This window comes from Pseudaminobacter soli (ex Li et al. 2025) (assembly GCF_003012705.1).
Classification (GTDB): Bacteria; Pseudomonadota; Alphaproteobacteria; order Rhizobiales; family Rhizobiaceae; genus Pseudaminobacter; species Pseudaminobacter soli.
In genome coordinates this window covers 284,452-341,431 of the sequence record NZ_PXYL01000002.1, presented here as the reverse complement: position 1 = coordinate 341,431, position 56,980 = coordinate 284,452, and the positions used below count along the sequence as shown (strand labels likewise).

Genomic DNA, 56,980 nt, shown 5'->3' with positions numbered 1-56,980 from the left:
AAGGTGACGGCCCGGTAGCCGGGATTGTTGACGTCCGGCGAAATCGAGGCGGTGCGGTTGGTCGGCCCGAGCGCACCCGCGACGAAGCGGCGCTTGCCGTCTTCCTGTTCAGCCCGAATGACCGCCCGCCGCGCCAGCCGGGCGCCGTCGCGGTTCAGTTCGTAGACCATCTCCTCCATGCCGTAGTCAGCTTGCGCGATGCTTGTAGAGGAGAAGGTGTTCGTCTCGATGATGTCTGCGCCGGCAATCGCGTAGCGATAGTGGATTTCCTCGACCGCCGCCGGCTGGGTCAGGATCAGCAGGTCGTTGTTACCCTGCTGGTGGCAGGCGCAGCCGCCGAAGCGGTCGCCGCGGAAATGCTCCTCATCGAAGCTTAGCCCCTGGATCTGCGTGCCCATGGCGCCGTCCAAAATCAGGATGCGCTCGCTTGCCGCCTGCGCCAGCGCGGTACGCACTTCCGTTCCTCGGGATGTCTCTGCGATCGGCCCGAATAGGGCATCAAGCGAGGAACTCATTTGCGACATATCCAATTTTCACTGCGACTCTGCTCGCCAGATCACATAAAGATATCTTTATGTCAACATGTCTCTGATCACAATGCCGGCGAGCGCGGGGCGGTCGGCGGATTTGCGGAGCGAGATCAAGAAGAAGTGAGAACGTTGGCTGCGCGATTAAGTGCCATATAAAAGTCCTTAATCATCTCCTCCGAATATCGGCAGGACTGACGGGACTGGATGAAGCGATATCATGGATCAGCTTCGAGACACGACGACGAGGGAAGACCTCATCGAGCGGCCGCAGGTTGCCCGACGTCGCTCGGGCGGATGGCTCCCATGGCTGATCTTTCTGGCGCTTATTGCGGCTGCGGGTGCCTATTGGTGGCAGCGGCCTCAGTTCAGTGAACCACCGGCAACGCAAAAGCATGCGTCGCAACCCGTATCGGTCGGCGCGGCCACAGTCGGCACCGGCAACATCAATGTGACGCTCAATGCTCTCGGAACCGTGACGTCGCTGGCCACCGTCACGGTCAAGACGCAGATCGGCGGACAGCTCGTTCAGGTGAATTTCACCGAAGGCCAGGACGTCAAGAAGGGCGATGTTCTCGCGCAAATCGATCAGCGCCCATTCCAGGCAGCGTTGGCGCAAGCGCAGGGACAACTTGCCCGCGACCAGGCCCTGCTGCAGGGAGCTGAGGTCGACCTTGCGCGCTACCAGAAACTCGCAACGCAGAACGCGGTGCCTCGCCAAACGCTGGATACGCAAACGGCACTGGTTGCCCAATACAAGGGCACGATCGAAGCGGATAAGGCAACCGTCCAGGCGGCAAGCGTCAACCTCGATTTCACCACCATCAAGGCCCCCATCGACGGCCGGATTGGTCTGCGCCAAGTGGACGTGGGCAACTACGTGACTCCGGGCGACGCCGCCGGCATCGTGGTGATCACGCAAATCCAGCCAATCAGCGTGGTCTTCACCGTTCCAGAGGATCAGCTGCAGGCCATTGCCCAGCGCCTGCATGAAGGCGCCACATTGCCCGTGATGGCCTTCGATCGCAGCGGCAACAACAAACTCGCCGATGGGCAGTTGCAAACCTTCGACAGTCAGATCGATCCGACCACCGGCACCATCAAGCTCAAGGCGTCTTTCGCCAACGAGAACCGCATGCTCTACCCCAACCAGTTCGTCAACATCGAGCTGATCGTGAACGAGCACAAGGACGCAGTGATAGCGCCTACCGCCGCCATCCAGCGCGGTGTGCCCGGCACCTTCGTTTACTTCGTCAATCCCGATGACACGGTTTCGGTACGCAAGGTTACGCTTGGCGTGTTCGAGGGCGAGCGCGTCGAGATCCTCGCCGGGTTGAACCCAGGCGACCGGGTCGTCGTCGACGGTGCCGACAAGCTGCGTGAGGGCGCCAAGGTTGCCGTGCGGCAGGACGCCCAGCCAACGGCGCAGCCCACTCAACCGCAAGCGCAGCAGGCGCCAGGACAGCCGCTGGTGGATCCCGCGCCTTCGAGCAGCACCACGCCGACCCATGAAAAGGGCCAGGCCACCGGCAAGCACCGGCGTTAGGAGCTCGACCAAACGAAATGAGCCCGTCGCGCCCCTTCATCCTCCGGCCGGTAGCGACATCGCTCTTGATGGTCGCGATCATGCTGTCCGGCATGCTGGCCTACCTGTTCCTGCCGGTCTCTGCCCTTCCCCAGGTCGACTACCCGACCATCCAGGTCCAGACCTTTTATCCAGGCGCCAGCCCCGACGTGATGACTTCATCGGTCACCGCCCCGCTGGAAGTTCAGCTGGGACAGATCCCCAACCTGAACCAGATGAACTCGGTTAGCTCGGCCGGCGCGTCCGTCATCACGCTCCAGTTCAATCTCGCCATTTCGCTCGACGTCGCCGAACAGGAGGTGCAGGCCGCCATCAATGCGGCCGGCAACCTGCTGCCGGCCGACCTGCCCGCGCCGCCGATCTACGCCAAGGTCAATCCGGCCGACGCGCCGGTGCTGACGCTGGGACTGACCTCGAAGACCATGCCGCTGCGCGACGTGCAGGAGCTTGCCTACACGCGCCTGGCGCAAAAGATCTCACAGCTTCCTGGCGTCGGTCTGGTTACCCTGAGCGGCGGCCAGCGGCCGGCAGTCCGCATACAGGCCGATCCGCGCAAGCTTGCCGCTTATGGCCTCAACATCGACGACCTGCGCACGACGCTCGGCAACGCGAACATCAACGCCCCCAAGGGCAATTTCGACGGTCCTTCGCGCGCGTTTACGGTCAACGCCAATGACCAGCTGAAGAGTGCCGCTCAATACGAGCCCCTAATCATCGCTTACAAGAACGGGGCTCCCGTGCGGCTGAGCGATGTGGCAACCGTCATCGACGGCACCGAGAACGACAAGCTGGCCGCCTGGATGAACACCACGCCGGCAGTCATCCTCAACATCCAGCGCGAGCCAGGCGCAAACGTCATCCAGGTCGTGGACCGCATCAAGTCGCTGCTGCCGCAGTTGCAAGCCTCTTTGCCCAGCGCCGTCGAGGTGCATCTGCTGACCGACCGCACGACCACCATCCGCGCCTCGGTGCGGGACGTCGAATATGAGCTGACGCTCGCCGTCATCCTGGTCGTGCTGGTGATCTTCGTCTTTCTGCGCAGCGCCCGCGCCACGCTGATCCCGAGCCTTTCAGTGCCGCTCTCCCTGGTCGGCACCCTGGGCATCATGTATCTGTTCGGCTTCAGCCTCGACAATCTCTCGCTGATGGCACTGACCATCGCCACGGGCTTCGTGGTCGACGACGCCATCGTGGTGATCGAGAACATCTCGCGCTACATCGAGGAAGGCTATTCGCCACTAGATGCGGCGCTGATCGGTTCGGAGCAGATCGGCTTCACCATCATATCGCTGACAGTGTCGCTGATCGCGGTGCTGATCCCGCTGCTGTTCATGGGCGACGTGGTCGGCCGGCTGTTCCGCGAATTCGCCATCACGCTCTCGGCCACCATCCTCATCTCGGCCGTGGTTTCGCTGACGCTGGTGCCCATGGCCTGCGCCAAGCTGCTGAAGCCGATATCGGATGTCCGCGAGAACATCTTCCAGCGCGCCAGCCACGACTTCTTCGAGTGGGTGATCCGGGGCTATGGCCGAGCGCTGACCTGGGTGCTCGACCGGCAGACATTCATGCTGATGGTTGCGGTGAGCACCCTGATCCTAACCGGCATTCTTTATGTCGAAATCCCGAAGGGCTTCTTCCCGGTGCAAGACACCGGAGTCATCCAGGCGATCACCGAGGCGCCGCAGTCGGTCTCCTACGCCTCGATGGCAGAGCGCCAGCAGGAAGTCGCGGCAGCGATCCTCAAGGATCCCGACGTCGAAAGCCTTTCCTCCTTCATCGGCGTCGACGGCACCAATATGACGCCGAATGTCGGCCGCATCCTGATCAACCTCAAGCCGCATGAAGAGCGCAGCACAGACATCACCACCGTCATCAACCGGCTGAAGGAAAGCACGGCTTCGCTTACCGGCATCACGCTTTACATGCAGCCCGTGCAGGATCTGACGATCGATGGCACGGTCAGCCGGACGCAGTATCAATTCGTGCTGCAGGACGCGAACGCCGACGAGTTGGCGGAATGGACGCCGAAGCTGATCGACAAGCTGAGAAGCCTGCCGCAGCTCGCCGACGTGGCCAGCGATCTCTCGCAAAGCGGGCTTGCAGTCTTTGTCGATATCGATCGCGATCAGGCCGCGCGCTTTGGCGTCACCCCAGCTACCGTCGACAACGCCCTTTATGATGCCTTCGGGCAGCGCATCGTCTCGACGATCTTCAGCACCTCCAACCAGTACCGCGTCATCCTGGAGGCCGATCCCTCGCTGCAGCAGTCGCTGAGTTCGCTGTCATCGATCTACCTGCCGACCGCGACTGGCGGCGCGCCGATCCAGCTCTCGGTCGTGGCCAAGGCCCATGTCCAGACGGCGCCGCTGCAGATCACGCATATGGGGCAGTTCCCGGCCACAACTGTGTCGTTCAACCTGGCGCCGGGCGTATCGCTGGGTGAAGCGGTTGCGGCGATCAACAAGGCCCAAGCCGAGATCGACATGCCGCTCAGCATGATCACCACTTTCCAGGGCGCCGCCCGCGCCTTCCGAGCCTCGCTCAGCAACCAGCTGTTTCTGGTTCTGGCGGCAATCGTGACGGTCTATATCGTTCTGGGCGTGCTCTATGAGAGCTTCATCCACCCGATCACCATCCTGTCGACGTTGCCGTCTGCCGGCATCGGCGCCCTGCTGGCTCTGATGATCGCGGGCGAAGACCTGACCATCATCTCGATCATCGGCATCATCCTCCTGATCGGCATCGTCAAAAAGAACGCCATCATGATGATCGACTTCGCGCTTGACGCGCAGCGCAACGAGGGAAAATCACCGCGGGAGGCGATCTATCAGGCCTGTCTGCTGCGCTTCCGCCCGATCCTGATGACGACGCTGGCGGCAATTCTCGGCGCGCTGCCGCTGATGCTGGGCACCGGCGTCGGCTCCGAACTGCGCCACCCGCTGGGCGTCACCATCGTCGGCGGCCTCCTGGTAAGCCAGCTGTTGACGCTGTTCACCACGCCGGTGATCTATCTGTGGTTCGACCGCCTTTCGGCTCGCCTGCAGGGCGAAGAACCTGACTATCCCGAAGGGCGCAGCGCGGATGCCGCGCCATGAACCTTTCGGCCCCGTTCATCCGGCGCCCCGTCGCCACCACGCTTCTGACCTTCGGCCTGCTGATGACCGGACTGGTGGCATTTCCGCTGCTGCCCGTGGCGCCCCTGCCCCAGGTCGATTTCCCGGTCATCTCCGTACAGGCGACACTGCCGGGCGCCAGTCCGGAGATCGTTGCGACGACGGTGGCGAGCCCCCTGGAACGGCATCTGGGGGAAATCGCCGACGTCAACGAGATGACGTCGGCCAGCACCGTGGGCAACACCCGGATCACTCTTCAATTCGGGCTCGACCGCGACATCGATGGCGCCGCGCGCGATGTGCAGGCCGCAATCAATGCCGCGCGCGCAGACTTGCCGAGCAGCCTGCGGCAGAACCCAACCTATAAGAAGGTCAATCCCGCCGACGCGCCCATCCTCGTGCTTTCGCTCACCTCGGACACGCTGACCAGGGGCCAGATCTACGATGCCGCCAGCACCGTGCTGGCGCAGAAACTTTCGCAGGTCGATGGCATAGGCGAGGTCATCGTCAGCGGCAGTTCGCTGCCGGCCGTGCGCGTCGAGCTCAATCCGCAGGCGCTCTACAAATACGCCATCGGACTGGAGGATATCAGGGCAGCTCTCGGTTCAGCCAACGCCCACAGCCCTAAAGGCGACATCCATGCGGGGACCCAGCGCTACCAGATCTATGCAAACGACCAAGCGAATCAGGCAGATGCCTACCGCTCTCTGATCGTGGCCTATCGCAACGGTGCGCCGGTCAGGCTTTCGGACGTCGGCGAGGTCAGCGACTCGGTTGAGAACATCCGCAATGCCGGCCTTGCCAATGGCAAACCGGCGGTGCTGATCATCGTCTACCGTTCGCCCAACGCCAACATCATCGCCACCGTCGATAGGGTGAAGGCGTTGATGCCGACCTTGCGGGCATCGATTTCGCCGGCCATCGACCTGGCACTTGCAGTCGACCGCTCGACGACCATCCGTGCCTCGCTGCAGGAGGTCGAGCAGACCCTGATGATCGCCATCGGGCTCGTGATCCTCGTGGTCTTCGCCTTCCTGCGCGAGCCGCGCGCGACGCTCATTCCCATCGTGGCGGTGCCTGTGTCGCTGGTCGGGACGCTGGGCGTCATGTATCTGCTGGGCTACAGCCTCGACAATCTGTCGCTGATGGCGCTGACGGTCGCCACCGGCTTCGTTGTCGACGACGCCATCGTCGTTCTCGAGAACATCTCCCGGCACATACAGGCCGGAATGTCACCCAAAGCCGCCGCCATCAAAGGCTCGCAAGAGGTCGGCTTCACAGTTCTATCCATGAGCCTCTCGTTGATTGCGGTGTTCATTCCGATCCTGCTGATGGGAGGGCTGATCGGACGCCTCTTCCGCGAATTCGCTGTGACGCTTTCCACCGCGATCCTCGTTTCGCTCGTGATATCGCTCACCACCACCCCCATGATGTGCTCGATCCTCCTCAGGAGCGAGCGCGGCCGAAAGCATGGCAGGATCTATCGTTTCAGCGAGTGGATCTTCGACGGTATGCTGGCGGGCTATCGCAGGTCGCTGGGTTGGGCGCTGGACCGGCCCCGCCTGATCCTCACGGTGCTGCTGACCACGATAGGTCTCAGCTGCTATCTCTATGTGACCATCCCCAAGGGCTTCTTCCCGCAGCAGGATACCGGGCGGCTCGTCGGCTCCATCCAGGCCGACCAGGCGATCTCGTTCCAGCTGATGCAGCAGAAGCTCGGGCAGTTCGTCGATATCGTGAAAAAGGACCCCGCTGTCGATACTGCGGTGGGCTTCACCGGCGGTGGACAGACCAATTCCGGCTTCATGTTCGTCGCTCTGAAGCCGCTGGCCGAGCGCAAGATTTCGGCTGACCAGGTGATCGGCCGCTTGCGGCGCGAGCTCGCGGTCGTGCCGGGCGCCACACTCTACCTGCAGGCCGTCCAGGATATCCGCGTCGGCGGCCGCCAGTCCAACGCGCAATACCAATATACCTTGCAGGGCGACACCTTCGCAGACCTCCTCGAATGGGCGCCGAAGCTTACGGCGGCACTCCAAGCCGAACCGAAACTGACCGACGTCAACAGCGACCAGCAGAACAAGGGCCTCGAGGCCAATGTGGTGATCGACCGCGATACGGCCGCGCGGCTGGGCATCACGGTCAGCCAGATCGACAACACCCTCTATGACGCTTTCGGGCAGCGCCAGGTGTCGACCATCTATGTGGCGCGCAACCAGTACCATGTCGTCATGGAAGTGGCGCCGGAATACTGGCAGAACCCAGAGACGCTGAAGCAGGTCTTCGTCAGCACCGCGGGCGGCTCGGTCGGCGGCTCGCAGGCGACAAACGCGGTGGCCGGCACCTTCGTGTCGCCCGGCCTGTCCAACAACGCCGCCACAATCGCGGCCGACGCTGCACGCAATCAGGCGACCAACTCGATCGGCGCAACCGGCAAGACAGTCGCCTCGACCGGATCCGCTGTAAGCACCCGTGCCGAAACCATGGTGCCGCTGTCTTCAGTGGCAAAATACGGCCCAGGCAGCACGCCGCTCGCCGTCAACCATCAGGGCCTGTTCGTGGCCGCCACGATCTCGTTCAACCTGGCTCCCGGCGTTGCGTTGAGCGATGCGGTCGCGGCCATCGACGCGGCCAAGGCTCGCATCGGCATGCCGTCGTCGATCCACGGCAGTTTCCAGGGTACGGCTCGCGTTTTCCAGGAATCGCTCGCCAACCAGCCGCTGCTCATCCTCGCCGCGCTGATCGCCGTCTATGTCGTGCTGGGCATCCTCTACGAAAGCTATGCCCACCCGCTGACCATCCTGTCCACGCTGCCTTCGGCCGGCGTCGGTGCATTGCTGGCACTGTCGCTTTTCAACATCGAGTTCAGCGTCATGGCGTTGATCGGGGTGATCCTGCTGATCGGCATCGTGAAGAAGAACGCCATCATGATGATCGACTTTGCGCTCGACGCCGAGCGCAACGAGAACAAATCGGCGCACGACGCTATCTACCAGGCCTGCCTGCTGCGCTTCCGCCCGATCATGATGACGACGGTGGCGGCGCTGTTTGGCGCCATCCCGCTGGCGATAGGCTTCGGCGAAGGCAGCGAATTGCGCCAGCCGCTCGGCATTGCGATCGTGGGCGGCCTGATCTTCAGCCAGATGCTGACGCTCTACACCACGCCCGTGGTTTACATCTACATCGACCGCTTCCGCTTCTGGATCCGGGGGGTGCGCGTGTCCTCGACGCAACAGCCAAGACCCCAGCCGGGTGAATGACCGAAGATGTCGGAGGATAACTCCGGCTTTTACTCTTGCGTCGTTGGCAGAGCTTTTTTTTCCAAGTTATGTTTCCCCTCTTAGTGTGAGTTGACGCGTTCGAGTCGAAACTGAAGCTCCATGGACAATCGCAAATTCCGCGGTGTGCTGGGGTGTATGTGTTGTCGAACCCTGGTTGGGTACCGGATGCGTTGCGCTTTCAAGTCGATTGTTCCCCAATTTGCGAGACGCAATCGGCGATTCCGCCGCGTCCTGGCTGTGTGCGCGATGAGCCTCGCCATGTCCGGCTGCTTTCTGCATTCGGAACATCCCGAAGCAGCGCTTGAAATCCCCTCCGCCTATCGCGGTGGCAAGAACAAGCCGGAAGTAGCCGTTCCTGCACTGGATTGGTGGCGCGGCTTTCGCTCGGAAGAGCTGACACAGCTTATCCAGGAGGCGCAAAAGTCGAACCTGGACATCGCAGTCGCCACGGCCCAGATCGTCCAGGCGGACGCTCAGATCGGCATCACCGGCGCCGCGCTTTTTCCCAGCCTCACCGGAAGCGGGTTCGCTGAAAAGGAGCGAGTGTCGGCAACGCGAACGACGCCTGCCACGGTCTTTTCGCTTTACAATGTCGGGCTCTCGGCAAGCTACATTGTCGACTTCTGGGGCAAGAACCACGCCACGCTCTTTGCCGCAGAAAAGAGTGCCATCGTCAGTCGCTACAACCGCGAAGTCGTAACCGTCAGCAGCATCGTTGCGGTCGCCAACACCTATTTCCAGATTCTCGCCGCGCAGGATCAGCTGGCGGTCGCACGTCAGAATCTGGCAGCCGCCAGCCACATTCTCGACCTCGTCAACAAGCAGTTCAACGCGGGAACGGCCTCGCAGCTCGACGTCTCGCAGCAGGCAGCACTTGTGGCCACGGTGAGGGCCTCCATTCCACCGCTGGAAGTGACGCTGAAGCAGAACGTTTCAGCGCTCGCCGTGCTGGTGGCGCGGGCACCCGCCGACTTCAACGTCAAAGGCCGCAGCCTGTCGCAGGTTACGGTGCCGCGCGTGACGCCGGGCCTGCCTTCCGAGCTCCTGCTGCAGCGTCCGGATATCCGCCAGGCGGAAGCGCAGCTCGAATCCTCGAACTTCAACGTCGAGGCCGCACGGGCGGCCTTCCTGCCACAAATACAGCTTACCGGTACTACAGGCTTTCAGAGCCAGCAGCTTTCGCGCCTGTTCACTCCGGGCGCCTGGTACTACACGATGGTGGCCTCGCTCACGCAGCCGATATTCGACGGTGGCCTGCTGAAGAACCAGCTGTTGCAGGCTCGCGGCGTGCAGCTGCAGAATCTGCAGGCCTATCGAAAGGCCGTGCTTTCGGGCTTCTCGGACGTCGAACAGGCACTCGTCGCGCTCGAACAGACGACGATACAGCTAAGGTTGCAGAACGACGTCGTGACGAACTCCCGCAAGGCCTTCGAAATAGCAGAATTGCAGCTGGCCGGCGGCACCGTTAACCTGATCACCGTGCTGCAGACCGAACAGACGCTGTTCACCGCCGAAACCAATCTGGTGCAAGTCCGGCTGAGCCGCATGTTGGCCGCAACGAGCCTTTTCCAGGCTCTGGGCGGCGGTTGGCTCTGGCCCTTGCATGAAACTCCGGCGCCGACGCAGTAACGCCAGCGCGCTAAACCTGCTCGATCGAGCTGAAGTCGAAAGATTCACCCGGCGGATTCTCACCGATCCGCAGCATCGTGTCGCTGATGAAGTGGTACGGAGGCACGGGCAGGTTGTACGGAGCCGGGACGTTCTTGAACACGCGGCCAGCCAAATCGTACTTCGATCCGTGACATGGGCAGAAATATCCGCCGGGCCAATCGCGGTTGGGATCGGGAGCCGGCTGGAACTGCGGAATGCAGCCCAGATGAGTGCAGACACCGACCAGAACGGCGTAGCGTGGGTTGCTCGCGCGTGCCCAGTTCTTCGCATAAGGCGGCTGCTGCAGGACTTCTGAATCCGGATCCGAAAGATGATCTAGGAGTTGGGGGCTCTTCAAACCCTGCAGAGCCGCATCGGGACGATTGATGATGAAGACCGGCTTGCCGCGCCAGCGTACCGTGACCTGCTGACCGGGACCTAACCTTGAAACATCGATGTCGACCGGGCCGCCGCTGGCGAGCGTACTGGCATCCGGCCGCATATTGTCGATCAGCGGCCAGAGAACGGCTCCGGTCCCGACGGTCGCGAAGCATGCGGTTGCGATATAGAGAAAGTCTCGCCGGTCGGGAGTAGCCGGCAGCGGTCGGCCTGAAACAAAGTTCGCGGTGGACATGTTCTTCGACGCTCCGATCGAGGATCAACGCGCCAATCACCCCGCCCTTCTTCGGAAGGCCTCTGCTCTAACGTCGCGCCCCCGCGAGCAGTTCCGCCGCTATGCAGCTATTACGGCGCCGTTTACAGCCGTGATCACAGGGCATTGCACGCAATCGTGTCGGGCGCCTGCAACCGCCTCGCGATATTATTGTGTGGCCCTTCTGGAATTGGTGTGGAGGCCGCATAGAGCGAGCAGCGTCACGTGCCATTCGATCCGAAATCCTTCCTCGCCAAAGTGAGCGAGGGCCGTTGGGTCGGCCACTACCGCAAGGGCCAGATCATCTTCTCGCAAGGCGACGCCGCCGACGCGGTTTACTACATCGAAAGCGGCGGCGTGAAAGTCACCGTCGTTTCCGAGCAGGGCAAGGAAGCGGTGGTCGCCATTCTCGACAGCGGCGAATTCTTTGGCGAGGCGTGCCTTGCCGGACAGGTCCAGCGCATGGAAACGGTCATCGCAATGATGGAGACGGTGATCGTTAGGCTGGAAAAGGCGGCCATTCTTCGCCTGATCCGCTACGAGCCCGCCTTTTCGGAAATGTTCATCGCCCATCTCATCGAGCGGATGACCCGCGTCGAATCCGACCTCATCGACCAGCTGTTCAATTCGAGCGAAAAGAGGCTCGCGCGCCTGCTCCTGCTTTTGGCGCATTTCGGTAAGGACGACACGTCCGAGGCAGTCATTGCCCGGATCAGCCAGGAGACCTTGGCCGAGATGATCGGCACGACCCGCTCGCGCGTCAGCTACTTCATGAACAAGTTCCGCCGGTTGGGCTTCATCGACTACAATGGCAGCATCGAAGTGCACAGCTCGCTCCTGAACGTCATCATGCACGACCAGTCCAAGGGAAGGCGCTGAAATGCCGCGCCGTTAAGTGGACAGAAACCGGCAAATTTTCCTATCGCTGTATAGTTTTGCACAGTCCCCATTCGGCCCCGGGCGTAGCATCCATTTGCAGGAATGGGTCAGCTTCTACGTTGGGTTCAATTCCAGCGTCCGAAGCGCCCGGTTCCTCCAAATTTCGGAGGCATGAAGATGTCTATGTCGATCGAAAGTCTTGTGACCATATTGGTGGTCGGTCTCGTATTAGGGTGGCTGGCCGATCAGATAGTGCAAGGCGCCAGGTTCGGAATGGTCGGGGACCTGATCATCGGAATCGTTGGGGCCTTCCTCGGCTTCTGGCTGCTTCCGCTGATGGGCGTTCATATCGGCGCAGGTCTCACGACCGTCGCCATCAACGCCATCATCGGCTCGATCGTGCTGCTTGTGATCGGCAGGATCGTTCACGATGCGGGCACTTGGCAGCGCGAGCACTGGGGCAAACACTCCTGAGCAAGCCGCAGCTCGACGCAGTGCCGCGGGGAACCGCGGCAGGTCAGTTGCCAAGGGCATAGCGGGCAGCCGCTCGCAAAGAGCGGATTGGTCGCGCAGTCGCGACCGTCTAGATCAAGAACATCAGGGCGCGCCCGATCCGTCGGGCGCGCCAATTGACGTCAGGCCGCCGCGTCGCGGCTGATGAACTGCCGGAAGCGCTCCGACTTCGAATTGCTGAAGACTTCCTGCGGCGCGCCGTCTTCCTCGATCCGCCCCTGATGCAGGAAGATCACCCGGTTGGAGACATCGCGGGCAAAACCCATTTCATGCGTGACGACCAGCATCGTGCGCCCCTCGTCCGCCAGCGAGCGCATGACGCGCAGCACCTCGCCGACCAGCTCCGGATCGAGCGCCGAAGTCGGCTCGTCGAAGAGCATCACCTTTGGCCGCATCGCCAAGGCGCGCGCAATCGCCGCGCGCTGCTGCTGTCCGCCCGACAAGTGCGATGGATAGTGGTTGCGCTTGTCGGCAATGCCCACCTTCTCAAGCAGCGCTTCGGCTTCGGCGATACACTCCTTGCGCGGACGCTTCTGCACATGGACAGGCGCCTCGATGACATTTTCGAGGATCGTCATATGGGACCAGAGATTAAAACCCTGGAAGACCATGCCGAGCTCGGCGCGGATGCGCTCCACCTGGTGCCGGTCGGCCGGACGGTTCGCTCCTCTCGCCTGCTCCATGCGGATCGTCTCGCCGGCAACCGTCACGGCTCCTGAATCGGGGACCTCCAGCAGGTTGATGCAGCGCAGGAGCGTCGACTTGCCCGACCCGGAAGAGCCCAGGATGGAAATGACCTCGCCTTCACGGGCCGCGAGCGAGACACCCTTCAGCACCTCGAAGCTACCGAAGCTCTTGCGCAGATTGTCGACGCGGAGCGCCACGGATGCGTCCTGGGCGGCGTTCATTAGGCTTCTCCCTTCGCAGAAACGAGCAGTGGCGCAGGCGGCTGGCGCAGATACGGCGTCAGCCAATATTCGGCCAGCATGATCAGCCTGGTGAGCAGGAAATTGATCGCAAGATAGATGGCGCCTGCGACCACGAACACTTCGACAGTCCGGTAGGTCTCGGCGATGACGGTCGCGGCAACGCCGGTCACCTCCATCAGAGTGATGATCGAGGCAAGCGAGGTCGCCTTGACGATGGCGATGACCTCATTGCCATAGGCCGGCAGTGCCTGGCGGATGGCCAGCGGCATGACGATGCGGCGGAACATGAGCAAAGGCGACATGCCGCAAGCGCGTGCTGCCTCGATCTGCCCATTCGGCACCGCCATCAGGCCGCCGCGAATGATCTCGGCTACATAGGCGCCGGTGTTCAGCGTCAGCGCCAGAATCGCACACCAATAGGGCTCGCGCAGAAAGGACCAGAGGAAGCTGTGCCGGATGGCCGGGAACTGGCCAAGGCCGTAATAGATTAGGAAGATCTGAACCAGCAGCGGCGTGCCACGAAAGACGAAGATATAAAGTCGTGCAAGCCCGTCCAGCGGACGGATGCCTGACAGACGCATCAGTGCCAGGCAGGTGGCGAGCATGGTGCCCAGGACCATCGCGAGCGCGCCGAGCTCGAGCGTCAGCGGTATGGCGCCGATCAGCTTCAGGAAGGTCTCGGAAAGAAAATTCCAGTCCATCAGCCCCTCCTGACGCCACGCGAGAGCCGACGCTCGCCAATCCTCAGCACGAAGCCGGAGAAGGTCGAGATCGCGAGATAGAGCGCCCCCGCGATAAGAAAGAAGTCGAAGGGCAGACCGGTCGAACCGGACCCGATTTGCGCCTGGCGCAGAAGCTCGACGACGCCGGTGACCGACACCAGCGCGGACTCCTTCAGCACCACCTGCCAGACATTGCCCAAGCCCGGCAGCGCATGGCGCAGTGTGAGCGGCGCGATGATACGCCGGAACCTGAGCCACGGCGACATGCCGCAGGCAACCGCCGCTTCCAGCTCGCCCTTGCTTACCGCCCTGAACGCGCCTCGGAAAACCTCGGTGTGGAATGCGCCCGAAGTGACGCCGACCGCCAGCGAGCCGGCAAGAAAGCCCGGAAGCCCAATAAACCCTTCGGCTCCGAAATATTTGCCGATGGCCGTGACCAGCGCACTGCCGCCGAAATAGAAGAGGTAGATGACGAGCAGCTCGGGAATGCCGCGCAGGATGGTGGTGTAGCCATCGGCCAGTACCCGCAGCACACGGCCGCCGGAAATCTTGGCCCAGGCCACGAACACGCCGATGACGCCGCCGACAGCAAAGCCGGTCACAGCGACGGCAAGGGTCATCAGCGCCCCGGCCAGAAGCGCTTGGCCCCAACCTGTCGGGCCGAAACTGATGATGTCAAGAAATCCAGGTTCGTTCATGAGGCTGGCGGTCTGTGAATGATCTCGGCTTGGGAGGCGTCAACGTCGTCTGCCTCGCAGCGAAACGATCTCCTAGGGCAGCTTTGGCGCGGCTTTTGGGCATCAGGCTGCGGCATTTGAGTCTTGAGCCGGCAAATGCGGCTGCACGTCGTCCGGTATCGGATTGACGAAAGCCGTACCTGCGAGCCGCCCGCAATGACCCTGCTTGGCGTATTCGGCAAAGTTGGTCTCGGGCGCATCTCAGACGCGGTCGCTAAAGGCAAAGAATGCCTCGCGCTTTGCGTCGACGATCTCCCACACCGGGTGCCGGTTTGCCATGCCTTTCTCCTCCCTCAACGTCGCCCGGCTGCGGCCGGGCGACAGATGGGACCCAGTCTAGACGTTGAACTGGAAGCCATCGACCGTGAATGTCTGGCCGGTCATGAAGCAAGGCTCCGACGTTGCCAGGAAGGTCACGAGCTTTGCCACGTCGTCGGAGCAGCCCAGTCGATTGAGCGCGATGCCCTTGATGACTTCCGGCTCGCGCTCGGTGACGTTGGTGTCGATCTCGGTCTTGATGACGCCCGGGCAGATCGCATTGATGTGGATCTTCGAACCGAATTCCTTGGCGAGCGCGCGGGTCATTCCAAGGATGCCGGCCTTGGCGGCGGCATAGGCGAACTTGCTGACAGCTGCGGTAACGCCGCCCGAAAGCGCGTTGAGCGAGGACATCGACACGATGCGGCCGCCGCCCTGTTCGAGCATGATCGGCGCGAAATTCTGGATGTAGTTGAAGCAGCTCTTCAGGTTGATCGCGATCGCCCGGTCGAACTCTTCTTCCGAGATTTCCAGGATGCCCGTCGGCGCCGAGCGGCCGGCATTGTTGAGCAGGAAGTCGACGCGGCCGAAATGCGCCGCAACGTCCTTGGCGATCTCCTGCGTCCGCGCGTAGCTGGCCACATCGGCGATGTAGGACTTGACCTCGGACCCGAGCGCGCGAGCCTCGTCGCTCGTCCGGGCGAGCTCCGGCTCGAGAAGATCGACCAACGCCAAATCATATCCAGCGCGCGCAAGATCCAGCGCGCAAGCACGGCCTATGCCGCGCGCAGCGCCGGTGACGACCGCGACCTTACGAACGTTGGGCATGACGTTTTTAAACTCCTTTATTTCCTTGACAGCTTCATGTTAGGAATTCATCGTTATTCATCAATCAGAATATGGTTCATGTATATGAACGAACGGGACAGTTCTGAAGTCAAGTCGGCGGTCCGCGTGCTGGAGCTTCTGGAGCTTCTGTCACGCGCAGAAGAGCCGATGACGCTCCGCGCCATCGTCTCCGAGCTCGGCTACCCCAAAAGCAGCACTTTCAATCTTCTCGCCACGCTGATCTCGCGGGCTTACGTCGTGCGGATCGAGCCGGAGAGCTACAAGATCCACGATGCGTTCCGGAACGGGCCTGGCTGGGCCAGCGGCCGCGACGCGCAGCTGATAGCCACCGCCCAGCCGATCATGGATGCGCTGCGCGATCAGGAAGGCGAGACGGTGTTTCTCGGCACGCGTCGTCGCGACGGCAGGGTGCGCATCCTGTCCAAGAGCGTCAGTCGGCAGGCGGTTCGCTTCGATTCCGACCTCTGCGGCACCGACCCAGCCTATTGCACGGCCATGGGCCGCGTGCTGCTCGCCTCCTGGGCATCGCATCGCGTCGACGCCTATCTGGCTCGCGAAAGGCTGGTGAAAATCACCGACTACACGGTCATCGACCGGGTGCAGCTGCGCAAGATCTTCGACGAGACCCGCCGCAACGGCTTCGGGGTCAGCGACCGGGAGGCCGTGCCCGGGGGGTCCGGCGTTGCCGCACCCGTGCGCGACAGTTCGGGCGAGGTGATCGCCGCTCTCAACATCGCCACAGTCGCCCCGCGCTTCGACTCCTGCAAGGACAGGCTCGCCCAAGCTGCCATCCGCAACGCGGCCGAACTCAGCTACCGCCTTGGCTTCAAAGGCTCTATCACAAGCGGAAAATAAGCATGGAAATTCAATTCAACGGTAAGAATGTGCTCGTCACCGGCGCCGCACGCGGCATCGGCAGTGCCATCGCCATCGCCTTTGCGGATGCTGGCGCGAGCGTGCTGGCAACCGATGTCCTCGAGACGGAACTGCATGGGCTGCGAACGCAAAGCGGCGACCGGATCGAGACAGATCGCCTCGATGTCACCGACGAGAACGACATCCGCCGCTGCGTGGAAGCGCGGGCCCAAAAGGGCCGCCATTTCGACGTCTACGTCCACGTCGCCGGCGGCGTGCTAGGCCAGAAGCGCAAGCCGTTGGAAGAGGTAACCAGCGCCGAGTGGGACCGCATCTATGACGTGAACACCAAGGGCGCCTTCCTGGTGGCGCGCGCACTGGCGCCGTCGATGAAGCAGCGCAAGCAGGGCAAGATCGTCATGATTTCCAGCGGCGCTGGCCTCGGCGTCAGCCTGACCGGCATCCAGGCTTATGCCAGCGCCAAGGCCGCGCAGATCGGCCTGACGCGCCAGCTCGCGCATGAGCTCGGGCCCTTTGGCATCAATGTGAATGCGGTCGCCCCCGGCTTCCTGCGCACCAGCCCCGACTATGAACGGCAGTGGGCCTCCTACGGCGAAGCGGGCCAGCAAGCGATGATCGATGAGATCCCGCTGCGCCGGATCGGCGAACCGGAAGACATCGCCAATGCCGTGCTCTTCCTCACCTCGCCCTATGCCAGCTGGATCACGGGGCAGACCCTTTCGGTCAATGGCGGCCCAACCTCCTGAGAGAACTGCAATGGATAAAGTGCTCGACACCTGGAATTGGCCAGAGGAACGCTGGCGCAGTGTGCTCAACCATGTGCGCGCCGGCCGCAGCCTGAAGCCCGCCTCCTGGGCAGACGGCGCACGCTGTGCGGTGGCGCTGTCTTTCGACAGCGACCACGAATCCTTCGAGCTGCGCGACGGCGGCAAGTCGGTCAGCGCGCTTTCGCAGGGCCAGTTCGGCCCGCGCCAGGGCATCCCCCGCATCCGCGCCCTTCTCGAACGCTACGATATCAAGGCGAGCTTCTTCGTGCCGGCCGTCTCGGCGATGCTCTATCCCGACGAGCAGCGCGGGCTGGCAGAAGCTGGCAATGAGATCGCGCTGCATGGCTGGATCCACGAACGCAACACGCTGCTCGACGGCGCAACCGAACGCGAGCTGCAACTGCGCGCCGCCGACAAGCTCGAGGAGATTGTCGGCGTTCGGCCTGTTGGCATCCGCACTCCCTCCTGGGATTTCAGCGCTCACACGCTGCAGATCACCAGGGAGATGGGGCTGCTTTACGACTCCTCGCTGATGGCCGATGTCGACTGCTATGAGCTTCTGATGGACGGCGAGCCGACCGGCGTGGTCGAATTGCCGGTGGAATGGATCCGCGATGACGCGGCCTATCTGATCATGGATCGCTGGGGCGGCCTGCGCCCGCAGATCGCGCCGGCCGACATCCTCGGCATCTTCATGCGCGAGTTCGACGCGGCCTATGTCGAGGGCGGCATCTTCCAGCTCACCATGCATCCCGACATCATCGGGCACCGCTCGCGCATCTGGCTGCTGGAAGAACTCATCCGCCACATCCGCAGTCATCCCGGCGTGTGGTTCGCCACCCATGCCGACGTGGTAAGACACGCCAAGCAACACGCGGTCTAGCATCCTCCCAAGCACTGACCGCAAATGAAAACGGCCGCCGGATTGGCGGCCGTTTTCTGTTTCACGCTACGCTGGTAATCAGGTGCGCGGGCTGACGTCGGCGCCGAACCACTTTTCGGACATCTGCTTCAGCGTGCCGTCGTCGCGCATCGAGTCGATCGCCTTGTTCAGGATGGCCTGCAGCTCCGGCTCGTTCTTGCGGATGCCCATGCACACATTGGTGGCCATGATGCCGCCGGTGAGGAGCGGGCCGCTGACCTTCAGCGCGCCGCCGCTCTTCTTGGCGCGATCGACGACGAAGACGACATTGTCGAACTGGCCATCGAGGCGTCCGCCCTTGAGGTCGAGTTGGCTCTGCTCGGAGCCCTTGTAGCTACGCACAGTGGCTACGTCCTTGAAGTTCTCTTCGACGAACTGAAGCTGGCTGGTGGACAGCGAAGCGCCCAGGGTCGAGCCCTTCAGCACATCCTTGAGATCCTTGAGGGCCTGCTTGCCCTCCTCGGTGTCGATCGACAGATGCTCGCCGGTGTGCGGCAGCTCTGCCAGCGGGCCATCGGCGCTCATCAGGAAGGTGTTCGGGGTGATCGCATAGGGATCGGTGAAGTCGATCACTTCGCGGCGCTTGGGGTTCGGGCCCATGGTCAGCACGACATCGAACTTGCCGGCGACGAGCGAGGGGATCTGGCTGTCCCAGTCCTGCGCCACGATCTTGCAGTCGAGCTTGGCGCGCACGCAGACTTCCTTGGCAACATCCAGGTCGAAGCCTTCCAGCTCGCCGCTCGGCGTGGTCGCATTGAAGGGCGGGAAAGCGCCTTCGACACCGACGGTCACGGTCTTCCATTCCTTGGCATGGGCGATCCCGGCTGCCGGCACGCCCAAGGCCAACACAGACACAAGCGCCATGAGCGAACGTCTGCTGATCATTACATTTCCTCCAAATGCCTTCACGAGGCCCGATTGATTGACACAATGGCGAGACAAGACAGCGCCGAGAACCCGCCTGTTTCGCAGGTTACGACTCTTTTCTTGTTCTTTCAGGAGAATGTCGTTCATGTCCATGAACATTCACCCATGGACGGCTAACGGCTTTTGCACCCTGCTTGCAGACGCAAGCGCGCGCCCTTCAAGGGCCTTCCCTCGAAGGGCAACAACAGAACCTTCGGCGTGAAATGCTGATGCTAAAGCTTGGCCTTGGTGCTGCGCGGCGTTGCCAAGAGCAGACTGGTTTCGCTGTTGGTGACGCCGGGAATGAGGCGGATACGGCGCAGCACCGCGTCGAGATCGGTCAGGGTCGTGGTGCCAAATTCGACGATGAGGTCCCAACGGCCGTTGGTGGTGTGGATGGCCGAGATTTCCGAATAGCCTCCCAGGGCCTGCACCACGCGGTCGGTCACATGGCCCTCGATCTCGATCATCATGATGCCGCGGACAGGCTGGTCGACCGCGTCGGCGCGCAGGATCACCGTATAGCCGAGTATGTCGCCGGAACGCTCCAGCTTTTCGAGACGAGCCCGCGCGGTGGCGCGCGAGACGCCAAGATCCGAAGCCAGATCGGAAATGCTCCGGCGCCCGTCGTGACGCAGCAGCTTGATCAGCCTTTCGTCCAGCTCGTCCATTCCGGTTCTCATATTGGCAAGTCTAATATACCAATCTGATAATCCAGATCGATAGGATTGCCAATTCAATCTGTTCATTCCGCCACCGCAATCGGCTTAAATGTAGACGAAATTCACCCACAGGCGGACCAATATGCATTGCAGGATTTTGGGCGCGCCGGTCCAGGACGGAACCGGGCGCAAAGGTTGTGAAATGGGGCCGAGCGCGCTGCGCGTGGCGGGCCTCGTCGAAGCTCTCACCGAGCTCGGCAACACGGTCGAGGATCTCGGCGCGGTGACGCCCGAGTCGCCTCTGCCGGTGTCCCATCGCAACTCCGTGCTGAAGGCATTGCCCGAGATCGCGGCCTGGACGGCAGCTCTCGCCGATGCGGCCTACCAGGCCAGCTCCGACGCCATGCCGATCTTCCTTGGCGGCGACCACAGCATTTCGGCCGGCACCGTTTCGGGTGTCGCCCGCCGTGCGGCCGAGATCGGCCGGCCGCTCTTCGTTCTGTGGCTTGATGCGCACACGGACTTCCACACGCTCGACACCACGACCAGCGGAAACCTGCACGGCGTTCCGCTCGCCTATGTTGCCGGACTCCCGGGCTTCGACGGCTATTTTCCGGCGGTGACCTCGGCGGTCGATCCCAAGCGCATCTGCACGCTGGGTATCCGCAGCGTCGATCCCGCCGAGCGAATTGCGCTGAAGGAAGCAGGCGTGCTGATGTATGATATGCGCGCGATCGACGAGCATGGCATCGCGCCCCTGTTGCGCGATTTCCTTGCGCGCGTCATCGCAGAGAACGGCATGCTGCATGTCAGCCTCGACGTCGATTTCCTCGACCCTGCAATCGCACCCGCGGTCGGCACCACTGTGCCTGGCGGAGCCACCTTCCGCGAGGCGCATCTGGTGATGGAGATGCTACACGACAGCGGGCTGGTGACCAGCCTCGACCTGGTCGAGCTGAACCCCTTCCTCGACGAACGCGGACGCACGGCAACTCTCATGGTCGATCTGACGGCAAGCCTGATGGGGCGCCGCATCATGGACCGCCCCACACGGAGCTACTGACATGACCAATCCCGCCCTCAACATCGTTCCATTCGTCAGCGTCGACAACATGATGACGCTGGTGCTGCGTGTTGGCGTCGAACGCTTCCTCGTCGAGCTTGCCGGCTATATCGAGGAGGACTTCAAGCGGTGGCCGGTCTTCGACAAGACGCCGCGCGTCGCCTCGCACTCGAGGGAAGGCGTCATCGAACTGATGCCGACCAGCGACGGCCAGCTCTACGGCTTCAAATATGTCAACGGTCACCCGAGCAACACGCGCGACGGCCGCCAGACCGTCACCGCCTTCGGCGTGCTCGCAGACGTCGGCAACGGCTATCCGATGCTGCTGACGGAGATGACCATTCTGACGGCGCTGCGCACGGCGGCAACCTCTGCCGTCGCGGCCAAATACCTCGCACCCAAGAACGCCGACACGATGGCCATCATTGGCAATGGTGCGCAGTCCGAGTTCCAGGCGTTGGCCTTCAAGGCCGTGCTCGGCGTCGACAAGCTACGCCTGTTCGACATCGATGCCTCGGCGAGCCGCAAAGCCGCCAGCAACCTCGCCGGCAAGGGTTTTGATATCACCATCTGCCATTCGGCCCAGGAGGCGGTCGAGGGTGCGCAGATCATCACCACCGTCACCGCCGATAAGCAGTATGCCACGATCCTCACCGACAACATGGTCGGCAACGGCGTGCACATCAATGCCGTGGGCGGCGACTGCCCGGGCAAGACAGAGTTGCACCGCGACATCCTGTTGCGCTCCGACATTTTCGTGGAGTATCCGCCGCAGACCCGCATCGAGGGCGAGATCCAGCAACTCGACCCAGACCATCCGGTGATCGAGCTTTGGCAGGTGATGACCGGAGAAACGCAGGGTCGGCGCGATCCTCGCCAGATCACGCTGTTCGACTCGGTCGGCTTTGCCATCGAGGACTTTTCGGCGCTGCGCTATGTGCGCGATCGACTGCAGTCGACCGGCCTTTACGAGAAGCTCGACCTGCTGGCCGATCCCGACGAGCCGCGCGATCTGTTCGGTATGTTGCTGCGGCACGCCGCCAAGCAGGCCGAGGTCGCCTGATAATAAAAGGCGACGGCGCATCGCCAGATGCGCCGTCGCGGGGCCCTAGCTTTACCGCAGTGAAGGCCCAGTTACAGGGCAAAAACCTGGTCGTGGGTTCCCACGAAGAACTTGCCTTCGGGCGTCACCCAGCCGCGGAACATTCCATCGGTGTTGTAGGGCGCCGCGATGTTGCCCTTGGCGTCGACGGCCACCAACCCGGCGCCGATGCTGCGCGGCTGGAACTCATCGATGATGATCTTCGACGACGCCTGCTCAAGGCTCTCGCCGAGATAGGCAACGCGCGAAGCCACTTCATGGCCCACCGCGTGCAGGATGAAGAACTCGCCCTTGCCGGTGCCCGAGACGGCGCAAACACCGTCGCGTGCATAGGTGCCGGCGCCGATGATCGGTGAATCGCCGACGCGACCTTCGGGCTTGTTGTTGTAGCCGCCCGTCGAGGTAGCGGCCGCAAGGTGCCCGGCTGCATCGAGCGCGACTGCGCCCACCGTGCCGTGCTTTTCGGACTCGCTGGCCTTAGCCGCCGTGCCCTGCTTTTCGTGTTCCTTCATCGCGGCTAGCGCCTTCACCCGGCGCTCGGTGGTGAAATGGCTGTTCGGCACGACCTCGAGGCCGCCTGCCTTCGCATAGTCGTCCGCGGCATGGCCTGCCAGAAGCACCGCCTCGCCGCGCTCCATGACCAGACGCGCCGCACGGATCGGGTTGCGGATATGCCTGGACCCGGCAACCGCACCGCCGGTCTGCGTTTGACCGTCCATGATCGAGGCATCGAGCTCATGATAGCCGGCCGCGTTGAGGGCTGCGCCATAGCCGGCGTTGAAGTGCGGCGAATCCTCCATGACGATCACCGCCACCTGGACGGCATCGAGCGCGCTGCCGCCTGCGGAAAGGATCGCCCAGCCGGCCTCAAGCGAGCGGCGCAGATCGACGCGCGCGGCGGCCCACTCTTCTTCGCTCAGATCGAGCTTGGCCATGACGCCGCAGCCGCCATGAATCGCCAGTGCAACAGGTCCCATTTGGATATTCCTCAAAAGTGGAGCGGCCGCCCCGGAAGGCGGCCGCAAGGTCTCATTTCGCCGGGTTAGTTCGCCGGGCGGATGTTCATCGCCAGCGTGTCCTCGTCGGAACGCGGCGTGATGGTCAGTTCCTTCTTCATGCCCCAGGCCGAAACCGTGGACGCGATCGGCAGGATCGGACGCTCCTTGGCGACAAGGGCGTTGGCATCCTGCAGCAGCATCTCGCGCTTCGGCGTGTCCATCTCTGCGGCCGCGCCTTCGATCAGCTTGTCCATCTCCGGGTTGGAATAGTGATGGACGTTGAAGCCGCCGAGCTTGGTCTCGGGGTCGTTGGTGTGCAGCAGTGCAGCCAAGGCATAGTTCGCCTCGCCCGTCAGCGTGCCCCAGCCGGACATGCCGAAGCTGTAGTCGCCGCGCGTGTTGGCCGGGAAGTAGACCGCGCCCGGCTGGGCGTTGGCTTCGACGGTCACATTGATCGCAGCCAGCATCTGCGCGATCGTGGTGCCGACTTCCTTGTCGCTCGGCAGACGATCGTTGGTGAAGTTGAACACCACCTTGAAGCCGTCCGGGTAGCCGGCGTCGGCCAGCAACTGCTTGGCCTTCTCGACGTCGGGCTGGGCGAGCTGGATCGCCGGATTGTAGCCGAAAATGTTCGGCGTGATGATCTGCGACTGGGCCTTGCCCATGCCTTCCATCGCCACTTCGGTGATCGTATCGCGATCGATGGCGAGATCGAAGGCCTCACGCACGCGCGGGTCGAGGAACGGGTTCTTCGCCAGCGGCGAGCCGTCATTGGCCGTGATCTGCGGGGCCTGTTCGCGGAAGTCGAAATAGACCAGGAATTCGTAGACGCTGTCGGTCTTGATGATCCTCAGCGAGGAATCGTTCTCCAGGGTCGCGATGTCGGACGCGGGGATGCGGGCGACGATGTCCACCTGGCCGGCCTTGAGCTGCGCAACGCGAGCAGCATCGTTCGGCAGTTCCTTGCGGATCACCTTGTCCCACGGCTCCTTGCCGCCCCAGTAGTCGTCGAAGCGCTCGAGAACCAGCTCTTCCTTCGGCGTCCAGGAAACGAACTTGTAGGGGCCGGTGCCGATCGCGGCCTTGCCCGAGTTGAAGCCTTCGGTCGCGTGTTCGGGCGTGTCGGAGAAGTCCTTGGCCGCGACATGCGAGACGATGAAGAGACGGATGAAGTCGTTGGGCAGCGTCGGCGCCGGGCCGTCCGTCTTGACGCGAACGGTGTAGGGATCGACGATCTCGATATCCTTGACGCGGCGGACGTAGACGGTGGTCGGGTTGGCGCCCGTGACGTGCGGGATGCGCTCGATGGAGAACTTGACGTCCTCGGCGGTGAAGTCCGAGCCGTCGTGGAACTTCACGCCCTTGCGCAGCTTGAACTCCCAGGTCGTGTCGTCCAGTGCCTGCCAGCTTTCAGCCAGGCCCGGCTCCAGCTGCAGATCGTTGCCGGATTTGATGAGCGTGTCGAAGATGTGCTTCATCGCTTCGGCATGGGTGCCGGTGGCCGTGAAATCCGGATCGATCGAGGCCGGTCCCGAGCGCACGCCGATGGTCAGGTCGGCAGCAAGCGCGACGCTGGAAACGCCGGCATAAAGGCTCAGGGCAAGCGCGAGCCCGGTGGTTGCGCGCAACAGATTCATACTTCTTCCATCTCCTCTGGAGTGTCTGTTTGTTGGCTGGACTTTTTGTTTGACGGCCAGGTCTCTGGCCACTTGCTCGAATCGGCGACGACCTTTGCCAGCAGCTCGGAGAGCATCAGCTGCTCGGCCGGGCTGAGCGAGGACAGCATCAGCTGCTCGCGCTCGCGCATGGGCTGCATGGCCTCGTCGACGATCCGTCTTCCTTCATCCGTCAGGTAGAGGACAAAGCTCCTGAGATCGCCGGGATCAACCTCGCGACGGATGATGTTCTTGTCGATCAGCTTCTGAATGGCGCGGCTGATCGTGTTTCGCGGGAAGCCGGACGAATTGCAGATGGCGCTCGCGGTGACGCCGTTCTTGAGACTTAGCGAGTAAAGCACCACGAACTCGACGCGTTGCAGGCCGAATTCCACTTCGATCCAGCGGTAGATCGGCACATTGAACTGCAGCGCCAGGAAATTGATCCGGAACGAAAACCAGCACGGATTCTGCCAGAGCTTGACTGCGACGAGTTCGTCCACGGCCCCTTCGGGCACGTCTCGTCGTCCTGCTTCCATCAGCAGATCATCAAGAGTCGTCAACCCGGTGTCCTGCGACGCCATGGTCACTTCTCCCCACCCGTTGTTTGTTCCGGATGGAACTTGACTTAGCGCAAAACCGCTGTCAATTTCTTTTTTTTGTTCCTAATAGAACAATATTGGACTATTTCGACGTGGTGCCGATCGCGCTTCTGCCCCAGCGTAAGCGCCCGCGCGAAACTGATTTCGCATAGCCTGGAAGTGAGAGCCCAATGGACATAGCTGAGATGAACTGGATTCAGGTGGAAGAGCGCGCCGCTAAGGACGACCGCTGCATCCTGCCGATCGGCAGCGTCGAGCAGCACGCCTATCTCAGCCTCTGCACCGACATGATCCTGGCTCAGAAGATCTCCATCGATGCGGCAGCGCCTCTCGGCATTCCGGTGTTCCCGGTCATGCCCTACGGATTGGCTTCGTCTTTCGCCGCCTATCCGGGAACGATGACGCTAAAGCTCTCGACTTATATCGGCGTGATCGGCGACCTTCTGGACAGCATGTACAGGTCGGGCTTCCGCCGCATTCTCGTGGTCAACGGACATGGCGGCAACACGCCGGCGACGGCGGTCATCTCGGAATGGCTGAACGAGCATCCCGACGCCCGGGTGAAGATGCACGACTGGTGGCGCGCGCCCCTGACCTGGAAGAAGGTGATGGACACCGACCCGGCCGCCTCGCACGCGTCATGGATGGAGAATTTCCCGTGGACGCGTCTCGCCGACGTTGCACAGCCGGCCGAAAGCAAGCCGCGCATCGACTTTGCCCGGCTGGCGCGCGTCGACGCCGCCACTAAGCGTGAGATGCTGGGCGAAGGCAATTATCACGGCCTTTTCCAGCGCCCCGACGCAGACATGCAGGCCATCTGGGACGTGGCGGTCGCGGAAACCCGCGCGCTTCTGGAAGCCGATTGGGACTGACCCGGTAACAACCTAGGGCAAGAAGACGTCCAAAACGGACGCGACAGGGGAGCGATGGTTTCTTTCATCTTTCAACGCTTCTTCCAGGCCGGGCTGGTGGTCATCGCCATGTCCGCCTTGGTTTTCTGCGGGGTCTATGCCGTCGGCAACCCTATCGACGTTATGATATCGCCTGACGCGACGCAGGAGATCCGCGCGCAGGTGATCGCCCGCTACGGGCTCGACCTGCCGCTGTGGGAGCAATATCTCCAGTTCGCCAACCGTCTCATTCACGGCGATTTCGGCATGTCCTTCGTCTATGGCATGCCGGTCGGCACGTTGATCCTGTCGCGCCTCCCGGCCACGCTGGAGCTGACGCTGTTCGCCGTCATTCTGGCCTCGGCCGTCGGCATTCCGCTCGGCGTCTATGCCGGCTACCGGCCGCAGAGCCTTGCCTCGCGTGTCATCATGACTGCATCGATCCTTGGCTTTTCCGTGCCGACCTTCTGGTTCGGCCTGATGCTCATCATGCTTTTTGCCGTGCAGTGCGGCTGCATGCCGGCCGGCGGGCGCGGCCACACCGCCACGCTCTTCGGCATCGAATGGAGCTTCCTGACCGGCGACGGCTTGAAGCATCTTCTGCTGCCGGGCATCAACCTGGCGCTGTTCAAGCTGTCGATGATGATCCGCCTGGCACGAGCCGGAACTCGCGAAGTTATGGTGAGCGACACGGTCAAGTTCGCCCGCGCCGCCGGCATCAGCGAAGGCACCATCCTGCGCCGCCACGTGCTGAAGCTGATTTCGATTCCGCTGGTCACCGTCTTCGGCCTCGAGTTCGGCTCGACGCTGGCCTTTGCCGTGGTGACGGAAACGATCTTCTCCTGGCCGGGCCTCGGCAAGCTGATCATCGACAGCATCACCTCGCTCGACCGCCCCGTAATGGTCGCTTACCTTATGCTGGTCGCACTGCTGTTCATCGTCATCAACCTGGTCGTGGACCTCGTCTATGTGCTGCTCGATCCGCGTTTGAGAAAGGGACGGGCATGACGAACGCCTCCACCCCAATGCGCGACTTCTTCAGGGATTTCTCGCGCAACCGCGTCGCGCTTGCCGCCGGCGTCGTGACGCTGCTGATCGTCATCCTGGCGATTGCAGCCCCACTCTTCGCGCCGCAGGACCCGTATGACCTCGCCCATCTGGCGCTGCGCGATGCGCGGCGCGCTCCGGGCTATCTCGGCACGGGCGGCTATGTCCACCTGCTCGGCACCGATGCGCAGGGGCGCGACCTGCTCTCGGCGATCCTCTACGGCCTGCGTATCTCGCTTGAGGTCGGCGTGATCTCCGGCGCTGTCGCCTTCACCGTTGGCGCGCTGGTCGGCACCAGCGCCGCCTATATCGGCGGGCGCGTCGAAAGCCTCTTGATGCGCATCATCGACCTGCAGCTGTCGTTTCCGGCAATCCTGCTGGCCTTCGTGATTGCCGCGATCCTCGGCCAGGGCCGTTACCAGCTGATCCTTGCGCTCATCTTCGCCCAATACGCCTACTTCGCCCGCACCGCTCATGGCGCAGCTTCCGCTGAACGACAGAAGGACTATGTCGAGGCAGCTCTTTCGGTGCCGCTGAAGGCGCGTCGGGTGGTACTGCGTCACATCCTGCCCAACTCGCTACCGCCGCTGATCGTGGTTGCAACGGTGCAGGTGGCAAGCGCTATCTCGCTGGAAGCGACGCTCTCCTTCCTAGGCGTCGGCCTGCCGCCCACGGAACCGTCGCTTGGCATGCTGATCGCCAACGGCTTTCAGTATCTGCTGTCGGGCCGCTACTGGATCTCGATCTATTCGGGCATCGCCCTCATTCTCTTCATCGTGTCGCTCAATCTGGTCGGCGACCAGATCCGCGATCAGCTCAATCCGAGGCTGCAGAAATGACAGCTCCGCTTCTGCAGGTTACCGACCTCAAGACCCACTTCCACACCGCCAGGGGCGTGATGAAGGCGGTGGACGGCGTGTCCTTCTCGCTGGCCGCCGGCGAGGTCCTGGGCCTTGTCGGCGAGTCCGGCTCTGGCAAGAGCATCACCGGCTTCTCCATCATCGGTCTGATCGACCACCCCGGCCGCATCGAAAGCGGCTCGTCGATCAAGCTCGAGGGTCGCGAACTTGTCGGCCTGCGCGCCAACGAGCTGCGCGCCATCCGTGGCAAGGCCATCTCCATGGTCTTCCAGGACCCGATGATGACGCTGAACCCGGTGCTGAGCATCTTCACGCAGATCAAGCTTGCGCTGGAAGCGCATGGCAAGGTCTCGTCCGCCGAGGCACGGCAGCGGGCGATTGCGGCACTCAAGCAGGTGCGCATTCCGGACGCCGAAACCAAGGTGGATTTCTATCCGCACCAGTTCTCCGGCGGCATGCGCCAGCGCGTGGCGATCGCGATTGCGCTCCTGCACAAGCCCAAGCTGATCATCGCCGATGAGCCGACCACCGCGCTCGACGTTTCGATCCAGGCCGAGATCCTGGCCGAGATGAAGGAGTTGGTGGCAGAGACCGGCACGGCGCTGATCTGGATCAGTCACGACCTCGCAACTGTCGCCTCCATCGCCGACCATGTGGCGGTGATGAAGACCGGCCGTATCGTCGAGGCCGGCCAAACCCTGGACGTGCTGCTCAAGCCCCAGCACCCCTATACGCGCGCTTTGCTCGACTCGCTGCCCTCGCGCGCCGAGCCGGGTACGATGCTTGCCCGAGGCAGCAGCGATGGTGCTGCCGACCCTGTGCCGCCGCCGCGCCGCGCAGGAGCCGACCAGAACCGGATGCCGAAGCACGGCGTGCCTTATTTCGTCGTCGACGGGGTCAGCAAGCACTTCAGCAAAAGCACCGGCCTGCTGCATGGCCTGGCCGAGAAGGCTGGCCTCACCTCGCCCGTTCCGGTGGTGCAGGCGGTGGACAATATCAGCCTGACGCTGGCGCGCGGCGACGCACTGGGCCTCGTCGGCGAATCCGGCAGCGGCAAGTCGACGCTCGGCCGTATCGCGGCCGGCATTTACCCACCCACCTCCGGCATCGTCCGGCTGGAGGGCGAGCGTGTCATCTCCAGCGGCCGTTCACCGAAGAAGATCACCACGCGAATCCAGACCATCTTCCAGGACCCGTTCGCCTCGCTCGACCCGCGCATGCGCGTCGGCGACAGCATCTCCGAAGGCCCCTTGGCGCATGGCCTCGTCGGCCGCGCGCAGGCGGGCGAATATGTCCGCCAATGGCTCGCAGCGGTGGGTCTCGACCCGGCATTCGCCGGTCGCTATCCGCACCAGTTTTCGGGTGGCCAGCGCCAGCGCGTGGCGATTGCGCGTGCGCTTGCCATGCAGCCCGACGTGGTGGTGTGCGACGAGCCGGTGGCCTCGCTCGACGTTTCCATCCAGGCGCAGATCATCAACCTCTTGATCCGCCTGCGCAAGGAACTGGAGCTGACGCTCATCTTCATCTCGCACGACCTCTCGGTCGTCCGTCATCTTTGCGACCGCGTCGCGATCATGTATCGCGGCCGCATCGTTGAGGCTGGCCAGACCGCCGAGATCTACGAGAACCCGCGGGACGACTACACCCGCCGGCTGCTCGCGGCGGTACCCGTGCTGCCGCAGGCGATGCCAGCGGATGCGGCTGTCCTTTGAACCATCGAAATACGAGGTAAATGATGGAACCCTGGCAGTGGGACGAGACGGTTTGGCGCGGCAAGGTGAACAAGGTGCGCGCCGGCCGCTCGCTGAAGCCGAAGAGCTGGAAGAACGGAGCGCGCTGCGCGGTGGCGCTTTCCTTCGACAGCGACCATGAGACCAACGAACTGCGTGACGGCGGCGAATCCATCGGCCGCATGTCGCAGGGCCAGTACGGGAACCGCGTCGGCATTCCGCGCATCCTCAAGACGCTCAGCGACAACGACATCAAGGCGACCTTTTTCGTGCCGGCCGTGGTTGGCCTGCTCTATCCTGACGAGCAGAGCCGGGTAATCGCGGAAGGCCACGAGATCGGCCTGCATGGCTGGATCCACGAGCTGAACACCAAGGTTCCGCCGGAAAACGAGCGCGATCTGCACTTCCGCGCCGCCGACGCGCTGGAGAAGATCACCGGCGTTCGCCCTGTCGGCATGCGCACGCCCTCCTGGGATTTCTCGCAAGTCACGCTCAAGATCCAGCGCGAGCTTGGCCTGCTCTACGACTCCTCGCTGATGGCCGATGATGACCCCTATGAGATCGTCGAGGACGGCGAGCCGACCGGCATCGTCGAGCTGCCGGTGGAATGGATCCGCGACGACGCGGTCTATTTCAACATGAACCGCTTCACCGCCCACCGGCCCTACACGCCGCCGACGGCAGTGTTGGACATCTTCCGCCGCGAGTTCGACCGCGCCTATGAGGAGGGTGGCCTGTTCCTCCTGACCATGCACCCGCATGTCATCGGCTACCGCTCGCGCATCACCATCCTGGAAGAGCTGATCCGCCACATCCGCGGCCGTGACGATGTCTGGTTCGCCACGCATGCGGACATCGCTGCCTATGCCGCGGAAGGCCTGAAGGCCTAATCCGGCCTTTGCCCAGACCGGATCGGCACCGCCGACCCGGTGCATTGGATAATTCCGATCACGCGCGAGCCCCGCCGACCGGCGCGGCTCGCGCTACACTTTTAAGCCTCCGCCAAGGCGGCCTTGAAGCTGTCATCGAGAACGCTGACCAGATGGTCGGCATTGGCGCGGCTGAAGATCATCGGCGGGCGCATCTTCAGCACATTGTCGTGCGGGCCTTCCGTGCCAATCAGTACGCCGCGCTTACGCGCGCCGTCGTTGATGCGACGAGCAAGCGCAGTCGCCGGCTCCTTGGTCTTGCGGTCGGTCACCAGCTCGATGCCGAGGAACAGGCCCGCCCCGCGCACATCGCCGATGATCTCGTAGCGCGCCTGCAACTCGCGGAAGCGCTTCATCAGATAGGCGCCGATCTCGGCTGCGTTCTGCTTGAGCCCGTCGCGCTCGATCACGTCGAGCACCGCCAGTCCCGCCGCGCAGGAGACCGGGTTGCCGCCGAATGTGTTGAAGTACTCCATACCGTTGTTGAAGGACGCGGCGACCTCGTGCGTCGTCACCACCGCCGCCATCGGATGGCCGTTGCCGATCGGCTTCCCCATGGTGACGACGTCGGGCACCACGCCCTGCATCTCGAAGGCCCACCAGTGACTGCCGACACGGCCGAAGCCTACCTGCACCTCGTCGGCAATGCAGACGCCGCCGGCGGCGCGCAACATGGCGTAGACTTCCTTCAGGTAGCACTCGGGCAAGAATACCTGGCCCGCGACGCTCGGGATGGATTCGGCGATGAAGTAGGCTGGTGCGCGGCCTTGGCTTTGCATCGTCTCGATCTGCTCGGCGATGCTCTGCGCAAAACGCTTCGCATGTTCTTCCACCGGCCAGTCCGCCGGACCACGATAGCTGTCGGGAATGACCGCTTCGAACACATGAGCCGGCCGGCCCTTGCCGCCCTTGCGCTTGTATTTGTAGGGGCTGAGATCGATCAGTTCCTGCGTGGTGCCATGATAGGCCCAGTCGAGCACGATGGCGTCGCTGCGGCCGGTATGAGCGCGCGCCATACGCAGCGCGAGCGAGTTTGCTTCGCTACCCGAGCAAGCGAAGGACGCCACCGCCAACCCATCGGGCAGCGTCGCCGTCAGCCTCTCGGCGTAGGTGACGATGTTGTCGTGAAGATAGCGCGTGTTGGTGTTGAGCTTCGCAGCCTGCTTCGAAATCGCCTCCACCACATCGGGGTGAGCGTGGCCGAGGTGGCAGACATTGTTGAAGCAATCGAGATAGGCGCGGCCGCGATCGTCGATCAGCCACGCGCCCTCGCCGCGCACGAACTTTATCGGCTCCGAATAGGAAATCGAAAGATTGGGCAGAAGCTTTTCCTTGCGCGCCGCCACGATCTCAGGTCGCGTGCGCCCGCTCTGGTGGAAGGTTTCGGCCGGAATACCGGCGAGCACCGACGCATCCGGAAACAGCTCGGCCCAGACGTCGAGATAGCGCGCCTCGCCGACGCCGAGAATGTCGCGCGCGGCAAGGCTCGGATCGGTCGAAATCTGGAAGTGCAGATGCGGCGCCCAGCCGCCGTTCTGCTCCGGCGCGCCCATCATGGCAACGAGATCGCCGGCCTCCAGCCTGTCACCGGGTTTCAGCCGCGTCGTCACTTCATGCGCCAGATGCCCCCAGAGCGTGATGAAGGGCGGGCAGCCCTCGGGCCGATGCTCCAGCGCTACCAGCCCGCCATAGCCGAGCGGATCTTCCTCGATCTCGACGCTCACCACCGTCGCCGCGAGCGGCGTGTAGAGTTTCGTGCCGGCCGGCATGAACAGGTCGAGGCCGAGATGGTGGATGCGCCGCTCGCCCTCAACGAAGCGCGACTTGAACATCTCGCCGGCATAGACCGTGCGCGCCTCGCCCCACGGCCCCATCCCAAGTTCGATGCCGTGCTTGGCGCAATAGTCGTCCCACCAGGCGGTGGCTTCGTGCGGCCGCTGGCCAGCGGAATCGACCGTCATCGGATGGTGCGGGTCGCCATAAGGCACCAGCGCCTTGACCAGCGTCGCCGGGTGGCGATCGAGGACCGGCGCCAGCTCCTTGCGATGTGCTTCGATCCAGTTCGTCACGGCGCGCGCGCCCGGCGCGGCATCGAAGCCGCAGGCATGGCGCAGGATGGCGGTGGCAAAACGCCGGTTCATCGCGCCCAGCTTGCGCAGCAGCCGCCAGGCGGGCGCCTCGCTGATCGCGAGATAGGGGTTGTCCTCGGTCTGCTTGCGCCGCGCCGCCGACAGCGTGACGCTGATGACAAGCCGCATGGCGATGAGGTCGAACAGGACGTCCAACTCCTCCTCAAGTAGCGGATATTCGCGGTGGAAGCCGGCCGCCAGCCTTGCTGCCGCGCCGATCGGGTCTTCCGTGTCGAGGATCGAATAGGCGCAGGCCACCGCCACTTCGGCAATCAGCACCGAATGCAGCGCATCGCCGAAATCGATCAGCCCGGCGACGCGCGGCGCGCCGGCCTCGTCCACCAGCACGTTCCAGTCATTGGCGTCATTGTGGATCACCTGCGCGCGCAGCGAAGGCAGGCGCGGCGCGACCTCCGCGTCGAAGCGGTCGAGGAGGCGCTCCAGCAGCGCCCGGTCATCAGCGTCTGCAATGTGGTGCAGGCGCTGGCGTGTGTCGCCGACGCGGCGGATGTCCCAATCGAAACTGCGCAGCGCGCCGGGATGAATAAAGCCCTGCAGCGCGCGGTCCAGTCGGCCGAGCGTGGCGCCGAGGCTTTCGAGCAGCTCCAGCGAACGCTCGGCTTGCGCAAAGGGCTTGCCCGGCAGCCACGAAACCATGCGCAACGCGTGCTTCTCGGCACCGTTCACATAGGCGAGCGCTTCGCCATTGTGGGCCTTCTTCAACCGGGGAATGGCAAGATCGGGCGCCGTATGCGCCAGATGCTCGAGCAGGGCCGTCTGGAACTCGCTTTCGCTGCGCGGCTCGCTGGCATTGACGATCTTCAGGATCCACGTGCCCTGACCGGAAGTCAGCCTGACATTCTGGTCGCGTTCGCTGTCGAGCGGGCTTGCTTGGCCGCTCACGCCAAAATGGCTCAGCGCCAGTTCCGTCGCGGCATCCAGGGAAAGATCGGGGGCGGGGTGGGTCACGTCGGTCATGGCAGGTCCGTTTTTTCGTTTGCGCGGAACTTGGCACGGGCCGAAAAATCAGGCATCCGGCAAAGCGTCGGTTGGACCGGCAGTTTGCCTGCTTTGACCGACACTTTGACGGAAGCCAGCGGAGCCGCCACATGAAGGAACTCGACGCCAAGGACAGGGAGATTCTCGGCATCCTGACGAAGGAGGCGCGTATCCCGCTGAAGACGCTCGCGGGCCGCATCGGCCTGTCGCGCAGCGCCACAAGCGAGCGCGTCGCGCAGCTCGAAAAGTCGGGCGTGATCCGCGGCTATCGCGCGGATGTCGGGCAGATGGAACAAGGCCTGGTCTGCGCCTTCCTGCTGGTCACGCTGGTGCGCACGCCTTCGCTCGGCATTCTCGACCAACTTGCACGCCACCCGGAGGTGCGGCGGGTTTCGTCGGTCAGCGGCCAGCTGGACCTCATCGTGGAGGTCGAGGTGCCGTCCATCGATCGTCTCAATACACTGCGCGACCTGATTGCGAGCCACACTGGCGTCGACGACCTTACCACCGCGATCATTCTGCGCCGGGACATCGAAAGGACCGCGTGATTTTGAGGCTCAGGCCACCTTTGGCAGCGGATGGGCGGCAGAAAAGCCGATCGCCTCTTCCAGCTTCGCCGCACAATCAAGCAAGAAGCGGTCCTCGTGCCAGCGCCCGACCAGTTGGAGGCCGATCGGCAAGCCGGCGGGCGAAAGCCCGGACGGGATGGACAGCGCCGGGTGCCCCGTCAGGTTGAATGGGAAGGTGTAGGGATACCACGCGCCGCGAATGGTGCCGGCGTCCCGGCCGGCGATCTCGACGCGGCCCAGCGGGTCGAGCCCGACCGGCAGCGCGGGAGCCGACAGCGTCGGCGAGGCGATGACGTCGCAGCGCTCGAACACCTCCTGCACTTTGGCAAAGCAGGCGGTGCGGGCGAACTGCGCTTCGCAGAGATCGGCCGCCGAGTAGTTCATGCCGGCCCTGATGGTCTCGATCAGCGTCGGGTCGAGCTTTCCGGGGGTCTTTTCCATCGCCTTGCCGACGCGGGCCCAGAGCAGTGAGCGCAGCACGACCAGGAATGGCTCTTCCATCGAGACGAAATCGAGCTCGATGAGCTCGACCTTCATGCCCAGCGCTTCGGCCTTGCGCATGGCTTCTACCGTCGAGGCCTCGACCTCCGGATCGAGCACGTTGCCGCACTTCAGCAGGAAACCGACGCGCACCGGCTCGCCAATATCGCGCTCGACCGGCGCGGGTGTTGCCTGCCCGAACGGGTCGCGGCGGTCGGGTCCTGCCAACACGTTGAACATCATCGCCGTATCGGCGACGTTGCGCGCCATCGGCCCCACATAGGAATTCGCACCGAACAGATCGGGCGCCTGCAAATTGGGGATGACGCCAAGCGTCGCCTTGAGCCCCACAACGCCGCAGCAGGCGGCAGGAATACGGATCGAGCCGCCGCCATCGGTGCCGAGCGCCAGCGGCCCCATGCCGGCCGCGACTGCTACGGCCGCGCCACCGCTCGAACCACCGCAGGTAAAGTCCTTGTTCCAGGGGTTGAGCGTGCGGCCGAAGAACGGGCCTTCCGTAAAGGGCTTGTGCCCGAATTCCGGCGTCGTCGTCTTGCCGATGACTATGGCGCCTGCACCCCGCGCACGGGCCACGCCCACCGCATCCGCCACCGGCACCTGGTTCGCATAAAGCGCCGAGCCTTGCGTGGTGGCAACGCCCTCGGTGGTGGTCAGGTCTTTTATCGAAAACGGCAGGCCGTGCAGCGCGCCAAGCTCGCCGCCGCGCACAACTGCAGCTTCGGCCACCTTGGCCTCGGCGCGGGCGCGCTCATGCGCCAGCGCCATGAAGGCGTTGAGGTCGGCGCGTTCCTCGATGCGCGCGAAGGCCGCCTCCACTGCCTCGACCGGCGAAATCTCCTTCGCGCGGATCGCGGCGGCCAAGGCTACAGCGGACAGTTCGGCGATCTCGGTCATGGCGGCCTCCGGCGGGAAAATTCGGTCAGATCATCCAGCGGCCGCCGTCGATCAGCAGCGTCTGGCCGGTGATGAAGCGGGCGTCCTGGCTGGCGAGAAAGCAAACCACGCCAGCCACGTCTTCCGGCTCGCCGACGAAGCCGGCTGGTGTCGCCGCCTTGATGCGGTCCAGCACCTCCACCGGCATCTTGTCATGCGCGCGGGTGCGGATGGCGCCGGGCGCGACCGCATTCACGGTGACGCCATGCGGCGCAAGCTCGCGCGCCAGCGAGCGGGTGAAGCCGACAATGCCCATCTTGGCCGTGGCGTAGTCGACCAGCCCGGCATCGCCGACGAAGGCGGCATCGCTCGACATATTGACGATGCGCCCGCCGCGCTCGCGCATTGCGGGCGCAACGAGGCGCGACAGCCGCATGGTGCTGAACAGCGAAACTTCGAACACGAAGCGCCAGACCTCTTCGTGGGAGGCGTGGAAGGGTGCGGAGCGCTCACGGCCGCTCTGGCCGACATTGTTGAAGAGGATGTCGACCGGGCCGAATTCTTTCGTCGCCGCCGCATGGAAGACTTCCAGCACGGCGATGTCGGTGCAGTCACCGGCCATCGTCAGCACGCGGTCCTGCGGCAGGTCGCCGAGGCCTTCGGCCAAGCCGGCGGCATCAAGGTCGATCGCCGCTACGCGCGCGCCTTCCGCGACGAAGCGCCGGGCCGTCGCCGCGCCGATGCCGTTGCCGGCGCCGGTGACCATGGCAAGTTTTCCTTCGAAACGACCTGTCGCTACGCTCATGGCTCAGTTCTCCAAATCAATGGAAAGTACGGCCGCCGTCGACAGCCATGGCCGTGCCGGTGACGTAGGACGACTCCGATCCCGACAGCCAGAAGATTGCCGCTGCGATCTCGTCCGGCGAGGCGATGCGGCCGAGCACATAGCGGTTGCGGATGGCGACAAGGGCTGCCTCGGCGTCCTCGGTGATGCTGGAATGCAGCAGCGCCGTTTCCACAGCACCTGGGCACACCGTGTTGACGCGGATGCCGAACTCGGCCGCTTCCATGGAAAGCGATTTGGAAAACATCTGCAACGCGGCCTTGGAGGCCGAATAGGCGCTGCGATGGCGCAGCGGCTGTAGCCCCGCGCCGGACGAAACGTTGACGATGGTGCCGCCGCCGGCCGCGCGAAGGTGTGGGAACGCCGCGCGGCAGACATGCATCGGGCCGTTGAGATTGACGGCCATGATGCGCGCCCAGGCCTCGTCGTTCATCTTCTCGATCGGGCTCACGAGATCGACACCGGCCGAATTGACCACGCCATCCAGGCCGCCCAGCTCGGTTGCGCAGGCTTCAATGGCCTGCGCCACCTCGATCGAAACGGCTACGTCACAAACCGCAGTGTGGATGGTTTCGGTATCGAAACGCTCAGCCAAGACAGCCAGCGCCTGCCCATCTCGATCAAGGCAGCCGACTTTCGCACCCGCTGCCAAGAAGCGTTCCACGGTCGCAAGCCCGATGCCCTGGGCCGCTCCCGTAACAACGATGCGGCGGCCGGCAAAATCCTGGCTCACAGTCCGGCCGCCTTCAGCTTCGGGCGCATATCGTCGACGATCTCGTCGCAGCGGCCGATCCAGACATTGGGGTGGCTCAGCGCATGCTCGATCAGCGCTTCCAGCGCCTTCAGCCGCGAGGGCTGGCCGATGAGCTGGGGATGCATCCCCACCATCATCATGCGGCCTTCGGCATAGAGCGTGTCGAACTCCGACCTCCACACCTCGGCGACCGCCGAGGGCGCCTGCATGGTGCGGCCAGGCAATACAATGGAATACTGGAAGAACGGCGCGTCATCGAGCACCCAGCGGAAGGGCAGCTCGACGATGTCGGTCTTCTTGCCTTCCACTGTGTGCAGATAGGGCGAGTCGTCGTCGAAGAAGTTGGAGGAATAGTCGAAGCCGTATTCCACCAGCATCGGCATGGTAACGGCGCTGATCTCGGCCGCCGGCGAGCGCCAGCCGCGCGGCTTGCGGCCGGTCACTCGCTGGATCGCCTCGATGCCCTTCTCCATCTCCTCGCGCTCCTGCTCGGGCGTGAGGCTGAGAATCCAGGCGTGGCTGTAGCTGTGATGCGCGATCTCGTGTCCGGCCTTGAGGATCTGCTCCATCAGCTCGGGGCGCTGGTCGATGACCAAACCGGGCACGAAGAAGGTGGAGGTGACGCCGTAGCGCGCTAGCAGTTCCAGCACGCGGCCGGTGCCGACCTTCCAGCCATAGGCGCCCTGCGACATCAGGATCGGCCGGGAGGCATAGGACGGGTCGCGCGCCGTCCACATCGTCTCAGCGTCGAGATCAAAGGTGAGGAACAGCGGAAAGCCCTTGCTGGTCAAGCTCATGTCGGTACTCGCATTGTCAGATGAAGCGGTGGAAACCGGTCCAGCGCTCGGCCAGCCACAGCACGAAAACCGTGGCGACGATTAGCAGCGTCGAAACCGCGGCGATGCTGGGGTCGACGCCCATTTCCACCGAGGAGAAGATGAGGATCGGCAGCGTCGTCTGCTTGGCGCTGGCGACGAAGATGGTGACCGGAACGTTCTCCATCGACGTCACGAAGGCAAACAGCGCTCCGGCGACGAGGCCGGGCTTGATCAGCGGCAGCGTCACCAGCCGGAAGGCAGTGAAGCCATTGGCCCCCAGAACGCGCGCAGCCTCCTCCACCGACATGTCGACGCCAGCGAGGCTGGCGAGCGCAGAGCGCACGATATAGGGCACGGTGATGATGACATGCGCCAGAAGCAGCGCCGCGAAGCTGCCGCGCCAGCCGATCAGGCTGTAATACTGCAACAACGCCACGCCGATCACGACCGAAGGCAGGATCAGCGGCGCCATCAGGAACGAGGTCAGCGCTTCAGTGCCCGGCAGCATGCGCTTGAACAGCGCATAGGCCGCCGCCACGCCGAGCACCAGCGAGACGACCGTCGAGCCGACCGCCAACGTCAGGCTGATGCGGATCGCGTCGAGATAGACGGGATCGCTCAATACCTTGGCGAACCATTTCAGGGTCAGCCCCTGCGGCGGGATCGTCAGGTAGGAGGTGCTGCTGAAGGCCGCGAGCACCACGACGATGACCGGCAGCTGTAGGAACAATATGACCAGCAGCGCAATCGAGGTGATGGTGAGACCGGGTTTGCTCTCGTTCATGCCATGCCCGCCCAGCGTTTGGTGATGCGGCTGGAAGCCCAGATGATGGCAATGGCGATGACCGTCAGCGAGAACGACAGCGCCGAGCCGCTCGGCCAATCCAGAAGCTGCATGTATTCGTCGTAGATCAGCGTCGCCATGACCTTGTAGGTCGGCCCACCCAGCATGCGCGGCGTGACCAGCGCGCTGATGGTGAGCACGAAGACCAGGATCGAGCCGGAGATGATGCCCGGCGCCGTCAGCGGCAGCGTCACCGAGGTGAAGACATGGCTACGGCTGGAGCCGAGCGTGGCCGCGGCCGCCTCGACATCGCGCGGCACGTTCTGCAGCGCTGCCACCAGCATCAGCACCATGAAGGGTAGGTAGATGTGGGTCATGCCGATCATCAGGCCGGTGAGGTTAAACATCAGCTTCAGCGGCGCGCCGATCAGCCCGGTCTGGATCAGAAAATTGTTGACCAGCCCGCGATTGGACAGGAGCGCGATCCAGCCGAAGGAACGCACGACGAGATTGAGCATCAGCGGGAAGATGACCAGCAGCGTCAGCGGCAGGCGCAGCCGCGCCGGCCCGCGCACGATGAGATAGGCCACCGGATAGCCAAGCAGCAGGCACGAGACTGTGACGCCGAGCCCCAGATAGAGCGTGCGCCACACCACCTCGCGATAGTAGTCGTCGGTGACGATGCGGGCGTAGTTCTCGAGCGTCCAGGAATTGGCGACGATGCCTACACCGGGCGCATATTCGTGAAAGCTGGTCGGCGCCAGCAGCAGCACCGGCACCAGAAAAACGCCGATCAGCAAAAGCGCCAGCGGCCCAAAAAGCAGAACGCCCGCTTTCCAGTTGCTCACGAGCGCGCTCCCTCGGCGGCGGCAAGCGCGAAGACATTGGCCGGCGCGACGGCGAGGTAGACAGAAGCGTCCTTCTCGAGGTTGCTCGCAGCACCACTCGAAGGCGCCTCGACGACGATTTCGGTGTTGGCGCCGATGCGCACGACGTATTGGACATGCGCGCCCGAGAAGGAGCGCAGCTGCACCGTGCCGGGAATGGAGTTGACCGGCCCTTCGGTAGGCGTCGTGCGCAGCTCGATCGCCTCCTGCCGCAGGAACAGCTCGACCTCGCCACCAGTGGCGACATCCAGCCGGTCGGCGTTCAGCGTCACCCCGCCGCCGATCTCGACCGTGCCCCCTGCCCCGTTGCGGCTCGCGACTTTGCCGGCAAGCCGGTTGGGCTTGCCGATGAAGCTCGCCACGAAGGCAGTCGCGGGGCGATGATAAATGTCCTCAGGTGCGGCGAACTGCTCGATATTACCATGGGCCATGACGCACACACGATCCGAAAGCGACAGCGCCTCGGCCTGGTCGTGCGTGACGAAAAGCGTGGTGATGCCGAGTTCTCGCTGCAGGCGCTTCAGCTCGATCTGCATCTCGTCGCGCAGCTTGGCGTCGAGGTTCGACAGCGGCTCGTCGAACAGAAGCACATCGGGGCGCGGCGCGATCGCGCGCGCCATAGCGACGCGCTGCTGCTGGCCGCCGGACATCTGGCGCGGATAGCGATCGCCGAAGGCATCCAGCCGCACCAGAGCCAGTGCGTCCTTCACGCGCTTTTCAAGCTCGCTGCCCTTCACACCCTGCCTGCGCAGGCCGAAGGCGACGTTCTCGAACACGGTGAGATGCGGGAACAGCGCATAGGACTGGAACACAAGACCGATCCGCCGCTTATTCGGCGGCAGAACGGTGATTTCGCGCTCGCCGATGGTGATCTTGCCGCCCGTCGGCGCAATCAGCCCGGCGACCATGCGCAGCACCGTCGTCTTGCCGCAGCCGGAGGGGCCTAGCAGCGACACGAACTCGCCATTGGCGATCTCCAGCGAGAGGTCGCGCACGATGACGGCCTCGCCATAGTGCTTCGAGAGATGGTCGAGTTTCAGGCTGCTCACGATCTACCTCGGGAATCCGCGGCGAGCGCTTCTATTGCCCGCCGCCGGTCAAAGCTTGTCAGCGCGCGACTTCGCGCTGCCACTGGCGCGTCCACTCGGGCAGCTTCTGCGACATGGTGTTGGGGTCCAGGAACAGGAGCTTTTTGACGACCTCGTCGGTCGGGACGATCTTCGAAACTTCGTCCGAGAGCTTCACGTCCTTGTTGACCGAACCGATGAAGGCGGCCTCCGAGAAGCACTTCTGGCTCTCGGCCGACAGCACCTGATCGATGAACTTCAGCGCGAGATCGCTCCTCTGCGTGCCCTTGGGCATGACCACGCTGGGCTTGATGGCGACGGCGCCTTCCTGCGGATAGGCAACCGCCACCGGCAGGCCCTTCTGCGCGGCGACGCCGGCACGGTCCGGATACCAGACGGCGATGTCCACCTCGCCGCGTTCGAACAGCGACACAACCTGGTCGGCCTGCGTGTAGAGCACTACCGAATTCTCGGCCAGCGGCTTGATGGCCTTCAGGCCGGGCGTGATGTCGTCGAGCGAGCCGCCTTCCATCTTGTTGACCGCCATCAGGAACTGCCAACCGGTGGTGCCGGAAATGTCGCCGATGGTGACCCGGCCGGCATATTTCGGATCGAACAGGTCCTTCCACGAGGTCGGCGGCGTGGTCACCGTCTGCGGGTTGTAGACGATGGTGGTCGCGCTCAGCATTGCCACGACATAGGCATCGTCCGCGCCCCAGGCGTCGGGCACGATCTCGTCGGCATGGGTCAGCTTGGAGCGGTCGAGCTTCTCGGTCAGGCCCTCGTTCTTGAGCTGGGCGGCAAAGGCGTCGTCCATGAAGATGACGTCCATGTCGGACTCACCAGCCGTGGCGCGCACGGCGGCGGCGTGCTGCGAGGAGTTTGCCAGCTTCAGCGTGACCGTCGCGCCGGTCGCCTTCTCGAAGGGCTCGACATAGCAGGCCTTGGCATTTTCGGCGAAGGAGCCGCCGAAGGCGCCGACGACCAGTTCCTCGGCGCTTGCCGCGGCCGGCAACAGCATCGCGCCGGCAAGCGCTGTGGCTTTGGCAATGCGGGTGGTGATCTTCATCTTCGCTCCCATCGGTGTGAGGTGCCGGCATCGCGACTCTTGTCGTCCATCGGCTAGCGCGGCCTTCGTGCCTTGCGCTGGGCAAGCGGCGTAACATGGAAGAAAATATCTTTCAAGAAAGAAAGATGAAAGATAGATTGCGCAAAACACCCTCGCGGAGTAGCCATGTTGCATAGCTCCCAACTCGGACTAGGGTGATCCCGATGCCGAAGAAGCCTGCCGGAGAAGCAATGAAAGCTGAAAATGCCGAAATCTGGGCCAACGATCGGGTTGCGCGCGGCATGGCGCAATGGCGCCAGGAGCGGCCCGACATCGACTGCTCGGGCAAGGCGGTGGTCGGGCGCATTCTTCATCTGCACGATGTCATCCTGCGCGCCGTCGACCGGACGCTTGCGCGTCACGGGCTGAAATATCCGGTCTATGCGGTGCTTGCCACCCTGCGCGTGGTGGGAAGCCCCTACCGCATGTCGCCCGGCGAACTCTTGGAGACACTGCTTCTGTCCTCCGGCGGTTTGTCGAATCTGCTACGGCGCATGGAAGAGGACGGGCTCATCCGCCGCATGGCCGACGAGCGCGACGGCCGTGGGGTGATCGTCGAGTTGACGGAAGAAGGCTTGCGGATTGCCGACGCGGCCATGGGGGACCATGCCGAGACGGAACGGAAGCTGGTGTCAGTGCTGTCTGCAGAAAATCAGGAACAGACCGCCGCGACACTGGCGATGCTGATTGCGGCATCGGAACGCTGATCCGCCTACGAAGGGGCGGCCGCAAAATATCTGGCTGCTGTAGGCAAGGTGCCGCGCTTCGCACCACGGCCCAATTTGCAGGATGACAAACGCTTCTCGTGCCCAAGATATCTTCTTGAGGGCAGTCTGCCGCCGCAGGCGGCGCAATGGAGCGTTCCATGACGAAACACAAGGTCGGCTACCTTATCGGCAGCCTCGCAACGGCATCAATCAATCGCAAATTGGCAAAAGCTCTGGTGCGTCTTGCTCCGCCAGAGTTGGAAATGGACGAGATTTCCTTCCGGGAACTGCCGCTTTACAGCTATGACTACGACGCGGATTTCCCGCCGGTCGCCAAGGCATTCAAGGCGGCAATCGCCGCTGTCGATGCGGTGCTGTTCGTAACGCCGGAATACAACAGGTCGATCCCCGGCGCCCTGAAGAACGCCATAGACTGGGCCAGCCGCCCCTATGGCAGCAATTCGTTCACGCGCAAGCCTTCGGCTGTCATCGGCACCTCGCCGGGCGCAATCGGAACAGCGATTGCGCAGCAGAGCCTGCGCAGCGTGCTCGGCTTCTGCAACTCGCCGCAGATGAACGCACCAGAGGCCTATATCCAGTTCCGGCCCGGCCTCATCACGGACGACGGCGAGGTGACCGACCCCACCGTGGAAGAATTCCTGCGCAACTACATGACCGAGTTCGAGGCCTTCATCACACGCGTCTATATGGCCTTGCCGAAAGGGACGTGACGGCCGCTGGCGTTAGCGGCCGACTATCGTTCGCCGTCAGCGGAGGAGTTCTCTGCAAGTTCAGCGCTTTGCCGGACTACCAGCGGTGCGGCCAATTTCGTCACCATCGGCGGCAGTTGCGGGTTGCCCTGGCGCCGATCGAGCAGCTCCATCGCCTTGGCCGCCAAGAGGTCCGGGTTCTGCCTGAAGGTGGTGAGGTTGTAGGCATCCCACGCCGCCTCCGGTACGTCATCGAAGCCGATGACCGAGAGATCCTGAGGCAGCGACAGGCCGAGTTCGTGGCGCGCATCGTCCATCAGTCCGAAGGCGATCAGGTCGTTGACGCAGAAGATCGCCTCAGGGCGATCCGACCGCTTCAGCAAACGCTGCGCCACCTCCCGGCCGCCGGCATAATCCGAATCCCCGCCCCGCTCGAAGATGACCTCGGCGCCAAGGCGCACAGCTTCAGCGCGGAAAGCATCTTCGCGCTCGACGATGCTTGGCGTGCCCGACGCGGAGCCGGCCAATCCAAGCCTTCTGAAGCCGCTGGCAACGAAGCGGGCAGCCGCGTCGCGCGCAGCGCCCGCATTGTCGGTGCGAATATGGTCGCACTCCGGTTCCGAGCGCCCAATGACGATCAGCGGCTGGCCGTTGCAGCGCGCGAGGTCGACGAAGGACGACGGCGGCGAGCCCGATAGGATGATGGTAGCTTCGGCGCGGTGACCGAACAAAGCTGTGCGGGCAGCGGCCAGTTCCGGCTCCGTCTGGCCGGTATCGATGATGATCGGCACGCTGCCTCGCCGGATCAGCGCACGCGAAAGAGAGGCCATCAGCTGGGCTCGGAAACCGACTTCCGGCTTGGTAACCACTAGGCCGACGAGGCGACTGGCATTGGCAAGCAGCCCGCGCGCGAGGTCGTTGACCTGATAGCCCAGCTCTTCGGCGGCCCGCATTACCTTCTCGCGGGTTTCAGGCGACACGCTGGCGCCAGGCGTGAAGGTGCGCGACACGGCCGAGCGCGATACGCCCGCCCGCTGCGCAACCTGCAAGGCGCTGACGAAGCCGGGTTTTTGGCGCTCGGTGAGTTCCTCGGGTTTGGTTTTCTTCATCATCACCGTCCGACCCTGGAAAGCACGTCGGCCTTCAGGAATCGCTCCACGACCAGCATGAAACCGACCGAGGGGATGAGAAGCAACAGCGCGGTAATGGATGCGACCTGGTAATTGCCGCCCGCACCCGCATTGTAGAGCAGCAGCGGCAGCATGTTCACGTCCGGCGCACCGACGAAATAGCTGCCAGTGAATTCGTCCAGCGACTCCAGAAAGACGAAGATGGCGCTGGCCATCAGGCCCGGCATGGCAAGCGGCAGCGTCACGTCGCGAAAAGTTTGCAGCGGCCCAGCGCCGATGGAGCGCGCGGCCTGCTCGAGCTCGACATCGATGGCAGCAAAGGCCGCCGTGGCGATCCAGACAGCGAAGACGAGACCGTGGGTGACATGGACAAGCACGACGCCGGCAATGGTGCCGTTGAGGCCGATCTCATAGAACAGCCGAGCGACGTTGACGTAGACTGGCAGGTTCGGGAACGCCTGCGGGATCATGAAGACGAGTAGGATCAGCCCGCGCAGCGGCAGCTTCAGCCGCGCCAGCGCATAGCCGGCAGGGATTGCCAGCGCGAGCGAAACCGCGACCGCGAGGATGGCGACAATGACGCTGTTGGTCAGCGATTCCATCGCATTGCCGCGTGGCGAGAACACGCGCGCCCAGAAGCTGAAGCCGTATTCCAGCGGCAGCGTATGCGGGAAATACCAGCGCTCGGTTACAGCCCACAAAAGAAGGTTGGCGAGAGGTCCGAAGATTGCAAAGGCCAGCAGCCCGAGCAGGATGCCGCGCGGGAGCCACCAGAGGTCGAAACGCAGCCGCGAAGGCGCGGAATGGGTCAACGCGGTCATGCCCGCTCCTTCATGGTCTGGCGCAGATAAATCCAGGCGACGCAGGCCGTCACGCCGAGCGAGATCAGGCCGAGCGCATTGGCGACGCCATAATCGCCATAGGCGTTGATGCGGAAGGCGATATCGGCGGTGATCATGGTCGGCGACTGCGCATTGATCATCAGCGGCACGGACAGCACGGACATCATCGTCACGAACGACAGAATGAGCCCGACGACCAGAGTGGTAGCGACCTGCGGTAGCACGATCTCCAGCAGGATGCGCAGGCGCGAGGCGCCGAGGTTGCGCGCGGCCTCGATGGTGCCACGGTCAAGCGAGGCCATGGCGCCAGCAAGCAGCAGCGTGACGAAGGGCGTCTGCTTCCAGACGAAGGCGATAACGATGCCGCGCCAGTCCAGCATGCCGCTCGCCTGCATCGGCGTAATGAGTCCGGCGCCGATCAGCATATTGTTCATCAGGCCGTTCTTGGCGAGAAAGGTGCGCAGCACCTGGCCGACCACGATGAAGGGAATGAACATCGGCCAGCGGTAAAGCCAGCGCAGGATGGCGACCGCGCGCGGATTTTCGCCGAGCGTCAGATAGCCGGCTATGGCCGTCGACAGCGCACCGATGATGAAGGTCGAGAAAGAGACGATCACCACCGTGAAGATGATGTCCTGCGTGTAAAGCGCAAATGCCTTCTCGAAATTGGCAAGCCCGTAGCGCCCATCGGCCACGAACGCGCCGACGACCGAAGCAGCCAGCGGCACGAGAAACAGCAGCACGATGACCGCAAGGGCGGGCAGGACAAGGATCAGACCGAGCAGGCGCTTCGACATCGACGGGTACCTGATAGTGGATGGACCCGGCCCCTCGCACGAGGAGCCGGGCCGGGAGATGTAAAGCCTAAGCCTTAGTTGGCGGCCTGGCGTTCGTAGGCTTCCAGGATCGCGTTGTTGTAGGGCGCGATCGGGAAGGTCTTGCCTTTGGCCGCCAGGTCTTCCGGCTCGATGTCGGTGAAGAGCTTGTTCCAGGACGCTTCGTCGAGTTCGGGCTGGACGTACTTGGCGTCGATGCCCGGATACCAGTTGAAGCGCTTGACGATGCCTTCGCCCTGCACCTTCGGGCTGGTGGCGAGCGCCACGAACTTCTCGGCAAGATCCTTGTTGGCGGCCTTGGCCGGGATCACATAGTGCATCGGCTGGCCGGGCATGCCGGGGGCCGGGAGCACGAGCTTGATTTCCGGCGGCATGCGGCCATCAGCCTGCCAGGAATAGAACATGTCCACCCACACCGGGCCGATGGCGATTTCGCCGCGGCTCAAAAGGTCGAGCGTGCCGGCATTGCCGGGGGTGAGCGTCGCGTTCTGAGTGAACTCCTTCAGGCTGGCGAAGGCGCCGTCCCACTTCTTGATCTCGGCCTCTTCGAAGGGGCCGTTCATCAGCTTGGCGGCGTCGCTGCCGCCGAAAGCGTAGATCCAGCCCATGACGAAGCTGACGCCAGAGGCGCCACCCTTGATGCCGTTGTAGCCGAACTGCTTCGGATGCTCCTTGGCCCAGGCTACCAGTTCCTCGTAGCTCTTCGGCGGATTGGCGACGAGAGCCGGATTGTAGGCGAGCGCGGTCTGGCTGTTGAACATCGGCATGACATAGCCGCTGACTTTGGTGCCAAGCGCCATGTCGGCATTGGCGCGCGTCACCAGCTTGCCGGTCTCGATGTTCGGGCGATAGGCCTCGAGATAGCCGGCCTGGACCATCGGGCCGGCGAACTTCTCATGCACCACGGCAACGTCCGTGTCCCACTTCTCGGAGCCGGCCTTGGCCTGCGCCTCGAAGCGCTCGGTGATCTTCTGGGAGCCGGCATCGCCTGGGCCCGTGCCGACGGCGCGGACGGTATTGCCCGGATATTGCTTCTCGAAAAGCGGTCCCAGATATTCGTTGATGTAGTCGACCATGTTCTGGTCGCCTGCGGTCACCACCGTCAGTTCGGCGGCGGAGGCCGGCATCACGCCAAGGGCGAGCGCCAGCGTCGTCGCTTGCAGAAGGGTCTTCATAGGTAGAAATCTCCGGTTGAAGAAGTCAGGCTTCGGATACTTCCAGGAAGCGGCTTTCCACGCCGCTCCGGGAAACGGGTTTCGGGGGCGGCGACGCCTCCCGGGAATTGAAGAGGAACAGGACCTGGTGCGGTATGCGGACCTTCACCGCCTCACCCGGTGAAAAGGCGCGTGGTGCATCGACCAGGATTTCCGCCGTGCCGACCTTGATGGCGTGCCGCCACAGACCGCCGGGATAGCTGACGGTGACTACCCGCCCTGCGAGTTCAAGAACGGCCTCGGAGGGGTTCTCCCGGCTCTTCGCAGGCAACAGTTCCACGGCCTCGGCGCGGAAACGGGCCTCGACGCTGCCGCTCGCAAGCGGGCGCCCGTCCAGCGGCACCAGGCAGCCGGCATTATCGCTGCCTTCCAGTATCCCGAAACGGGAGGCTTCGGCGTGTCCTGTCAGCACCAGCCGGTTTTCCGCGCCCATGAAGGCGGCGACGAAGGACGAGGCCGGCCGGTTGTAGACCTCCTCCGGCGTGCCCTGCTGAGCGATGCGGCCGGCATTCATGATGACGATGCGGTCGGCCATTACCATGGCCTCCTCGCGATCGTGGGTGACGTGGACTGCAGTGATGCCGAGCCGCTGCTGGAGCGAACGTATCTCGTGGCGCACCTGCAGCCGGATGCGCGCGTCGAGATTGGAGAGCGGTTCGTCCAGCAACAGGATTTGTGGATCGATGGCGAGTGCACGACCGAGCGCGACGCGCTGGCGCTGGCCACCCGACAATTCGCCCGGCTTGCGTGCGCCGAGCCCCGATAAGCCCAGCAGCGCTTCCATTTCATCGACGCGGCCCGCAATCTCGCCCCGCGGCTTACGCTGCAGCTTGAGCCCGTAGCCAATGTTCTGCGCGACCGTCATATGCGGCCACAGCGCATAGGACTGGAACACAAGCGCCATGCCGCGCTTATCCGGCGGCAGGTTCGTCACGTTCCGGCCGGCAACGCTGATGGCGCCGCCGCTCGGCTGAACGAAGCCGGCAATCGCCCTCAGAAGCGTGGTCTTGCCGCAGCCCGACGAGCCCAGAAGCGCGACGAACTCGCCCTTTCGGATGGAAAGATCCAGCCCCTTCAGAACCGGCGTCCGGCCATAGCCGGCGCTTACCCCAGCGATATCGAGAAAGGCTTCGTCGTTCATGTCCAACCTGTTGCACAGCTGTGCAAAGCAATGTGGAATTGCCCTGCGCGTTTGCTATGCTGATAGGGGTCTTTCATAACGGGCTGATGACGGAGGGCACGGAACGCTCTCAGGCACATCGAGATGGATGTCACGCCGCTTATGTGCTTAATAGCGAATAGCTAGGGCGCGGCGGGTCCACGTTCGGTTGCGTCGTCGAACGCTACGTCCAGGGGTCCCGAACAACCGGCTGAAAATGCAAGAGAAAAAATCTGCCAGGCTGAATGAGATAGCGGTCGTAGGCCACCACGATCACGGCGCGCAGGTGGAACTGACTGCAGTGCTCGTTGCAGTGCCCAACGGCAACCCTGTCGTGCTGACGATCGGCGCCGCAGCAGCCCTGCCCTCTGGGCCGCTCGAATCCAGCCATCGCTCGCTGCAATCCGGCCTGCGCGACTGGGTCGAGCAACAGACCGGCCACCCGCTCGGATATATCGAACAACTCTACACCTTCGCAGATCGCGATCGCAGCGGCGAGGACCCGGAGCGGCGGGTGATCTCGATCAGCTATCTGGGCCTCACGCGCGAGGAGCCCTCGCGCGCAACATCGTCCGGAAGCTGGCGGAACTGGTACGAGTTCTTCCCCTGGGAGGACCATCGCTACGGCGCGCCGCCGGTGATCACCGACGTCATCGAACCCGCATTGCGTCAATGGGCCAATGAAGCGGCGCGCGAGGAGAAGCGTCGGCAGCGTTGGCAGCGCGCCATCGTGTGCTTCGGCTTCGACGACCAAAACTGGAACGAAGAGCTGACCCTTCAGCGCTACGAGCTGCTCTACGAAGCCGGCCTTGTCGAGGAAGGGGCGCGCAGGAACGGGGCGGCTGGCGCGCAACTTGTTCCCGGACGGGCCATGCAAGGCGACCACCGGCGCATCCTTGCAACCGGCATCGCCAGGCTCAGGACCAAGATCAAATACCGCCCGGTCGTGTTCGAACTCATGCCGCCCGCCTTCACGCTGCTGCAGCTGCAGCGCACCGTCGAAGCGCTGGCCGGGGTCACCGTGCACAAACAGAATTTTCGTCGCCTGATCGAACAGCAGGAACTGGTCGAGGAAACCGGACAGATGTCCTCGGAAACCGGTGGCCGGCCGGCCAAACTGTTCCAGTTTCGCCACGCCGTTCTCGACGAACACCCGGTGGCCGGCACCAAATAGCAAAATCGAAGCTTGAAAGGGGCTTATGCTCATGATAAGCATATCCTTATTATACTCAATCCGAGCATAATAAGGATCAAAGCCCATGTCTGGCACCTCCCCCTCCGCCGCCTCGCTCTACAGCCGGGTCGAAAAGGTCATTCCGGCCATCGAATGGCCGGTGTTCGCGGCCGATATCGACGCGATCCTACGGCTGAAGCGCGAGCGAAACGCCGTCATTCTGGCGCACAACTACCAAACCCCGGAAATCTTCCACTGCGTGGCCGACATCGTCGGCGACAGCCTGGCGCTGGCTCGCAAGGCGATGGAGGTGGAGGCCGAGGCCATCGTGCTTGCCGGCGTGCATTTCATGGCCGAGACCGCAAAGCTGCTCAACCCCGAGAAGACGGTGCTGATCCCCGATATGGGCGCAGGCTGCTCGCTGGCGGATTCGATCACGCCCGAGGACGTCCGCCTGATGCGTCAGCGTTATCCGGGCGTGCCGGTCGTGACCTACGTCAACACCTCGGCTGCGGTGAAAGCAGAGTCAGACATCTGCTGCACCTCGGGCAACGCGAAGGCGGTGGTCGAGTCGCTCGGCGTGCCGCGCGTCATCATGCTGCCCGACGAATATCTGGCCCAGAACATTGCGGCCCAGACGGATGTCGAGATCATCGCCTGGAAGGGCCATTGCGAGGTGCATGAGCGCTTCACCCCAGCCGACATCAGGGAACTGCGCGAAGCCCATCCCGGCGTCACCGTGCTTGCCCACCCCGAGTGCCCGCCGGAAGTGGTCGCCGAAGCCGACTTCGCCGGCTCGACGGCGGCCATGTCCGACTATGTCGGCCGGGAAAAGCCGGCGCGGGTCGTGCTCATCACCGAATGCTCGATGAGCGACAATGTCTCGGTTGGCTACCCGGACATCGAGTTCATCCGCCCCTGCAACCTCTGCCCGCACATGAAGCGGATCACGCTTGGCAACATTCGCGCCGCACTCGAGGAAAATCGCCACGCCGTGACCATCGATCCGGATCTCGCGGTTCGTGCGCGCCTCGCCGTCGAGAGGATGCTTGCGGTATGATCATCGACGTCCGCGATCTTGAGGGGCGGCCCGTCATCATCGGCGCCGGCATTGCCGGCCTGATGACCGCGCTGGAGCTGGCGCCCGAGCCGGTCGTGCTGCTGACGGCCGGAGCGCTTGGCGGCGAGGCATCGAGTGCGCTGGCGCAAGGCGGGCTTGCGGCAAGCCTGGGTGACGATGATTCTCCCGAACTTCATTTTGCCGATACGCTGGTTGCCGGCGACGGGCTTTGCGACGAGCAGGTGGTAAGGAGCATCGTCGAGGCCGCGCCCGGCGCCATCGATAAGCTGGCGCGCTTCGGCGTCGCCTTCGACCGCTCGGAGGACGGCAAGTTGCGCCTGGGACTCGAGGCCGCGCACAGCCGCCGGCGCATCGTGCATGCGGCAGGCGACGCCACTGGCCGCGAACTCGTGCGGGCACTCTCCGCAGCGGTCCGGCTCACGCCGTCGATCACGGTGCTTGAAGGCGTGGAGGCCCGGTGCCTGCTGGTCGAGGATGGTGCCATTGCGGGCGTGCTGGCAGCCGGCGCGACAGGCGACGTGGTCCTGCAAACCGGCCGCGGCGTCGTGCTGGCCACCGGGGGCGTAGGCGGCCTGTTTCGCGACAGCACAAACCCGCTCGGATGTTTCGGCCAGGGGCTGGCGCTTGCCGCACGCGCGGGGGCCGAACTGGCCGATCTGGAATTCGTCCAGTTCCATCCCACGGCGCTAGATACATCCCGTCGCCCAATGCGGCTGATCAGCGAAGCGGTGCGCGGCGAAGGAGCCCTGCTCATCGACGAAACCGGCCGACGCTTCCTGGCCGACATGCCCGGCGCGGAACTTGCTACGCGCGACGCCGTGGCGCGTGGCGTCCACCGTCACCTCGCGCGCGGTCACCGGGTTTTTCTGGACGCTCGCGCGTGCCTCGGCTCAGCCTTTGCCGAGAGGTTCCCGGCCATTGCCGCCTTCTGCCAAGAAGCTGGCATCGACCCCGCGACTGATCCGATCCCGGTTCGGCCGGCGGCGCACTATCACATGGGTGGGGTCGCGGTGGACGTCGAAGGTCGCAGCACAGTTTCAGGCCTGTGGGCCTGCGGAGAAGTCGCGTCGACCGGGCTCCACGGCGCGAACCGCCTCGCCAGCAATTCGCTGACCGAGGCTGTCGTGACCGCGGGCTGGGTGGCCGAAAGCATCAAAGCCACGACTACAAGGCCGGTCACGGCAAATGGAGTGGACGCAATACCGGCCCGCCCAGATCCCGCGCTGGCGCAAAATATCGTCTCGTCGGCAATGGGCGTGCTTCGCGACGGCGACAGCCTGCACGACGCCGCAGCCGCCCTCCTGCCGCTTGCTACCGGCATTTCCGCCAGCGCCGACCCGGCGGCCGTTGCGCTCATGATGACGGTCTCGGCACTCCGCCGCGAGGAAAGCCGGGGCGCGCATAGCCGAACCGATTTTCCCACGCACAGCGCCGTTGCCCTCCGATCCCGCCTGACGCTCGCCGAGGCCATCGAGGCAGCGGGTTCGACAACTCCTCTCACGATTGCCCGGAGCGCCTGACCCATGCCTCTCTCCCCCCTGCCCCAGATCATGCTCGAACCGCTGGTGCGCGCGGCGCTGCTGGAAGACCTCGGTCGCGCCGGCGACATCACCACCGATGCCATCGTGCCAGCGGACCATTGGGCAACCATGGTACTGGCGGCGCGCCAGCCGGGCGTCGTTGCCGGTCTGGACCTCGCCGGACTCGCGTTTCGCCTCATCGAGCCCGCCATCGAAATGAAGGTCGCGAAGCCGGACGGTAGCCGGCTGCAGGCTGGCGACATCATCGCGACGCTGAGCGGACCCGCACGCGGGCTGCTGACGGCAGAGCGGGTCGCGCTCAACTTTCTCTCCCATCTGAGCGGCATCGCCACCGTTACGGCCGGGATCGCAGACGCAGTGCGCGGGCATAACGCGCAGATCGTCTGCACCCGCAAGACCACGCCGGGCCTGCGTGCCCTGGAAAAATACGCAGTGCGGGCCGGCGGCGGGTCGAACCATCGCTTCGGGCTCGATGATGCGGTGCTGATCAAGGACAATCACATCGCCATCGCCGGCGGTGTGCGGCCGGCAATCGAGCGTGCCAAGGCCGGCGTCGGCCATATGGTGAAGATCGAGGTCGAGGTCGATACGCTCGAGCAGCTCGAAGAAGCGCTTGCCCTAGGCGTCGATGCGGTGCTGCTCGACAACATGTCGCCCGAAATGCTGGCGCAAGCTGTGCAGATCGTTGGAGGCCGCGCGATCACGGAAGCCTCCGGCCGCATCAACCCGTCGACCGCGCCTGCGATCGCGGCCAGCGGGGTCGACCTCATTTCCGTGGGTTGGCTGACCCACAGTGCCCCGATCCTCGACATTGGGCTGGACACCGTCGCCTGACCGGACGGCCTTCACGCAGGGGGAAAAATTTGATCCAGATCAACGAGTAACCGATCACCCTGGCATATCGTTTCCAGGCATGAATGGAGACACCCAATGCCTATGGATTCAATTGTCGTCGTGGCCTGCGTAGTCGGCGTTTTCGCTGCCTTTGCGGTGGTCCTTGCCTTCGGGATTTCAACATCGGGGAAATAAGAGCAGACGGGCCGGCCGCGCCCTTCAACGTGAATGCCGAACGCTGGACGCCAGCCTCGCGTGGTGGCGGCCGGCGTTGGCTATCCTTCATCACTCCGCAGAAGCTGTCAGCGGTAAGCAACAAGCGATCCACTCGGCAAAGGCTCCGAGTGAACAACCTCCCGCCATCTCCCACGTGTCATAACGGAGCCCCTGGTGGCCAGCCGCAACGCTTGACTTGACGGCTACCCAGTGTGCCCTAGCTCCAGCACCAACGCGATCTAAGGCTCGAGCAACAGCTCGTCGACAAAGCCTTTGCTACCGGACCATGCCGGCTGCGGAGCATTCTGATGACCAGCGCAATCATGAAGGCCGCCGCCTCTCCAACCTCCAAAACGGCACGGTAGACGGTAGGATGGTGCTCGCTCTCTCATAGGAGATCGAGACGCGCGCTCAGCAAGCGCGAAGCTGCGCCGACATGGCCACAAGGCCAATCGTGAACGGGAGTTTCTGTCAAAAGGAGATTGTCATGACTGACGGGAACCGGCTGGCACAAGGGCTCATCGATCCGCTTTTCGGTGCCGAACCCCTACAGGGCATCGCCGCTTCGCAGGTCTTTCCGACGAAGGAGACGATGGCAAAGGCCGTCTTCCAGATCATCCACGACGAGCTGTTCCTCGATGGCAATGCCCGCCAGAACCTAGCGACCTTCTGCCAGACCTGGGATGACGAATACGTCCACAAGCTGATGGACCTGTCGATCAACAAGAACTGGATCGATAAGGAAGAGTATCCGCAATCGGCCGCGATCGACCTGCGCTGCGTCAATATGGTCGCCGACCTATGGAACGCTCCGAAGACGCAGGGAAACGCCACCGGCACCAACACCATCGGCTCCAGCGAAGCCTGCATGCTGGGCGGCATGGCCATGAAATGGCGCTGGCGCAAGAAGATGCAGGAGATGGGCAAGCCGACCGACAAGCCCAACTTCGTATGCGGCCCCGTGCAGGTGTGCTGGCACAAATTCGCCCGCTATTGGGACGTCGAGATCCGTGAGATTCCGATGGAGCATGGCCGGCTCTTCATGGGCGCGAATGAGATGGTCGAGGCCATCGACGAAAACACCATCGGAGTGGTGCCTACTTTCGGTGTGACCTACACAGGCAACTACGAGTTTCCTGAGCCGCTCCAGGACGCGCTCGACAAGCTGCAAAAATCCAAGGGGCTCGACGTCGACATACATGTCGATGCCGCCAGCGGCGGCTTCCTGGCCCCGTTCTGTGCGCCGGAGATCAAGTGGGATTTCCGCCTGCCTCGGGTGAAGTCGATCAGCGCCTCGGGCCACAAATATGGACTTGCCCCGCTCGGCTGCGGTTGGGTCGTCTGGCGCGATGCAGCTTCACTGCCCGACGATCTCGTATTCAAGGTGGACTATCTGGGCGGTCAGGTCGGCACCTTCGCCATCAATTTCTCCCGTCCGGCGGGTCAGGTCATTTCCCAATACTACGAATTCCTCCGCCTCGGTCGCGAGGGATACGCCAAGGTGCAGAAGGCGGCCTATGCGGTCGCACAATATCTGGCCAAGGAAGTCGCCAAGGCCGGGCCGTTCGAATTCATCTGTACCGGTTCGGAAAGCGGCGGCATTCCAGCCATCTGCTTCCGTATCAAGGACGGCGCCAAGCCAGGTTACACGCTCTATGATGTTTCGGACCGTTTGCGGCATGACGGCTGGCAGGTGCCGGCCTTTGCGCTGTCCGGCAAGGCGTCAGACATCACCGTGATGCGCATGATGTGCAGGCGCGGCTTCGACCGGGACATGGCCTCGCTCCTGATGCGCGACTTCAAGGCCGCACTCGAGTTCTTCGAGACCCATCCGCCGTCCGACATCAAACCATCGGAGGGAACTGGCTTCCACCATACCTGATAGCCGACAGACGGCCTTCCCAGTCCTGCCAAACGGACTCCATTCCAATTTGGATTTTCGGGTGAGGACCATGGCAACCAGCACAAGCGCCCCCGCCGGCGCAACAGCGGGCAAGACTATCGCCCAGGCAGCGAAGCTCAGCGTTCTGACGCTGGCCATTATGAATGTCACGGCAGTCGTCAGTTTGCGGGGCCTGCCGTCGGAAGCGACCTACGGGCTCACCTCGGTCTTCTACTACATCTTCGCAGCCGTCTTCTTCCTGATCCCGGTGTCGATCGTGGCCGCCGAACTGGCGACAGGCTGGCCTGAGAAGGGCGGCGTTTTCCGCTGGGTTGGCGAGGCCTTCGGGCCACGATGGGGCTTCCTCGCGATCTTCCTCGTCTGGGTGGAATCGACGATCTGGTTCCCGACGGTTCTGACCTTCGGTGCGGTTGCCATTGCGTTCGCCAGGCCCGACCAGAAATGGGACGAGGCACTGGCCGCCAACAAGCTCTACACGATCGCCATCGTGCTTATCGTCTATTGGGCAGCCACCTGGGTCACGCTGCACGGCCTGAAGTCGGCTTCGCGCATCGCCAAATGGGGCGGCATGATCGGCACGATCATCCCGGCCGCGATCCTGATCGTTCTCGGCTTCACGTACTTTCTCTCAGGCCATCACATCGAGGTGCCTTTAGCTTGGCATGACCTGGTGCCGGACTTCACCAACTTCAACAATCTGGTTCTCGCCGCTGGCATCTTCCTGTTCTACGCGGGCATGGAGATGAACGCGATCCATGTGAAGGAGATCGACAACCCTTCGCGGAACTATCCTCTCGCCATCCTGATCTCCTCGATCATCACGGTGGCGATCTTCGTGCTCGGCACGCTGGCCATCGCCTTCATAATCCCTGCCTCGCAGATAAATCTCGTGCAAAGCCTGCTGATCACCTACGATTCCTTCTTCAAGGTGTTCGGCATCGACTGGCTCTCGCCGATAATGGCCATTGCGCTCGCCTTCGGCGTTCTGGGCGGTGTCACCGTTTGGGTTGCGGGCCCCTCGACGGCGCTGTCGGTAGTTGGCCGCGCGGGCTATCTGCCGCCCTTCTTCCAGAGGGTGAACGAGCATGGCGCGCCAAGCCATATCCTCATCGTCCAGGGACTGATCGTTACCTTCCTGTCGATCATGTTCGTGGTGCTGCCATCGGTGCAAGCCGCCTATCAGATACTCAGCCAGCTGACCGTCACGCTCTACCTGATCATGTATCTCTTGATGTTCGCGGCCGCGATCCATCTGCGCTATAGCGAGCCGAACACGCCCCGCCCCTACAAGGTGCCTTTCGGCTCTGGCGGCATGTGGCTTTTCGCCGGCATCGGTCTCATCGGCTCGTTCATCGCCTTTGTGCTGAGCTTCGTGCCGCCGTCGCAGATCTCGGTCGGCAGCCCGCGCACCTACATCTGGATCCTGATCGCCGGCAACGTGATCTTCGTGGCCATTCCCCTCATCATCTACGCTGTCCGCAAGCCGCATTGGAAGACGGCCGAAGGCTCGGCCGATTTCGAACCCTTCGGCTGGGAGAAGGAAGGCCGCATGCCGGGCACGCCGCAAACGGCGCCGGCTCAGGCCGGCCATCGTCCCAA

At 63.4% G+C, this 56,980-nt stretch carries 50 protein-coding genes (2 of these 50 running past the window's edge); 25 read left to right on the top strand and 25 right to left on the bottom strand.

Translation table 11 applies throughout. The annotated features are described in order from the left end of the window. Positions 1-515, bottom strand: the 5' end (the start) of a protein-coding gene (gene metH / locus C7I85_RS05180; RefSeq protein ID WP_428832824.1) for a methionine synthase. Its footprint begins 3,268 nt before the window's first position; 515 of the gene's 3,783 nt are visible here — the first part of the coding sequence; its start codon is at positions 513-515; its stop codon lies beyond the left edge, outside the window. Between the two features lie 232 nt (positions 516-747). Here metH and C7I85_RS05175 point away from each other — a divergent pair, with 232 nt between their 5' ends. From C7I85_RS05175 to C7I85_RS05160, 4 genes are all read left to right on the top strand, one after another. After that, positions 748-2,073 (top strand): MdtA/MuxA family multidrug efflux RND transporter periplasmic adaptor subunit, encoded by a 1,326-nt coding sequence (locus tag C7I85_RS05175; protein WP_106722870.1) that lies wholly within the window; start codon positions 748-750, stop codon positions 2,071-2,073. 17 nt (positions 2,074-2,090) lie between these two features. After that, entirely contained in the window at positions 2,091-5,207 is a 3,117-nt protein-coding gene (locus C7I85_RS05170) for an MdtB/MuxB family multidrug efflux RND transporter permease subunit (protein ID WP_106722869.1), read from the top strand. Beyond that, positions 5,204-8,482, top strand: a complete 3,279-nt coding sequence (locus C7I85_RS05165; RefSeq protein ID WP_106722868.1) for an efflux RND transporter permease subunit — start codon at positions 5,204-5,206, stop codon at positions 8,480-8,482. Before C7I85_RS05170 ends, C7I85_RS05165 begins: the two co-directional genes overlap by 4 nt. A gap of 156 nt (positions 8,483-8,638) precedes the next feature. After that, positions 8,639-10,132, top strand: coding sequence for an efflux transporter outer membrane subunit (locus tag C7I85_RS05160; RefSeq protein ID WP_342587291.1), 1,494 nt, complete (start codon positions 8,639-8,641; stop codon positions 10,130-10,132). Between the two features lie 10 nt (positions 10,133-10,142). Here the strand turns inward: C7I85_RS05160 and petA are convergent, their stop codons facing one another. After that, positions 10,143-10,787 (bottom strand): ubiquinol-cytochrome c reductase iron-sulfur subunit, encoded by a 645-nt coding sequence (gene petA, locus C7I85_RS05155; RefSeq protein WP_106722866.1) that lies wholly within the window; start codon positions 10,785-10,787, stop codon positions 10,143-10,145. Between the two features lie 243 nt (positions 10,788-11,030). On the opposite strand from petA, the gene C7I85_RS05150 reads away from it, so the two are divergent. After that, positions 11,031-11,684, top strand: coding sequence for a Crp/Fnr family transcriptional regulator (locus C7I85_RS05150; protein ID WP_106722865.1), 654 nt, complete (start codon positions 11,031-11,033; stop codon positions 11,682-11,684). A 177-nt stretch (positions 11,685-11,861) separates the two neighbouring features. Continuing rightward, entirely contained in the window at positions 11,862-12,158 is a 297-nt protein-coding gene (locus C7I85_RS05145) for a GlsB/YeaQ/YmgE family stress response membrane protein (protein ID WP_181257090.1), read from the top strand. A gap of 161 nt (positions 12,159-12,319) precedes the next feature. On the opposite strand, the gene C7I85_RS05140 is transcribed toward C7I85_RS05145, so the two are convergent. From C7I85_RS05140 to C7I85_RS05125, 4 genes are all read right to left on the bottom strand, one after another. Next, entirely contained in the window at positions 12,320-13,105 is a 786-nt protein-coding gene (locus C7I85_RS05140) for an ABC transporter ATP-binding protein (RefSeq protein WP_106722863.1), read from the bottom strand. Then, entirely contained in the window at positions 13,105-13,827 is a 723-nt protein-coding gene (locus C7I85_RS05135; protein WP_106722862.1) for an ABC transporter permease, read from the bottom strand. The genes C7I85_RS05140 and C7I85_RS05135 overlap by 1 nt, the downstream gene beginning before the upstream one ends. Then, the gene (locus tag C7I85_RS05130) at positions 13,827-14,546 is read right to left on the bottom strand and encodes an ABC transporter permease (protein ID WP_106722861.1); all 720 of its coding nucleotides are present in this window, start codon (positions 14,544-14,546) and stop codon (positions 13,827-13,829) included. The genes C7I85_RS05135 and C7I85_RS05130 overlap by 1 nt, the downstream gene beginning before the upstream one ends. Positions 14,547-14,921: 375 nt before the next feature. Continuing rightward, positions 14,922-15,671 (bottom strand): SDR family NAD(P)-dependent oxidoreductase, encoded by a 750-nt coding sequence (locus C7I85_RS05125; RefSeq protein ID WP_106722860.1) that lies wholly within the window; start codon positions 15,669-15,671, stop codon positions 14,922-14,924. A 78-nt stretch (positions 15,672-15,749) separates the two neighbouring features. Here C7I85_RS05125 and C7I85_RS05120 point away from each other — a divergent pair, with 78 nt between their 5' ends. The 3 genes from C7I85_RS05120 to C7I85_RS05110 are packed head-to-tail and all read left to right on the top strand — an operon-like array spanning position 15,750 to position 18,218. After that, a complete protein-coding gene (locus C7I85_RS05120; RefSeq protein WP_245444812.1) occupies positions 15,750-16,547 on the top strand; it encodes an IclR family transcriptional regulator in 798 nt (265 codons plus the stop codon). Between the two features lie 2 nt (positions 16,548-16,549). Next, positions 16,550-17,314, top strand: coding sequence for an SDR family NAD(P)-dependent oxidoreductase (locus tag C7I85_RS05115; protein ID WP_106722859.1), 765 nt, complete (start codon positions 16,550-16,552; stop codon positions 17,312-17,314). A gap of 10 nt (positions 17,315-17,324) precedes the next feature. Next, a complete protein-coding gene (locus tag C7I85_RS05110) occupies positions 17,325-18,218 on the top strand; it encodes a polysaccharide deacetylase family protein (RefSeq protein ID WP_106722858.1) in 894 nt (297 codons plus the stop codon). A 78-nt stretch (positions 18,219-18,296) separates the two neighbouring features. Here the strand turns inward: C7I85_RS05110 and C7I85_RS05105 are convergent, their stop codons facing one another. Continuing rightward, complete coding sequence (locus C7I85_RS05105; protein WP_181257089.1) at positions 18,297-19,142, bottom strand: transporter substrate-binding domain-containing protein; 846 nt, start codon at positions 19,140-19,142, stop codon at positions 18,297-18,299. Positions 19,143-19,396: 254 nt separating this feature from the next. Then, positions 19,397-19,834 (bottom strand): Lrp/AsnC family transcriptional regulator, encoded by a 438-nt coding sequence (locus C7I85_RS05100; RefSeq protein ID WP_106722857.1) that lies wholly within the window; start codon positions 19,832-19,834, stop codon positions 19,397-19,399. Between the two features lie 133 nt (positions 19,835-19,967). Here C7I85_RS05100 and rocF point away from each other — a divergent pair, with 133 nt between their 5' ends. Then, on the top strand, positions 19,968-20,888 hold the full coding sequence (rocF, locus tag C7I85_RS05095; protein ID WP_106722856.1) for an arginase: 921 nt from the start codon (positions 19,968-19,970) through the stop codon (positions 20,886-20,888). A gap of 1 nt (position 20,889) precedes the next feature. Next, entirely contained in the window at positions 20,890-21,951 is a 1,062-nt protein-coding gene (locus C7I85_RS05090) for an ornithine cyclodeaminase (protein WP_106722855.1), read from the top strand. A 71-nt stretch (positions 21,952-22,022) separates the two neighbouring features. Here C7I85_RS05090 and C7I85_RS05085 read toward each other — a convergent pair whose 3' ends face one another. From C7I85_RS05085 to C7I85_RS05075, 3 genes are all read right to left on the bottom strand, one after another. Further along, complete coding sequence (locus C7I85_RS05085; protein WP_106722854.1) at positions 22,023-22,967, bottom strand: isoaspartyl peptidase/L-asparaginase family protein; 945 nt, start codon at positions 22,965-22,967, stop codon at positions 22,023-22,025. A gap of 65 nt (positions 22,968-23,032) precedes the next feature. Continuing rightward, positions 23,033-24,625: an ABC transporter substrate-binding protein gene (locus C7I85_RS05080; protein WP_106722853.1), complete on the bottom strand. Its 1,593-nt coding sequence runs from the start codon at positions 24,623-24,625 to the stop codon at positions 23,033-23,035. Beyond that, complete coding sequence (locus C7I85_RS05075; RefSeq protein WP_106722852.1) at positions 24,622-25,227, bottom strand: MarR family winged helix-turn-helix transcriptional regulator; 606 nt, start codon at positions 25,225-25,227, stop codon at positions 24,622-24,624. The genes C7I85_RS05080 and C7I85_RS05075 overlap by 4 nt, the downstream gene beginning before the upstream one ends. Before the next feature lie 188 nt (positions 25,228-25,415). Here C7I85_RS05075 and C7I85_RS05070 point away from each other — a divergent pair, with 188 nt between their 5' ends. The 5 genes from C7I85_RS05070 to C7I85_RS05050 are packed head-to-tail and all read left to right on the top strand — an operon-like array spanning position 25,416 to position 30,662. After that, the gene (locus tag C7I85_RS05070) at positions 25,416-26,117 is read left to right on the top strand and encodes a creatininase family protein (RefSeq protein WP_106722851.1); all 702 of its coding nucleotides are present in this window, start codon (positions 25,416-25,418) and stop codon (positions 26,115-26,117) included. A gap of 54 nt (positions 26,118-26,171) precedes the next feature. Continuing rightward, a complete protein-coding gene (locus tag C7I85_RS05065) occupies positions 26,172-27,143 on the top strand; it encodes an ABC transporter permease (RefSeq protein ID WP_106722850.1) in 972 nt (323 codons plus the stop codon). After that, positions 27,140-28,021, top strand: coding sequence for an ABC transporter permease (locus C7I85_RS05060; protein WP_106722849.1), 882 nt, complete (start codon positions 27,140-27,142; stop codon positions 28,019-28,021). The genes C7I85_RS05065 and C7I85_RS05060 overlap by 4 nt, the downstream gene beginning before the upstream one ends. Further along, positions 28,018-29,754, top strand: a complete 1,737-nt coding sequence (locus C7I85_RS05055) for a dipeptide ABC transporter ATP-binding protein (protein WP_106722848.1) — start codon at positions 28,018-28,020, stop codon at positions 29,752-29,754. The genes C7I85_RS05060 and C7I85_RS05055 overlap by 4 nt, the downstream gene beginning before the upstream one ends. Before the next feature lie 20 nt (positions 29,755-29,774). Continuing rightward, entirely contained in the window at positions 29,775-30,662 is an 888-nt protein-coding gene (locus C7I85_RS05050; protein WP_106722847.1) for a polysaccharide deacetylase family protein, read from the top strand. 101 nt (positions 30,663-30,763) lie between these two features. On the opposite strand, the gene C7I85_RS05045 is transcribed toward C7I85_RS05050, so the two are convergent. Beyond that, positions 30,764-33,808, bottom strand: a complete 3,045-nt coding sequence (locus tag C7I85_RS05045; protein ID WP_106722846.1) for an aminotransferase class III-fold pyridoxal phosphate-dependent enzyme — start codon at positions 33,806-33,808, stop codon at positions 30,764-30,766. Between the two features lie 131 nt (positions 33,809-33,939). Here C7I85_RS05045 and C7I85_RS05040 point away from each other — a divergent pair, with 131 nt between their 5' ends. Then, on the top strand, positions 33,940-34,377 hold the full coding sequence (locus tag C7I85_RS05040) for an Lrp/AsnC family transcriptional regulator (protein ID WP_106722845.1): 438 nt from the start codon (positions 33,940-33,942) through the stop codon (positions 34,375-34,377). 9 nt (positions 34,378-34,386) lie between these two features. Here the strand turns inward: C7I85_RS05040 and C7I85_RS05035 are convergent, their stop codons facing one another. From C7I85_RS05035 to C7I85_RS05000, 8 genes are read right to left on the bottom strand one after another with little or no spacing between them, the layout of a single operon-like run. Beyond that, positions 34,387-35,793, bottom strand: coding sequence for an amidase (locus C7I85_RS05035; protein ID WP_106722844.1), 1,407 nt, complete (start codon positions 35,791-35,793; stop codon positions 34,387-34,389). Between the two features lie 25 nt (positions 35,794-35,818). Continuing rightward, the gene (locus tag C7I85_RS05030; RefSeq protein ID WP_106722843.1) at positions 35,819-36,577 is read right to left on the bottom strand and encodes an SDR family NAD(P)-dependent oxidoreductase; all 759 of its coding nucleotides are present in this window, start codon (positions 36,575-36,577) and stop codon (positions 35,819-35,821) included. 16 nt (positions 36,578-36,593) lie between these two features. Beyond that, positions 36,594-37,349, bottom strand: coding sequence for an SDR family NAD(P)-dependent oxidoreductase (locus tag C7I85_RS05025; RefSeq protein WP_106722842.1), 756 nt, complete (start codon positions 37,347-37,349; stop codon positions 36,594-36,596). After that, positions 37,346-38,167: a polysaccharide deacetylase family protein gene (locus C7I85_RS05020; protein ID WP_106722841.1), complete on the bottom strand. Its 822-nt coding sequence runs from the start codon at positions 38,165-38,167 to the stop codon at positions 37,346-37,348. Before C7I85_RS05020 ends, C7I85_RS05025 begins: the two co-directional genes overlap by 4 nt. Positions 38,168-38,183: 16 nt before the next feature. Beyond that, positions 38,184-38,972, bottom strand: a complete 789-nt coding sequence (locus C7I85_RS05015; RefSeq protein ID WP_106722840.1) for an ABC transporter permease — start codon at positions 38,970-38,972, stop codon at positions 38,184-38,186. Further along, positions 38,969-39,820, bottom strand: a complete 852-nt coding sequence (locus C7I85_RS05010; protein ID WP_106722839.1) for an ABC transporter permease — start codon at positions 39,818-39,820, stop codon at positions 38,969-38,971. The genes C7I85_RS05015 and C7I85_RS05010 overlap by 4 nt, the downstream gene beginning before the upstream one ends. Further along, entirely contained in the window at positions 39,817-40,908 is a 1,092-nt protein-coding gene (locus C7I85_RS05005) for an ABC transporter ATP-binding protein (RefSeq protein ID WP_106722838.1), read from the bottom strand. The genes C7I85_RS05010 and C7I85_RS05005 overlap by 4 nt, the downstream gene beginning before the upstream one ends. 58 nt (positions 40,909-40,966) lie before the next feature. Continuing rightward, positions 40,967-41,995, bottom strand: a complete 1,029-nt coding sequence (locus C7I85_RS05000; RefSeq protein ID WP_106722837.1) for an ABC transporter substrate-binding protein — start codon at positions 41,993-41,995, stop codon at positions 40,967-40,969. Between the two features lie 230 nt (positions 41,996-42,225). Between C7I85_RS05000 and C7I85_RS04995 the strand changes: the two genes are divergently transcribed. Continuing rightward, on the top strand, positions 42,226-42,741 hold the full coding sequence (locus tag C7I85_RS04995) for a MarR family winged helix-turn-helix transcriptional regulator (RefSeq protein ID WP_106722836.1): 516 nt from the start codon (positions 42,226-42,228) through the stop codon (positions 42,739-42,741). Positions 42,742-42,899: 158 nt separating this feature from the next. Then, positions 42,900-43,472, top strand: a complete 573-nt coding sequence (locus C7I85_RS04990; protein ID WP_106723084.1) for an NADPH-dependent FMN reductase — start codon at positions 42,900-42,902, stop codon at positions 43,470-43,472. A gap of 23 nt (positions 43,473-43,495) precedes the next feature. Here the strand turns inward: C7I85_RS04990 and C7I85_RS04985 are convergent, their stop codons facing one another. The 5 genes from C7I85_RS04985 to C7I85_RS04965 form a co-directional block, all read right to left on the bottom strand. Further along, a complete protein-coding gene (locus C7I85_RS04985; protein ID WP_106723083.1) occupies positions 43,496-44,560 on the bottom strand; it encodes a LacI family DNA-binding transcriptional regulator in 1,065 nt (354 codons plus the stop codon). 2 nt (positions 44,561-44,562) lie between these two features. Then, entirely contained in the window at positions 44,563-45,402 is an 840-nt protein-coding gene (locus tag C7I85_RS04980; protein WP_106722835.1) for an ABC transporter permease, read from the bottom strand. Further along, complete coding sequence (locus tag C7I85_RS04975; RefSeq protein WP_106722834.1) at positions 45,399-46,220, bottom strand: ABC transporter permease; 822 nt, start codon at positions 46,218-46,220, stop codon at positions 45,399-45,401. Before C7I85_RS04975 ends, C7I85_RS04980 begins: the two co-directional genes overlap by 4 nt. 74 nt (positions 46,221-46,294) lie before the next feature. Further along, complete coding sequence (locus tag C7I85_RS04970; RefSeq protein WP_106722833.1) at positions 46,295-47,434, bottom strand: extracellular solute-binding protein; 1,140 nt, start codon at positions 47,432-47,434, stop codon at positions 46,295-46,297. A gap of 25 nt (positions 47,435-47,459) precedes the next feature. Beyond that, positions 47,460-48,614, bottom strand: coding sequence for an ABC transporter ATP-binding protein (locus tag C7I85_RS04965; protein WP_106722832.1), 1,155 nt, complete (start codon positions 48,612-48,614; stop codon positions 47,460-47,462). Between the two features lie 235 nt (positions 48,615-48,849). Here C7I85_RS04965 and C7I85_RS04960 point away from each other — a divergent pair, with 235 nt between their 5' ends. The 6 genes from C7I85_RS04960 to gadC all read left to right on the top strand — a co-directional run. Continuing rightward, positions 48,850-49,806: an NUDIX hydrolase gene (locus C7I85_RS04960; RefSeq protein ID WP_428832822.1), complete on the top strand. Its 957-nt coding sequence runs from the start codon at positions 48,850-48,852 to the stop codon at positions 49,804-49,806. An 85-nt stretch (positions 49,807-49,891) separates the two neighbouring features. Next, positions 49,892-50,866: a quinolinate synthase NadA gene (gene nadA / locus C7I85_RS04955; protein ID WP_106722831.1), complete on the top strand. Its 975-nt coding sequence runs from the start codon at positions 49,892-49,894 to the stop codon at positions 50,864-50,866. After that, on the top strand, positions 50,863-52,407 hold the full coding sequence (locus C7I85_RS04950) for an L-aspartate oxidase (RefSeq protein ID WP_106722830.1): 1,545 nt from the start codon (positions 50,863-50,865) through the stop codon (positions 52,405-52,407). Before nadA ends, C7I85_RS04950 begins: the two co-directional genes overlap by 4 nt. A gap of 3 nt (positions 52,408-52,410) precedes the next feature. Continuing rightward, positions 52,411-53,262 carry a carboxylating nicotinate-nucleotide diphosphorylase gene (gene nadC, locus C7I85_RS04945; protein ID WP_106722829.1) on the top strand — a complete coding sequence of 284 codons (852 nt, stop codon included), beginning with the start codon at positions 52,411-52,413 and terminating at the stop codon, positions 53,260-53,262. A 703-nt stretch (positions 53,263-53,965) separates the two neighbouring features. Continuing rightward, a complete protein-coding gene (locus C7I85_RS04940) occupies positions 53,966-55,360 on the top strand; it encodes a glutamate decarboxylase (protein ID WP_106722828.1) in 1,395 nt (464 codons plus the stop codon). 70 nt (positions 55,361-55,430) lie between these two features. After that, positions 55,431-56,980, top strand: the 5' portion of a protein-coding gene (gene gadC, locus C7I85_RS04935; protein ID WP_106722827.1) for a putative glutamine/gamma-aminobutyrate antiporter GadC. The gene runs 4 nt beyond the window's last position; only the first 1,550 of its 1,554 coding nucleotides appear in the window; the start codon lies at positions 55,431-55,433; its stop codon lies off the right edge, out of view.

Bases quoted from the DNA above. Each gene is read 5' to 3' on its own strand.
- C7I85_RS05140 (WP_106722863.1), bottom strand. From the start codon at position 13,105: ATGAACGCCGCCCAGGACGCATCCGTGGCGCTCCGCGTCGACAATCTG.
- nadA (WP_106722831.1), top strand. From the start codon at position 49,892: ATGTCTGGCACCTCCCCCTCCGCCGCCTCGCTCTACAGCCGGGTCGAA.
- C7I85_RS04950 (WP_106722830.1), top strand. From the start codon at position 50,863: ATGATCATCGACGTCCGCGATCTTGAGGGGCGGCCCGTCATCATCGGC.
- C7I85_RS05045 (WP_106722846.1), bottom strand. From the start codon at position 33,808: ATGACCGACGTGACCCACCCCGCCCCCGATCTTTCCCTGGATGCCGCG.
- C7I85_RS04995 (WP_106722836.1), top strand. From the start codon at position 42,226: ATGAAAGCTGAAAATGCCGAAATCTGGGCCAACGATCGGGTTGCGCGC.
- C7I85_RS05060 (WP_106722849.1), top strand. From the start codon at position 27,140: ATGACGAACGCCTCCACCCCAATGCGCGACTTCTTCAGGGATTTCTCG.
- C7I85_RS05070 (WP_106722851.1), top strand. From the start codon at position 25,416: ATGGACATAGCTGAGATGAACTGGATTCAGGTGGAAGAGCGCGCCGCT.
- C7I85_RS04940 (WP_106722828.1), top strand. From the start codon at position 53,966: ATGACTGACGGGAACCGGCTGGCACAAGGGCTCATCGATCCGCTTTTC.
- C7I85_RS05170 (WP_106722869.1), top strand. From the start codon at position 2,091: ATGAGCCCGTCGCGCCCCTTCATCCTCCGGCCGGTAGCGACATCGCTC.
- C7I85_RS05110 (WP_106722858.1), top strand. From the start codon at position 17,325: ATGGATAAAGTGCTCGACACCTGGAATTGGCCAGAGGAACGCTGGCGC.
- C7I85_RS04970 (WP_106722833.1), bottom strand. From the start codon at position 47,434: ATGAAGACCCTTCTGCAAGCGACGACGCTGGCGCTCGCCCTTGGCGTG.
- C7I85_RS05015 (WP_106722840.1), bottom strand. From the start codon at position 38,972: ATGAACGAGAGCAAACCCGGTCTCACCATCACCTCGATTGCGCTGCTG.
- C7I85_RS05020 (WP_106722841.1), bottom strand. From the start codon at position 38,167: ATGAGCTTGACCAGCAAGGGCTTTCCGCTGTTCCTCACCTTTGATCTC.
- C7I85_RS05075 (WP_106722852.1), bottom strand. From the start codon at position 25,227: ATGGCGTCGCAGGACACCGGGTTGACGACTCTTGATGATCTGCTGATG.
- C7I85_RS05000 (WP_106722837.1), bottom strand. From the start codon at position 41,995: ATGAAGATCACCACCCGCATTGCCAAAGCCACAGCGCTTGCCGGCGCG.
- C7I85_RS05145 (WP_181257090.1), top strand. From the start codon at position 11,862: ATGTCTATGTCGATCGAAAGTCTTGTGACCATATTGGTGGTCGGTCTC.
- C7I85_RS05135 (WP_106722862.1), bottom strand. From the start codon at position 13,827: ATGGACTGGAATTTTCTTTCCGAGACCTTCCTGAAGCTGATCGGCGCC.
- C7I85_RS04985 (WP_106723083.1), bottom strand. From the start codon at position 44,560: ATGAAGAAAACCAAACCCGAGGAACTCACCGAGCGCCAAAAACCCGGC.
- C7I85_RS05105 (WP_181257089.1), bottom strand. From the start codon at position 19,142: ATGATCAGCAGACGTTCGCTCATGGCGCTTGTGTCTGTGTTGGCCTTG.
- C7I85_RS05090 (WP_106722855.1), top strand. From the start codon at position 20,890: ATGACCAATCCCGCCCTCAACATCGTTCCATTCGTCAGCGTCGACAAC.
- C7I85_RS05065 (WP_106722850.1), top strand. From the start codon at position 26,172: ATGGTTTCTTTCATCTTTCAACGCTTCTTCCAGGCCGGGCTGGTGGTC.
- C7I85_RS04990 (WP_106723084.1), top strand. From the start codon at position 42,900: ATGACGAAACACAAGGTCGGCTACCTTATCGGCAGCCTCGCAACGGCA.
- petA (WP_106722866.1), bottom strand. From the start codon at position 10,787: ATGTCCACCGCGAACTTTGTTTCAGGCCGACCGCTGCCGGCTACTCCC.
- C7I85_RS05050 (WP_106722847.1), top strand. From the start codon at position 29,775: ATGATGGAACCCTGGCAGTGGGACGAGACGGTTTGGCGCGGCAAGGTG.
- C7I85_RS05055 (WP_106722848.1), top strand. From the start codon at position 28,018: ATGACAGCTCCGCTTCTGCAGGTTACCGACCTCAAGACCCACTTCCAC.
- C7I85_RS05120 (WP_245444812.1), top strand. From the start codon at position 15,750: ATGTATATGAACGAACGGGACAGTTCTGAAGTCAAGTCGGCGGTCCGC.
- C7I85_RS04960 (WP_428832822.1), top strand. From the start codon at position 48,850: ATGCAAGAGAAAAAATCTGCCAGGCTGAATGAGATAGCGGTCGTAGGC.
- C7I85_RS05115 (WP_106722859.1), top strand. From the start codon at position 16,550: ATGGAAATTCAATTCAACGGTAAGAATGTGCTCGTCACCGGCGCCGCA.
- C7I85_RS05040 (WP_106722845.1), top strand. From the start codon at position 33,940: ATGAAGGAACTCGACGCCAAGGACAGGGAGATTCTCGGCATCCTGACG.
- C7I85_RS04980 (WP_106722835.1), bottom strand. From the start codon at position 45,402: ATGACCGCGTTGACCCATTCCGCGCCTTCGCGGCTGCGTTTCGACCTC.
- C7I85_RS04975 (WP_106722834.1), bottom strand. From the start codon at position 46,220: ATGTCGAAGCGCCTGCTCGGTCTGATCCTTGTCCTGCCCGCCCTTGCG.
- nadC (WP_106722829.1), top strand. From the start codon at position 52,411: ATGCCTCTCTCCCCCCTGCCCCAGATCATGCTCGAACCGCTGGTGCGC.
- C7I85_RS04965 (WP_106722832.1), bottom strand. From the start codon at position 48,614: ATGAACGACGAAGCCTTTCTCGATATCGCTGGGGTAAGCGCCGGCTAT.
- C7I85_RS05165 (WP_106722868.1), top strand. From the start codon at position 5,204: ATGAACCTTTCGGCCCCGTTCATCCGGCGCCCCGTCGCCACCACGCTT.
- C7I85_RS05085 (WP_106722854.1), bottom strand. From the start codon at position 22,967: ATGGGACCTGTTGCACTGGCGATTCATGGCGGCTGCGGCGTCATGGCC.
- C7I85_RS05125 (WP_106722860.1), bottom strand. From the start codon at position 15,671: ATGCCCAACGTTCGTAAGGTCGCGGTCGTCACCGGCGCTGCGCGCGGC.
- C7I85_RS05100 (WP_106722857.1), bottom strand. From the start codon at position 19,834: ATGGACGAGCTGGACGAAAGGCTGATCAAGCTGCTGCGTCACGACGGG.
- C7I85_RS05035 (WP_106722844.1), bottom strand. From the start codon at position 35,793: ATGACCGAGATCGCCGAACTGTCCGCTGTAGCCTTGGCCGCCGCGATC.
- C7I85_RS05030 (WP_106722843.1), bottom strand. From the start codon at position 36,577: ATGAGCGTAGCGACAGGTCGTTTCGAAGGAAAACTTGCCATGGTCACC.
- C7I85_RS05130 (WP_106722861.1), bottom strand. From the start codon at position 14,546: ATGAACGAACCTGGATTTCTTGACATCATCAGTTTCGGCCCGACAGGT.
- C7I85_RS05160 (WP_342587291.1), top strand. From the start codon at position 8,639: ATGTGTTGTCGAACCCTGGTTGGGTACCGGATGCGTTGCGCTTTCAAG.
- C7I85_RS05080 (WP_106722853.1), bottom strand. From the start codon at position 24,625: ATGAATCTGTTGCGCGCAACCACCGGGCTCGCGCTTGCCCTGAGCCTT.
- rocF (WP_106722856.1), top strand. From the start codon at position 19,968: ATGCATTGCAGGATTTTGGGCGCGCCGGTCCAGGACGGAACCGGGCGC.
- C7I85_RS05175 (WP_106722870.1), top strand. From the start codon at position 748: ATGGATCAGCTTCGAGACACGACGACGAGGGAAGACCTCATCGAGCGG.